52 protein-coding genes, 1 tRNA gene and 3 rRNA genes (1 of these 56 cut by a window edge) are annotated in these 57,094 nt (G+C 71.7%); 42 read left to right on the forward strand and 14 right to left on the reverse strand.

Annotated elements, in window-relative coordinates; all coding sequences use genetic code 11:
- The 21 genes from argJ to recN all read left to right on the forward strand — a co-directional run.
- A protein-coding gene (gene argJ / locus K1T35_RS16375) for a bifunctional glutamate N-acetyltransferase/amino-acid acetyltransferase ArgJ (protein ID WP_220261004.1) crosses the window boundary here: on the forward strand, positions 1-272 show its 3' portion. Its footprint begins 889 nt before the window's first position; 272 of the gene's 1,161 nt are visible here — the last part of the coding sequence; its start codon lies off the left edge, out of view; it ends in the stop codon at positions 270-272.
- A complete protein-coding gene (argB, locus tag K1T35_RS16380) occupies positions 256-1,146 on the forward strand; it encodes an acetylglutamate kinase (protein ID WP_220261005.1) in 891 nt (296 codons plus the stop codon). Before argJ ends, argB begins: the two co-directional genes overlap by 17 nt.
- Positions 1,143-2,312, forward strand: a complete 1,170-nt coding sequence (locus K1T35_RS16385) for an acetylornithine transaminase (protein WP_220261006.1) — start codon at positions 1,143-1,145, stop codon at positions 2,310-2,312. The genes argB and K1T35_RS16385 overlap by 4 nt, the downstream gene beginning before the upstream one ends.
- Entirely contained in the window at positions 2,305-3,228 is a 924-nt protein-coding gene (argF, locus tag K1T35_RS16390; protein ID WP_220261007.1) for an ornithine carbamoyltransferase, read from the forward strand. The genes K1T35_RS16385 and argF overlap by 8 nt, the downstream gene beginning before the upstream one ends.
- The gene (locus K1T35_RS16395; RefSeq protein WP_220261008.1) at positions 3,207-3,680 is read left to right on the forward strand and encodes an arginine repressor; all 474 of its coding nucleotides are present in this window, start codon (positions 3,207-3,209) and stop codon (positions 3,678-3,680) included. The genes argF and K1T35_RS16395 overlap by 22 nt, the downstream gene beginning before the upstream one ends.
- Before the next feature lie 47 nt (positions 3,681-3,727).
- Positions 3,728-5,161 carry an argininosuccinate synthase gene (argG, locus tag K1T35_RS16400; protein WP_220261009.1) on the forward strand — a complete coding sequence of 478 codons (1,434 nt, stop codon included), beginning with the start codon at positions 3,728-3,730 and terminating at the stop codon, positions 5,159-5,161.
- A complete protein-coding gene (gene argH / locus K1T35_RS16405) occupies positions 5,161-6,573 on the forward strand; it encodes an argininosuccinate lyase (RefSeq protein ID WP_220261010.1) in 1,413 nt (470 codons plus the stop codon). The genes argG and argH overlap by 1 nt, the downstream gene beginning before the upstream one ends.
- Positions 6,570-7,811 carry an aminotransferase class I/II-fold pyridoxal phosphate-dependent enzyme gene (locus tag K1T35_RS16410; protein WP_220261011.1) on the forward strand — a complete coding sequence of 414 codons (1,242 nt, stop codon included), beginning with the start codon at positions 6,570-6,572 and terminating at the stop codon, positions 7,809-7,811. The genes argH and K1T35_RS16410 overlap by 4 nt, the downstream gene beginning before the upstream one ends.
- Before the next feature lie 76 nt (positions 7,812-7,887).
- On the forward strand, positions 7,888-8,541 hold the full coding sequence (locus K1T35_RS16415) for a DNA-3-methyladenine glycosylase (protein ID WP_220261012.1): 654 nt from the start codon (positions 7,888-7,890) through the stop codon (positions 8,539-8,541).
- A gap of 19 nt (positions 8,542-8,560) precedes the next feature.
- A complete protein-coding gene (locus K1T35_RS16420; protein WP_220261013.1) occupies positions 8,561-9,562 on the forward strand; it encodes an iron-siderophore ABC transporter substrate-binding protein in 1,002 nt (333 codons plus the stop codon).
- 198 nt (positions 9,563-9,760) lie between these two features.
- Positions 9,761-11,032, forward strand: coding sequence for a tyrosine--tRNA ligase (gene tyrS / locus K1T35_RS16425; RefSeq protein WP_220261014.1), 1,272 nt, complete (start codon positions 9,761-9,763; stop codon positions 11,030-11,032).
- A gap of 478 nt (positions 11,033-11,510) precedes the next feature.
- Positions 11,511-13,031 (forward strand): 16S ribosomal RNA (locus K1T35_RS16430).
- Positions 13,032-13,362: 331 nt separating this feature from the next.
- Positions 13,363-16,476: ribosomal RNA gene (locus K1T35_RS16435) — 23S ribosomal RNA — on the forward strand.
- A gap of 76 nt (positions 16,477-16,552) precedes the next feature.
- Positions 16,553-16,669, forward strand: a 5S ribosomal RNA gene (gene rrf, locus K1T35_RS16440).
- Together the 16S, 23S and 5S rRNA genes form the textbook arrangement of a ribosomal RNA operon.
- Positions 16,670-17,192: 523 nt before the next feature.
- Positions 17,193-18,086, forward strand: coding sequence for a hypothetical protein (locus tag K1T35_RS16445; RefSeq protein ID WP_220261015.1), 894 nt, complete (start codon positions 17,193-17,195; stop codon positions 18,084-18,086).
- Complete coding sequence (locus K1T35_RS16450; RefSeq protein ID WP_220261016.1) at positions 18,068-19,288, forward strand: hypothetical protein; 1,221 nt, start codon at positions 18,068-18,070, stop codon at positions 19,286-19,288. The genes K1T35_RS16445 and K1T35_RS16450 overlap by 19 nt, the downstream gene beginning before the upstream one ends.
- Entirely contained in the window at positions 19,285-20,343 is a 1,059-nt protein-coding gene (locus K1T35_RS16455) for an HAD-IIA family hydrolase (RefSeq protein ID WP_220261017.1), read from the forward strand. Before K1T35_RS16450 ends, K1T35_RS16455 begins: the two co-directional genes overlap by 4 nt.
- Entirely contained in the window at positions 20,340-20,531 is a 192-nt protein-coding gene (locus K1T35_RS16460) for a hypothetical protein (protein ID WP_255621977.1), read from the forward strand. The genes K1T35_RS16455 and K1T35_RS16460 overlap by 4 nt, the downstream gene beginning before the upstream one ends.
- Before the next feature lie 5 nt (positions 20,532-20,536).
- Positions 20,537-21,370 (forward strand): TlyA family RNA methyltransferase, encoded by an 834-nt coding sequence (locus tag K1T35_RS16465; protein WP_220261018.1) that lies wholly within the window; start codon positions 20,537-20,539, stop codon positions 21,368-21,370.
- The gene (locus K1T35_RS16470) at positions 21,367-22,281 is read left to right on the forward strand and encodes an NAD kinase (protein WP_255621979.1); all 915 of its coding nucleotides are present in this window, start codon (positions 21,367-21,369) and stop codon (positions 22,279-22,281) included. The genes K1T35_RS16465 and K1T35_RS16470 overlap by 4 nt, the downstream gene beginning before the upstream one ends.
- 36 nt (positions 22,282-22,317) lie before the next feature.
- The gene (gene recN / locus K1T35_RS16475) at positions 22,318-24,135 is read left to right on the forward strand and encodes a DNA repair protein RecN (RefSeq protein WP_220261019.1); all 1,818 of its coding nucleotides are present in this window, start codon (positions 22,318-22,320) and stop codon (positions 24,133-24,135) included.
- A gap of 450 nt (positions 24,136-24,585) precedes the next feature.
- On the opposite strand, the gene K1T35_RS16480 is transcribed toward recN, so the two are convergent.
- A complete protein-coding gene (locus K1T35_RS16480; protein ID WP_220261020.1) occupies positions 24,586-25,455 on the reverse strand; it encodes an alpha/beta fold hydrolase in 870 nt (289 codons plus the stop codon).
- Between the two features lie 104 nt (positions 25,456-25,559).
- Here K1T35_RS16480 and steA point away from each other — a divergent pair, with 104 nt between their 5' ends.
- The 4 genes from steA (at position 25,560) to K1T35_RS16500 (ending at position 30,140) form a co-directional block, all read left to right on the forward strand.
- Entirely contained in the window at positions 25,560-26,768 is a 1,209-nt protein-coding gene (gene steA, locus K1T35_RS16485; RefSeq protein WP_220261021.1) for a putative cytokinetic ring protein SteA, read from the forward strand.
- Complete coding sequence (locus K1T35_RS16490) at positions 26,765-27,700, forward strand: copper transporter (RefSeq protein WP_220261022.1); 936 nt, start codon at positions 26,765-26,767, stop codon at positions 27,698-27,700. The genes steA and K1T35_RS16490 overlap by 4 nt, the downstream gene beginning before the upstream one ends.
- 71 nt (positions 27,701-27,771) lie before the next feature.
- Entirely contained in the window at positions 27,772-29,505 is a 1,734-nt protein-coding gene (locus tag K1T35_RS16495) for a CTP synthase (protein WP_220261023.1), read from the forward strand.
- Positions 29,502-30,140 (forward strand): NUDIX hydrolase, encoded by a 639-nt coding sequence (locus K1T35_RS16500; protein ID WP_220261024.1) that lies wholly within the window; start codon positions 29,502-29,504, stop codon positions 30,138-30,140. Before K1T35_RS16495 ends, K1T35_RS16500 begins: the two co-directional genes overlap by 4 nt.
- Here the strand turns inward: K1T35_RS16500 and K1T35_RS16505 are convergent.
- Complete coding sequence (locus tag K1T35_RS16505) at positions 30,128-30,679, reverse strand: peroxiredoxin (RefSeq protein WP_220261025.1); 552 nt, start codon at positions 30,677-30,679, stop codon at positions 30,128-30,130. The two genes, K1T35_RS16500 and K1T35_RS16505, sit on opposite strands and share 13 nt — an antisense overlap.
- Entirely contained in the window at positions 30,676-31,173 is a 498-nt protein-coding gene (locus tag K1T35_RS16510; protein WP_255621986.1) for a DUF1707 domain-containing protein, read from the reverse strand. Before K1T35_RS16510 ends, K1T35_RS16505 begins: the two co-directional genes overlap by 4 nt.
- Before the next feature lie 154 nt (positions 31,174-31,327).
- On the opposite strand from K1T35_RS16510, the gene K1T35_RS16515 reads away from it, so the two are divergent.
- A complete protein-coding gene (locus K1T35_RS16515; protein WP_220261027.1) occupies positions 31,328-31,699 on the forward strand; it encodes a YciI family protein in 372 nt (123 codons plus the stop codon).
- Positions 31,683-32,900, forward strand: a complete 1,218-nt coding sequence (locus tag K1T35_RS16520) for an RNA polymerase sigma factor (protein ID WP_220261028.1) — start codon at positions 31,683-31,685, stop codon at positions 32,898-32,900. Before K1T35_RS16515 ends, K1T35_RS16520 begins: the two co-directional genes overlap by 17 nt.
- Here the strand turns inward: K1T35_RS16520 and K1T35_RS16525 are convergent, their stop codons facing one another.
- Genes K1T35_RS16525 through K1T35_RS16565 form a run of 9 tightly spaced genes read right to left on the reverse strand, consistent with a single transcriptional unit; the run spans position 32,901 to position 41,986 of the window.
- The gene (locus K1T35_RS16525) at positions 32,901-33,371 is read right to left on the reverse strand and encodes an SRPBCC domain-containing protein (RefSeq protein WP_220261029.1); all 471 of its coding nucleotides are present in this window, start codon (positions 33,369-33,371) and stop codon (positions 32,901-32,903) included.
- On the reverse strand, positions 33,368-33,715 hold the full coding sequence (locus K1T35_RS16530) for a helix-turn-helix transcriptional regulator (protein WP_220261030.1): 348 nt from the start codon (positions 33,713-33,715) through the stop codon (positions 33,368-33,370). The genes K1T35_RS16525 and K1T35_RS16530 overlap by 4 nt, the downstream gene beginning before the upstream one ends.
- Positions 33,712-34,263, reverse strand: a complete 552-nt coding sequence (locus K1T35_RS16535) for a TIGR03086 family metal-binding protein (protein ID WP_220261031.1) — start codon at positions 34,261-34,263, stop codon at positions 33,712-33,714. The genes K1T35_RS16530 and K1T35_RS16535 overlap by 4 nt, the downstream gene beginning before the upstream one ends.
- A gap of 58 nt (positions 34,264-34,321) precedes the next feature.
- Entirely contained in the window at positions 34,322-35,800 is a 1,479-nt protein-coding gene (locus tag K1T35_RS16540; protein ID WP_255621990.1) for a helix-turn-helix domain-containing protein, read from the reverse strand.
- Positions 35,797-36,855, reverse strand: a complete 1,059-nt coding sequence (locus K1T35_RS16545; RefSeq protein ID WP_255621992.1) for a DUF917 domain-containing protein — start codon at positions 36,853-36,855, stop codon at positions 35,797-35,799. Before K1T35_RS16545 ends, K1T35_RS16540 begins: the two co-directional genes overlap by 4 nt.
- An 18-nt stretch (positions 36,856-36,873) precedes the next feature.
- Entirely contained in the window at positions 36,874-37,977 is a 1,104-nt protein-coding gene (locus K1T35_RS16550; RefSeq protein WP_220261032.1) for a DUF917 domain-containing protein, read from the reverse strand.
- Positions 37,974-39,035, reverse strand: coding sequence for a DUF917 domain-containing protein (locus K1T35_RS16555; RefSeq protein WP_220262652.1), 1,062 nt, complete (start codon positions 39,033-39,035; stop codon positions 37,974-37,976). Before K1T35_RS16555 ends, K1T35_RS16550 begins: the two co-directional genes overlap by 4 nt.
- Before the next feature lie 41 nt (positions 39,036-39,076).
- On the reverse strand, positions 39,077-40,648 hold the full coding sequence (locus K1T35_RS16560; protein WP_220261033.1) for a hydantoinase/oxoprolinase N-terminal domain-containing protein: 1,572 nt from the start codon (positions 40,646-40,648) through the stop codon (positions 39,077-39,079).
- Positions 40,649-41,986, reverse strand: coding sequence for a cytosine permease (locus K1T35_RS16565; RefSeq protein ID WP_220261034.1), 1,338 nt, complete (start codon positions 41,984-41,986; stop codon positions 40,649-40,651).
- 149 nt (positions 41,987-42,135) lie between these two features.
- Here K1T35_RS16565 and K1T35_RS16570 point away from each other — a divergent pair, with 149 nt between their 5' ends.
- Positions 42,136-43,131: an LLM class F420-dependent oxidoreductase gene (locus K1T35_RS16570; protein WP_220262653.1), complete on the forward strand. Its 996-nt coding sequence runs from the start codon at positions 42,136-42,138 to the stop codon at positions 43,129-43,131.
- A gap of 120 nt (positions 43,132-43,251) precedes the next feature.
- A complete protein-coding gene (gene xerD / locus K1T35_RS16575) occupies positions 43,252-44,166 on the forward strand; it encodes a site-specific tyrosine recombinase XerD (protein ID WP_220261035.1) in 915 nt (304 codons plus the stop codon).
- A gap of 39 nt (positions 44,167-44,205) precedes the next feature.
- On the opposite strand, the gene K1T35_RS16580 is transcribed toward xerD, so the two are convergent.
- The gene (locus tag K1T35_RS16580; RefSeq protein ID WP_255621995.1) at positions 44,206-44,574 is read right to left on the reverse strand and encodes a DUF4406 domain-containing protein; all 369 of its coding nucleotides are present in this window, start codon (positions 44,572-44,574) and stop codon (positions 44,206-44,208) included.
- 50 nt (positions 44,575-44,624) lie between these two features.
- Between K1T35_RS16580 and K1T35_RS16585 the strand changes: the two genes are divergently transcribed.
- The 12 genes from K1T35_RS16585 to K1T35_RS16640 all read left to right on the forward strand — a co-directional run bounded on the left by K1T35_RS16585 (position 44,625) and on the right by K1T35_RS16640 (position 54,303).
- Positions 44,625-45,377 (forward strand): DeoR/GlpR family DNA-binding transcription regulator, encoded by a 753-nt coding sequence (locus tag K1T35_RS16585; RefSeq protein WP_220261036.1) that lies wholly within the window; start codon positions 44,625-44,627, stop codon positions 45,375-45,377.
- Positions 45,378-45,568: 191 nt separating this feature from the next.
- Entirely contained in the window at positions 45,569-46,498 is a 930-nt protein-coding gene (locus K1T35_RS16590) for a ParA family protein (RefSeq protein ID WP_220261037.1), read from the forward strand.
- Entirely contained in the window at positions 46,495-47,316 is an 822-nt protein-coding gene (locus K1T35_RS16595) for a ScpA family protein (protein ID WP_220261038.1), read from the forward strand. The genes K1T35_RS16590 and K1T35_RS16595 overlap by 4 nt, the downstream gene beginning before the upstream one ends.
- The gene (gene scpB, locus K1T35_RS16600; protein ID WP_220261039.1) at positions 47,309-47,959 is read left to right on the forward strand and encodes an SMC-Scp complex subunit ScpB; all 651 of its coding nucleotides are present in this window, start codon (positions 47,309-47,311) and stop codon (positions 47,957-47,959) included. The genes K1T35_RS16595 and scpB overlap by 8 nt, the downstream gene beginning before the upstream one ends.
- A gap of 20 nt (positions 47,960-47,979) precedes the next feature.
- Entirely contained in the window at positions 47,980-48,753 is a 774-nt protein-coding gene (locus K1T35_RS16605) for a pseudouridine synthase (protein ID WP_220261040.1), read from the forward strand.
- 163 nt (positions 48,754-48,916) lie between these two features.
- Positions 48,917-49,279, forward strand: coding sequence for a chorismate mutase (gene aroH, locus K1T35_RS16610; protein WP_220261041.1), 363 nt, complete (start codon positions 48,917-48,919; stop codon positions 49,277-49,279).
- Positions 49,280-49,393: 114 nt separating this feature from the next.
- The gene (gene cmk / locus K1T35_RS16615) at positions 49,394-50,104 is read left to right on the forward strand and encodes a (d)CMP kinase (RefSeq protein WP_220261042.1); all 711 of its coding nucleotides are present in this window, start codon (positions 49,394-49,396) and stop codon (positions 50,102-50,104) included.
- Positions 50,101-50,745 carry a 1-acyl-sn-glycerol-3-phosphate acyltransferase gene (locus K1T35_RS16620; RefSeq protein WP_255622000.1) on the forward strand — a complete coding sequence of 215 codons (645 nt, stop codon included), beginning with the start codon at positions 50,101-50,103 and terminating at the stop codon, positions 50,743-50,745. The genes cmk and K1T35_RS16620 overlap by 4 nt, the downstream gene beginning before the upstream one ends.
- A 23-nt stretch (positions 50,746-50,768) precedes the next feature.
- Positions 50,769-52,178, forward strand: coding sequence for a ribosome biogenesis GTPase Der (gene der, locus K1T35_RS16625; protein WP_220262656.1), 1,410 nt, complete (start codon positions 50,769-50,771; stop codon positions 52,176-52,178).
- Between the two features lie 28 nt (positions 52,179-52,206).
- On the forward strand, positions 52,207-52,848 hold the full coding sequence (locus K1T35_RS16630) for a response regulator transcription factor (RefSeq protein WP_220261043.1): 642 nt from the start codon (positions 52,207-52,209) through the stop codon (positions 52,846-52,848).
- A gap of 11 nt (positions 52,849-52,859) precedes the next feature.
- Positions 52,860-53,987: a sensor histidine kinase gene (locus tag K1T35_RS16635; protein WP_255622005.1), complete on the forward strand. Its 1,128-nt coding sequence runs from the start codon at positions 52,860-52,862 to the stop codon at positions 53,985-53,987.
- A 242-nt stretch (positions 53,988-54,229) separates the two neighbouring features.
- Positions 54,230-54,303, forward strand: a tRNA-Pro gene (locus K1T35_RS16640).
- A gap of 1,109 nt (positions 54,304-55,412) precedes the next feature.
- Here K1T35_RS16640 and K1T35_RS16645 read toward each other — a convergent pair.
- On the reverse strand, positions 55,413-56,324 hold the full coding sequence (locus tag K1T35_RS16645; RefSeq protein WP_255622008.1) for an FAD-dependent monooxygenase: 912 nt from the start codon (positions 56,322-56,324) through the stop codon (positions 55,413-55,415).
- A 22-nt stretch (positions 56,325-56,346) separates the two neighbouring features.
- Between K1T35_RS16645 and K1T35_RS16650 the strand changes: the two genes are divergently transcribed.
- On the forward strand, positions 56,347-56,784 hold the full coding sequence (locus K1T35_RS16650) for a TetR/AcrR family transcriptional regulator C-terminal domain-containing protein (protein WP_370645386.1): 438 nt from the start codon (positions 56,347-56,349) through the stop codon (positions 56,782-56,784).
- The last annotated feature ends 310 nt before the right edge of the window (positions 56,785-57,094 follow it).

Below are 57,094 nucleotides of genomic sequence, written 5' to 3' on the forward strand. Positions count from 1 at the left end.
CCCTCTTCGGCTCGGACCCCAACTGGGGCCGGATCGCGGCCGCCGTCGGCTACTCCGACGCCGCCGTCGACCCCGACCGGATCGACGTCACCATCAACGGGGTGCTGCTCTGCCTTGGCGGAGTCGCCGCGGGCGACCGCTCCGCCGCCGACCTGAAGGGCGCCGACGTCCTCGTCGAGATCGCGCTCGGCCTCGGCGACGGTGCCGCGGAGATCCTCACCACCGACCTGTCCCACGGCTACGTCGAGGAGAACAGTGCGTATTCCTCTTGAGGAGCGGCTGAGCCGGGCGGGGGAGAAGGCAGGCGTCCTCGCCGAGGCGCTGCCATGGCTGCAGCGCTTCCACGACAAGATCGTCGTGGTCAAGTACGGCGGCAACGCGATGGTGGACGAGGAGCTCAAGCAGGCCTTCGCCAAGGACATGGTGTTCCTGCGACTCGCAGGCATCCACCCCGTGGTCGTCCACGGCGGTGGCCCGCAGATCACCGCGATGCTCGACCGGCTCGGCCTGCCCGCGGAGTTCCGCGGCGGGCTGCGCGTCACCACCCCGGAGACGATCGACGTCGTGCGGATGGTGCTGGTCGGGCAGGTCGGGCGCGAGCTCGTCGGGTTGATCAACAAGCACGGCCCGTACGCCGTTGGCCTGTCCGGCGAGGACGCGCACCTGTTCACCGCGGAGAAGCGCACCGCGCTCGTCGACGGCGAGGCGGTCGACATCGGGCTGGTCGGCGACGTCGTGCACGTCAACCCGGACGCGGTGCTCGACATCGTGCGGGCCGGGCGGATCCCGGTGGTCGCGGGCGTTGCCCCGGACGTCGACGGGACGGTCTACAACATCAACGCCGACAGCGCGGCCGCCGCGCTGGCCTCGGCGCTGGGCGCGGCGAAGCTCGTCGTGCTCACCGACGTGGCAGGGCTCTTCGCGAACTACCCCGACCCGGAGTCGGTGATCAGCGCCCTCACCGCCGACGAGCTGGAGCCGATGCTGCCCGGCCTGGCGAGCGGGATGGCGCCCAAGATGGAGGCCTGCCTCCGGGCGGTGCGCGGTGGCGTGCCGCAGGCCCATGTGATCGACGGGCGGATGCCGCACTCGGTGCTGCTCGAGGTATTCACCAGCGAGGGAGTCGGAACGATGGTGACCCCATGACTGACCTGACCCAGCGGTGGCAGGCCGCGATGATGGACAACTACGGCACCCCGCCGCTCACGCTCGTACGCGGCAGCGGCGCCGAGGTGTGGGACGCCGACGGCAATCGCTACCTCGACCTGGTCGCGGGCATCGCGGTGAACGCGCTGGGCCACGGGCACCCGGCCGTGATCGACGCCGTCACCACCCAGATGCGGACGCTCGGCCACACGTCCAACCTCTACATCACCGAGCCGCCCCTGGAACTGGCCGAGAAGCTCCTGGAGCTGATCGACCGGCCCGGCCGGGTCGTGTTCTGCAACTCGGGTGCCGAGGCCAACGAGGCCGCGTTCAAGATGGCCCGACGCACCGGCCGGCCGAAGATCATCGCCTGCGAGAACGCCTTCCACGGCCGCACCATGGGCGCGCTCGCCCTGACCGGCCAGGAGCCCAAGCGCACGCCGTTCTACCCGATGACGCCGGGCGTGGAGCACATCCCGTTCGGCGACGTGGCCGCGCTCGAGGCGGCCGTCGACGCCGACACGGCTGCCGTGTTCCTGGAGCCGATCCTCGGCGAGGCGGGCGCGATCAACCCGCCGGATGGCTACCTGCAGGCGGCCCGGCGGATCACCGCCGAGCACGGAGCCCTGCTCGTGCTCGACGAGGTGCAGACCGGGATCGGCCGCACCGGCTCGTGGTTCGCGTTCCAGCAGGCCGGTGTGGTGCCCGACGTCGTGACGCTCGCCAAGGGCCTCGCGGGCGGGCTGCCGATCGGCGCGTGCATCGGTCTCGACGCCGCGGGCGACCTCCTGACGCCCGGCCAGCACGGCACCACGTTCGGCGGCAACCCGGTGGTCGCGGCCGCCGCGCTCGCCGTGCTGCGCACGATCGCAGAGGAGGGCCTGCTGGAGCAGGTCACGCAGGTCGGCAAGGAGATCGCGACGTCGGTGGAGGCCATGGGCCACCCGCTCGTCGCCGACGTCAGCGGCGCGGGTCTGCTGATCGGCTTCGGCCTGCGCAAGCCGGTGTCCACCGCGGTGGCCGCGGCCGCCCGCGCAGGCGGGTTCCTCGTGAACAACGCGGTGCCCGACCGCGTGCGGCTCGTCCCGCCGCTCGTGCTCACCGAGGCCCAGGCCCGCGAGTTCCTCGCGGCCTTCCCGAAGTTCCTGGATGCGGGTAATGAGTAGGCACCTGCTGCGCGACGACGACCTGACGCCTGACGAGCAGCGCGAGGTCCTCGACCTCGCCGACGCGATGAAGGCCGACCGTTTCGCCCAGCGCCCCCTGGAAGGGCCGAAGGCCGTCGCGGTGCTGTTCGACAAGCCGTCGACCCGCACCCGGATCTCGTTCGAGGTGGGGATCGGCCAGCTCGGCGGCACGCCGCTGATCGTCGACGCGCAGGCGAGCCAGCTCGGCCGCGGCGAGACGATCGCCGACACCGCCCGCGTGCTGTCCCGCTACGTCGACGCGATCGTGTGGCGCACCGGCGACCAGTCCCGTATCGAGGAGATGGCCGCGGGGGCGTCGGTCCCGGTGGTCAACGCCCTCACCGACCAATTCCACCCGTGCCAGGTGCTGGCCGACCTGCAGACGATCCGCGAGCGGTTCGGCAGGCTCGCCGGGCTCACGCTGACCTACCTCGGCGACGGCGCCAACAACATGGCCCACTCGCTGCTGCTCGGCGGCGCCACGGCAGGCATGCACGTCCGGATCTGCGCTCCCGAGGGCTTCCAGCCCGACGGTGGCGTGCTGCGCGACGCGAAGAACCGGGCGTCCGACACCGGAGGCGGGGTCGAGCTGATCGCCGACCCGCACGCCGCGGTCGACGGCGTCGACGTCGTCGTCACCGACACCTGGGTGTCGATGGGCCAGGAGCACGACGGCCTCGACCGCGCGGCGCCGTTCCGGCCGCTGCAGGTCAACGCACGCCTGCTGGAACGGGCGGGCGAGGGCGCGATCGTGCTGCACTGCCTGCCCGCACACCGGGGTGACGAGATCACCGACGACGTGCTCGACGGCCCGGCCAGCGCGGTCTGGGACGAGGCCGAGAACCGGCTGCACGCACAGAAGGCACTCCTCGCATGGTTGCTCCGACAGCCGTGACCGGGGGGACGCGCGCGGCCCGCCAGGCCCGGATCGTCGAGCTGATCCGGGACCGGGCCGTGCACAGCCAGACGGAGCTGCTCGGCCTGCTGGAGGCGGACGGGATCGCCACCACGCAGGCCACGCTCTCCCGCGACCTCGACGAGCTGGGCGCGCTCAAGGTCCGCGGTGCGTACGTGATCCCGGACGACGGCAGCCCGGTGCGGGGCGTCGAGGGCGGCACCGCCCGCCTCGCCAGGTTGCTGGGGGACCTGCTCGTGTCCGCGGACGCGAGTGGGAATCTTGCGGTCCTGCGCACCCCGCCGGGCGCGGCCCACTACCTGGCGAGCGCGCTGGACCGCGCTGCCCTGCACGACGTCGTCGGCACGATCGCCGGCGACGACACCCTGCTGGTGGTCGCCCGCGAGCCGCTCACCGGCGCCGAACTCGTCGCGCGCCTGCGCGAACTCTGACCCCTGCGCGATCGACCGTGCGCGAACCGACAAGGAGCATCCCCCTCGTGAGCAAGGTCCTGACCTCCCTCCCCAAGGGCGAGCGCATCGGCATCGCCTTCTCCGGAGGCCTCGACACCTCGGTGGCGGTCGCCTGGATGCGCGACAAGGGCGGGATCCCGTGCACCTACACGGCCGACCTCGGCCAGTACGACGAGCCGGACATCTCCGGTGTCCCCGCGCGCGCGAAGCAGTACGGCGCCGAGATCGCCCGCGCCGTCGACATCAAGCCGCAGCTGGTCGAGGAGGGCCTCGCGGCGCTGGCGTGCGGCGCCTTCCACATCCGGTCCGGGGCCCGGACGTACTTCAACACCACGCCGCTCGGCCGCGCCGTCACCGGGACGTTGCTGGTGCGGGCGATGCAGGCCGACGGCGTGAACATCTGGGGCGACGGTTCGACCTTCAAGGGCAACGACATCGAGCGGTTCTACCGCTACGGCCTGCTGGCCAACCCCGAGCTGCGCATCTACAAGCCGTGGCTCGACGCCGACTTCGTCCACGAGCTGGGCGGGCGCGACGAGATGAGCAAGTGGCTCACCGCACACGGGCTGCCCTACCGGGACGCCGCCGAGAAGGCGTACTCCACCGACGCCAACATCTGGGGTGCCACCCACGAGGCCAAGACCCTCGAACACCTCGACGTGTCGCTCGAGACCATCGAGCCGATCATGGGCGTGAAGTTCTGGGACCTCGAGACCCGGATCGACACCGAGGACGTCACGGTCACCTTCGAGGCCGGGTACCCGGTGGCGATCAACGGCAAGCGGTTCGCCGACCAGGTCGCCCTCGTCCGGGAGGCCAACACCATCGGCGGACGCCACGGCCTCGGCATGTCCGACCAGATCGAGAACCGGATCATCGAGGCCAAGTCGCGCGGCATCTACGAGGCGCCCGGGATGGCGCTGCTCTTCGCCGCCTACGAGCGGCTGCTCAACGCGATCCACAACGAGGACACGCTGGCCAACTACCACCTCGAGGGCCGCAAGCTCGGCCGGCTGCTCTACGAGGGGCGCTGGCTCGACCCGCAGGCCCTGATGGTGCGCGAGTCGATCCAACGCTGGGTCGCCTCGCTGGTGACCGGCACAGTGACGCTCCGCCTGCGTCGCGGAGACGACTACACGATCCTCGACACCCAGGGGAGCGGATTCTCCTACCACCCGGACAGGCTCTCGATGGAGCGCGTCGAGAACGCCGCGTTCGGGCCGACGGACCGGATCGGCCAGCTCACCATGCGCAACCTCGACATCGCCGACTCCCGCGCGAAGCTGGAGGCCTACGCGGGGCAGCCGCACGAGCAGGGCACGGTGCTCGTCGAGCACGGCACGCTCTTCGGTGAGCTCCCAGCGGGCGGCTTCGACCGGATCGCGACGGCCGACGAGGCAGCTGAGCGCGACTCGGACAAGTCCCTCGACGAGGCGGCGTTGGAAGCGGGTACCGACTGATGGCCCTGTGGGGTGGCCGGTTCGCCTCGGGACCCGCCGACGCGCTTGCCGCACTGTCGAAGTCAACGCAGTTCGACTGGCGCCTCGCGCCGTACGACCTGCGGGCCTCGATGGCGCACGCCCGTGTGCTGCATCGGGCAGGCCTGCTCACCGACGACGAGCTCGCCGGCATGCTCGACGCACTTGCCAAGCTCGCCGCCGAGGTCGAGTCGGGCGCGTTCGGCCCGGCACCCGACGACGAGGACGTGCACTCGGCCCTCGAGCGCGGCCTGATCGAGCGGGCCGGGCCGGAGCTGGGCGGCAAGCTGCGGGCGGGGCGCTCGCGCAACGACCAGGTCGCCACGCTCTTCCGGATGTGGCTGCGCGACGCCGCCCGCCGGGTCGGCGCCGGCGTGCTCGACGTCGTCGACGCCCTCGTCGCGCAGGCCGAGGCCCACCCGGACGCCCCGATGCCAGGGCGCACCCACCTTCAGCACGCGCAGCCCGTCCTGCTGTCCCACCACCTCGCCGCGCACGCGCACGCCCTGCTGCGCGACGTCGACCGGCTGCGCGACTGGGACCGCAGGGCGGCCGTCTCGCCGTACGGATCGGGCGCGCTCGCAGGCTCGTCGCTCGGGCTCGACCCGGAGGCCGTCGCGGCGGAGCTGGGCTTCGACTCGTCGTCGGCGAACTCGATCGACGGCACGGCGTCGCGGGACTTCGCGGCCGAGGCCGCGTTCGTCCTGGCCATGATCGCCGTGGACCTCTCGCGGATCGCCGAGGAGGTGATCATCTGGGCCACCGCCGAGTTCGGCTACGTCACGCTCGACGACGCCTTCTCCACCGGCAGCTCGATAATGCCGCAGAAGAAGAACCCGGACGTGGCCGAACTTGCGCGCGGCAAGGCCGGGCGGCTGATCGGCAACCTGTCCGGGCTGCTCGCCACGCTCAAGGGCCTCCCGCTCGCCTACAACCGCGACCTGCAGGAGGACAAGGAGCCGCTGTTCGACTCGGTCGAGCAGCTGGACCTGCTGCTGACGGCGGTCGCCGGGATGGTGGCCACGCTCACGTTCCACACCGACCGGCTCGCGGCGCTCGCCCCGGCGGGCTTCACGCTCGCAACGGACGTCGCCGAATGGCTGGTCCGCAAGGGCGTGCCGTTCCGAGTGGCGCACGAGGCCGCAGGCGGCTCCGTGCGCGCCGCGGAGGCCCGCGGCGTCGGGCTCGAGGACCTCACCGACACCGAGCTGGCCGCCATCCACCCGAGTCTGACCCCGGACGTGCGCGACGTACTGACCGTGGCAGGCTCGATCGCGTCCCGGGCCGCCCGCGGCGGCACCGCGGGCGCTCGGGTCGCCGAACAGCTCGCCGACCTGCGCGCCGCCGCCACCACCGCGCGCCAGGCACTCACCCCAACTGGAGGTTCAGCATGACCACGCCCGGGCTGGAGGACGCCCGCACCGCCTACGAGAAGCTCCAGGCCGAGGGCATGAAGCTCGACCTCACCCGGGGCAAGCCGTCGTCGCAGCAGCTCGACCTCTCCGTCGCCATGCTGAACCTGCCCGGCGCCGACGACTTCCGCGCCGCCGACGGCACGGACACCCGCAACTACGGCGGCCTGCACGGCCTGAAGGAGCTGCGGGCGATCTTCGCGCCGTTCCTGCAGGTCCCCGTCGACCAGATGATCGCGTCCGGCAACTCCAGCCTCGAGCTGATGCACGACACGCTCGTCCACGCGCTGCTCAGCCCCCTGCCCGGCGCCGAACGCCGCTGGGCGGACGAGGAGCGGGTCGTCTTCCTCGCCCCGGTCCCCGGCTACGACCGGCACTTCGGCGTGTGCGAGCGGCTCGGCATCGAGCTGGTGCCGGTGCCGATGACCGACGACGGCCCCGACATGGACGTCGTCGAGGAACTGGTTGCCGCCGACCCCACGATCAAGGGCATCTGGTGCGTGCCGAAGTACTCCAACCCCACGGGCGCGGTGTACTCGGACGAGACGGTGCGCAGGCTCGCCGCGATGCCCACGGCCGCGTCCGACTTCCGGATCATCTGGGACAACGCCTACACCGTGCACCACCTCACCGAGGACGAGGTGGAGATCGCCGACGTGCTGGGGCTCGCGGCCGAGGCGGGCCACCCGAACCGCCCGTTCGTCATCGGCTCCACGTCGAAGATCACACTGGCCGGTGCCGGGGTGGCCTTCCTCGGCGCGTCCGCGGAGAACATCGACTGGTGGATCCGGCTCACGTCGAAGCGCACGATCGGGCCCGACAAGGTCAACCACCTGCGCCACGTGCGGTTCCTGCGCGACGGCGACGGCCTGCGCGCGCACATGCGCAAGCACCGCGAGATCATCGCGCCGAAGTTCGCCGCGGTGGACGAGATCCTCACCCGCGAGTTCGCCGGCACGCAGGGCGTCACGTGGTCGAAGCCTGCCGGTGGGTACTTCGTCACGCTGACCGTGCCGGAGGGCACGGCCACCGAGATCGTCCGGCTCGCCAAGGAAGCGGGGCTGGCGCTCACCCCGGCCGGCGCCACCCACCCGGGCGGCGAGGACCCGCAGGACAGCATCATCCGGCTCGCGCCGACGTTCCCCGTGCTCGCCGAGGTTCGCAAGGCGATGGAGGGCGTAGCGGTCTGCGTGCGGCTGGCGCTTGCCGAACGTGGGTGAGAATGTGTTCGAGAAGCGCGCAGCGGGCCGCCCAGGGCAGCCGGGACCTGCCGGATCACCTGCGTCTGCGGCCCACGTGCGGGCTTCTCGAACACATTCTGATCTCCTCCCGCGGGAGGAGCTGGCCGTCGACGTCCCCGAGGCGGCCGTGCGGCTGCTCGGCTGCACGGTCGTCTCGGACACACCCGAGGGCGCGGTGGCCGTCCGGCTCGTCGAGGTGGAGGTCTACCGGGGCGCCGACGACCCCGCGTCGCACAGCTTCCGCGGTCGCACCGCGCGCAACGGCGTGATGTTCGGGCCGGCCGGGCACCTGTACGTCTACTTCGTCTACGGCATGCACTTCTGCGCCAACATCAGCGCGCTGGAGGACGGGGAAGCGGGGGCCGTGCTGCTGCGGGCCGGCGAGGTCGTGTCGGACCTCGCCGTGGCGCGCGCCCGGCGCCCGACCGCCCGCCGCGACGATGATCTCGCCAAGGGGCCTGCCCGGCTCGCGTCGCTGCTCGGGCTCGGGCGGGAGCACAACGGCGTCGACGTGACCGACCCCACGTCCCCCGTGCGGCTGCTGGCCGCGCCGCCGGTCGACCCGGCGCTGGTGCGCGCCGGCCCGCGGGTCGGGGTGGCGGCCGCCCACGAGCTGCCGTGGCGGTTCTGGCTGGACGGATCACCCGCGGTGAGCCCGTACCGGCCGGGCCGTGGCGCGCCGATCACATCGACTGGACTCGGCAGATAGGGGAGCCTAACCTGCGCGCGTGATCGTCCGCCTCCGTGCCTTCTCGGCCCTCGCCGCCGCCGCCGCCGTCCTGCTCAGCGCGTGCGGGGGAGGTGGGCCGGCACCAGCCGCGGCACCACCGGCGTCCGGTGGGGGAGCGTTCCCGGTCACCGTGCAGCACTCGCTCGGCTCGACCGTGATCCCGGCGGCACCGCAACGCGTGGTGTCGCTGGGATATACCGATCAGGACACGATCCTCGCGCTCGGTGTGGTGCCCGTCGCCATCCGCGAGTTCACCGGCAACCGGCCCGCGGCCACGTGGCCGTGGGCGAGTGACCGCCTGCAGGGCCAGCAGCCGCAGGTGCTCAGCGGGGAGGTCAGCACGGAGGCGATCGCGGCGCTGCGTCCCGACCTGATCGTCGCGGTGTCGGCCGGGCTCACCCAGGAGCAGTACGACACGTACTCCCGGATCGCCCCCACGATCGCGCAGCCGCCGGGCTCGGACGCCTACCAGACCGGGTGGCAGGACGCCACGCACCTGATCGGCGCAGCGCTCGGCAAGGCCGGCGAGGCCGACCAGCTCGTCACCGACCTCGAGGCCCGGTTCGCTTCCGTTCGCGCGCAGTACCCGCAGTTCGCCGGGAAGCAGGCCTCGGTCGCCGCGGCCAGCTCGTCGGGCAACGGTCACTACTTCGTGTGGACCTCCGACGACAACCGAGGGCGCTTTCTCACCTCGCTCGGCTTCACCGTGCCGGCCCAGTTCGACGAGCTCGCCGACGGCGACTTCTACGCCGACATCAGCGGGGAGCAGCTCGGCCTGCTCGACCAGAACGACCTCGTGGGATGGATCACGATCCCCGGTACGCCGAACCCGGGGATCGCCCAGCAGCCCGGCGCGGCCGCGCTGCGCGTGGCCCAGGACGGGCGGGTGGTGGAGCTCACCGAGGAGCAGGGCGTCGCGCTGTCGTTCAGCAGCGTCCTGAGCCTTCCCGCTCTGCTCGACGAGCTGCCCGCCGAGTTCGCCGCGCGTCTGGGCGGCTGAAATGCCCTAGGTGCTTCCCGCCGGAGGTTCGTCGGGGGTATCGGTGGATCCAGCTTCTCGCTGGGCGTGCCGGTGGGCGGCCCTCGTACTGGGCGTACTCGGGCTGTCCGCCGGTGCGTCCAGCGTGGAGCTGGGCCGCCGAGACCCTTGGCGAACCTCCGGCGGGGAGCACTAGTCAGGGTGGGGGAGGATCGACGTGTGGGAACGAACATCCTCGATGAGCTGGAGTGGCGCGGCCTGATCGCGCAGAGCACCGACCTCGACGCGCTGCGCCGAGACCTCGCCGACGGCGTGCTCACGATGTATGCCGGGTTCGACCCCACCGCCCCCAGCCTGCACGCGGGCAACCTCATGCAGTTGCTCACACTGCGCCGGTTCCAGCAGGCGGGGGTCCGGCCGATCGTGCTGGCCGGAGGGGCCACCGGCATGATCGGTGATCCGCGCGACGTCGGTGAGCGGGCGCTGCAGAGCGCCGAGACGATCAAGGACTGGGCCGGCCGGATCCGCGGGCAGCTGGAGCGGTTCGTCGACTTCGACGACTCGCCCACCGGAGCGCTGATCGTCAACAACCTCGACTGGACCGGCGGGCAGACCACGCTCGAGTTCCTGCGGGACACCGGTAAGCACTTCTCGATCAACGTGATGCTGAACCGCGAGACGGTCAAGCGCAGGCTCGCCGGTGACGGGATGTCCTACACCGAGTTCAGCTACCTGCTCCTGCAGAGCCAGGACTACCTGCACCTGTACCGCGAGTACGGCTGCCGGTTGCAGATCGGTGGGTCCGACCAGTGGGGCAACATCGTCGGCGGGGTGGACCTGATCCGGAAGGTCGAGGGCGCTGCCGCGCACGCCGTGACCACACCGCTCGTCACCGACGCGGAAGGCCGCAAGATCGGCAAGTCCACCGGCGGCGGCAGCATCTGGCTCGACGCGCAGATGACCTCGCCATACGCGTGGTACCAGTACTTCGTCAACGTCGCCGACGCCGACGTGCTCCGCTACCTGCGGTACTTCACGTTCCTGTCCCGGGCGGAGGTCGACGAGCTGCAGCGGGCCGTCGCCGAAAGACCGCACACGCGGGAGGCGCAACGGCGGCTCGCCGGGGAGCTCACCACGCTCGTGCACGGGCAACGCGCCACCGACCAGGTGGTCGCGGCGAGCGCCGCGCTCTTCGGCCGTGGCGACCTCGGGGAGCTGGACGCCGGCACGCTCGAGGCCGCACTGGCCGAAGTGCCGCACGCCGACGTGAAGCTCGACGCGGTGCCGACGATCGTCGAGCTGCTGCTCTCGACGGGGCTCGTGGAGAGCCGGAGCGCCGCGCGGCGCACGGTCGCGGAGGGCGGGGCGTACGTGAACAACACCAAGATCCCCGACGAGGGCTGGACGCTCGGCGAGGCCGACCTCCTCGCCGGGGGATGGGCAGTCGTCCGTCGGGGCAAGCGCAACCTCGCCGGCGTCCGAGCGAGCTGAGCCGCGCGCGGGGGCGGGAACACCGACCCGCCTCCGCGCCGCGGGCTCGTCGGAGCGGGTCGACCGCCGTTGGGCTCGCATCGCCCCGGAATGGCCTCTGACCAGCGGAAACGCCAAAAGGGGACCCCCGGTGTTCGGCCCCCTGACGGGGGTGTGTAACTTTCTCCTCGTCGCCACGGCGGGCAGCACGACAGACCGGGACGGAATCTCCGGCCCAGAGTCAGCCCCCGGATACGGCGGCCGCCCCGGAAGGCCGAGCACCACGGTGCTAGCCTGAAGGAGTGGGCCTGGCGGAGCTTGACTCCGCGCCCAGGACCACGTACCGTATGAAAGTTGCCCCAGACCGATCCGCGAGGATCGCACAGGTGTGCGGGTGTCTCTTGAGAACTCAACAGTGTGTCGAGCTTTATCATGAATTGGTTTTATGCCAGTTTGTTTTGACCTGCGACCCCGTCGCAGGTCTTGCTAGAGCCAGATTTTGTTGGAGAGTTTGATCCTGGCTCAGGACGAACGCTGGCGGCGTGCTTAACACATGCAAGTCGAGCGGTAAGGCCCCTTCGGGGGTACACGAGCGGCGAACGGGTGAGTAACACGTGGGTGACCTGCCCTCAGCTCTGGGATAAGCCCGGGAAACTGGGTCTAATACCGGATATGACCTGCTGTTGCATGACAGTGGGTGGAAAGTTTTTCGGCTGAGGATGGGCCCGCGGCCTATCAGCTTGTTGGTGGGGTGATGGCCTACCAAGGCGACGACGGGTAGCCGGCCTGAGAGGGCGACCGGCCACACTGGGACTGAGATACGGCCCAGACTCCTACGGGAGGCAGCAGTGGGGAATATTGCGCAATGGGCGAAAGCCTGACGCAGCGACGCCGCGTGGGGGATGACGGCCTTCGGGTTGTAAACCTCTTTCGACCGGGACGAAGGGTGACTGACGGTACCGGTAGAAGAAGCACCGGCCAACTACGTGCCAGCAGCCGCGGTAATACGTAGGGTGCGAGCGTTGTCCGGAATTATTGGGCGTAAAGAGCTCGTAGGCGGTGTGTCACGTCGGTCGTGAAAACTTGGGGCTCAACCCTGAGCGTGCGGTCGATACGGGCATCACTTGAGTTCGGCAGGGGAGACTGGAATTCCTGGTGTAGCGGTGAAATGCGCAGATATCAGGAGGAACACCGGTGGCGAAGGCGGGTCTCTGGGCCGATACTGACGCTGAGGAGCGAAAGCGTGGGGAGCGAACAGGATTAGATACCCTGGTAGTCCACGCCGTAAACGGTGGGCACTAGGTGTGGGGGCCATTCCACGGTCTCTGTGCCGCAGCTAACGCATTAAGTGCCCCGCCTGGGGAGTACGGCCGCAAGGCTAAAACTCAAAGGAATTGACGGGGGCCCGCACAAGCGGCGGAGCATGTGGATTAATTCGATGCAACGCGAAGAACCTTACCTGGGTTTGACATGCACTAGACGCGTCTAGAGATAGGCGTTCCCTTGTGGCTGGTGTGCAGGTGGTGCATGGCTGTCGTCAGCTCGTGTCGTGAGATGTTGGGTTAAGTCCCGCAACGAGCGCAACCCTCGTTCCATGTTGCCAGCGGGTTATGCCGGGGACTCATGGGAGACTGCCGGGGTCAACTCGGAGGAAGGTGGGGATGACGTCAAGTCATCATGCCCCTTATGTCCAGGGCTTCACACATGCTACAATGGCTAGTACAGAGGGCTGCGAGACCGCGAGGTGGAGCGAATCCCTTAAAGCTAGTCTCAGTTCGGATCGGGGTCTGCAACTCGACCCCGTGAAGTTGGAGTCGCTAGTAATCGCAGATCAGCAACGCTGCGGTGAATACGTTCCCGGGCCTTGTACACACCGCCCGTCACGTCATGAAAGTTGGTAACACCCGAAGCCGATGGCCTAACCCCTTGTGGGAGGGAGTCGTCGAAGGTGGGACCGGCGATTGGGACGAAGTCGTAACAAGGTAGCCGTACCGGAAGGTGCGGCTGGATCACCTCCTTTCTAAGGAGTCTCACCGTGTGGTGAGGTTGGTCGGCTCTGTGGTTTGGAGTCGGTTCTCCTTTTCCTTGATTCCATGCTCGTGCTGCCCCTTCGAGGGTGGTGTGGGTGTGGCTGGGTGGAACATAGAGTCTGATTCATGGTTCTCCGGATTTCGGTTCGGGGGTTCGACACGCTGTTGGGTCCTGAGGGGACACCCTGCATTGGGGTGTGTCTTCTGGCCCCTGGCCTTGGTCGCCTAACGCATCCCGGTTGTGGGTGTGGTGGTGGCCGCTTCGGGTTGGGGTGTGGTTGTGCGTTGAGTGTTGCATAGTGGATGCGAGCATCTTGTTGTGAATAAGTGTTTAAGGGCACATGGTGGATGTCTAGGCATCAGGAGCCGATGAAGGACGTGGGAGGCCGCGATAGGCCTCGGGGAGCTGTCAACCGAGCTGTGATCCGAGGATGTCCGAATGGGGAAACCCGGCACCCGTCATGGGGTGTCACTCATGCCTGAATACATAGGGTATGAGAGGGAACGTGGGGAAGTGAAACATCTCAGTACCCACAGGAAGAGAAAACAACCGTGATTCCGTGAGTAGTGGCGAGCGAAAGCGGATGAGGCTAAACCTCGGTCGTGTCAAGCCGGCAGGCGTTGCGGCTGGGGTGTTGTGGGATTTCGCCGTTGGGGTTCTGCCGAGCTCCAGATGGTGTTGTGTGGTGTTAGTGGAAGGCCTCTGGAAAGGGTCGCCGTAGTGGGTGAGAGCCCCGTACACGAAAACTCCGCACGCGCTGTGGGCGTTGCTCCCGAGTAGCAGCGAGCTCGTGGAATTTGCTGTGAATCTGCCGGGACCACCCGGTAAGCCTAAATACTCCCTGATGACCGATAGCGGACTAGTACCGTGAGGGAAAGATGAAAAGTACCCCGGGAGGGGAGTGAAATAGTACCTGAAACCGTGTGCCTACAAGCCGTCAGAGCTTTTCGAAGTGATGGCGTGCCTTTTGAAGAATGAGCCTGCGAGTTATGCTTCGTGGCGAGGTTAACCCGTGTGGGGTAGCCGTAGCGAAAGCGAGTCTGAATAGGGCGTGTAGTCGCGGGGTGTAGACCCGAAGCGGAGTGATCTACCCATGGCCAGGGTGAAGCGACGGTAAGACGTCGTGGAGGCCCGAACCCACCAGGGTTGAAAACCTGGGGGATGAGCTGTGGGTAGGGGTGAAAGGCCAATCAAACTCCGTGATAGCTGGTTCTCCCCGAAATGCATTTAGGTGCAGCGTCGCGTGGTGGATGCCGGAGGTAGAGCACTGGATGGGCTAGGGGGCCGACAAGCTTACTGAACTCAGCCAAACTCCGAATGCCGGTATTTCTAGCGCGGCAGTGAGACTGCGGGGGATAAGCTTCGTAGTCGAGAGGGAAACAGCCCAGATCACCGGCTAAGGCCCCTAAGCGTGTGCTAAGTGGGAAAGGATGTGGGATCGCCCAGACAACCAGGAGGTTGGCTTAGAAGCAGCCACCCTTTAAAGAGTGCGTAATAGCTCACTGGTCAAGTGGTCCTGCGCCGACAATGTAGCGGGGCTCAAGCACACCGCCGAAGCCGTGGCAATGCCACATTAGATCCGCTTCCCCTTTCGGGGGGTTGTGTAGTCGTGGTGTTGGGTAGGGGAGCGTCCTGCATCCAGTGAAGCCTCGGGGTGACCTAGGGGTGGAGGGTGTGGGAGTGAGAATGCAGGCATGAGTAGCGAATGCAGAGTGAGAACCTCTGCCGCCGAATGACCAAGGGTTCCTGGGCCAGGTTAATCCGCCCAGGGTGAGCCGGGACCTAAGGCGAGGCCGACAGGCGTAGTCGATGGATAACGGGTTGATATTCCCGTGCCCGTGGCAGTGCGCCCGTGCCGAGGCCGGTGATGCTAACCATCCGAACCCGCTTGCTGGCCTTCGGGCTGGCTTGTTGGGGGAGCGTGGGACCCGATCCGGTAGTAGGCAAGCGATGGGGTGACGCAGGAGGGTAGTCCCGCCAGGCGGTGGTAGTCCTGGTGTAAGCCTGTAGCCCGACATGTAGGTAAATCCGCATGTCATTGAGGGTGAGAGGTGATGCGTAGCCGATTGAGGCGAAGTAGGATGATCCCATGCTGCCGAGAAAAGCCTCTAGCGAGTGCTGTTGCGGCCCGTACCCTAAACCGACACAGGTGGTCAGGTAGAGAATACCAAGGCGATCGAGTGAACTGTGGTTAAGGAACTCGGCAAAATACCTCCGTAACTTCGGGAGAAGGAGGGCCGGAGGCTCTGAAGCCCTTTGCGGGCTAGGGGCAGCCGGCCGCAGAGACCAGGCCCAAGCGACTGTTTACTAAAAACACAGGTCCGTGCGAAGTCGCAAGACGATGTATACGGACTGACGCCTGCCCGGTGCTGGAACGTTAAGAGGACCTGTTAGCTCCTTCGGGGGCGAAGCGGAGAATTTAAGCGCCAGTAAACGGCGGTGGTAACTATAACCATCCTAAGGTAGCGAAATTCCTTGTCGGGTAAGTTCCGACCTGCACGAATGGCGTAACGACTTGGGCGCTGTCTCGACCACAGACTCGGCGAAATTGCACTACGAGTAAAGATGCTCGTTACGCGCGGCAGGACGGAAAGACCCCGGGACCTTTACTACAGCTTGGTATTGGTGCTCGGTTCGGCTTGTGTAGGATAGGTGGGAGACTGTGAAGTGGCCACGCCAGTGGTTGCGGAGTCATTGTTGAAATACCACTCTGGTCGAATTGGGTGTCTCAACCTCGGGCCATGATCTGGTCCAGGGACAGTGCCTGGTGGGTAGTTTAACTGGGGCGGTTGCCTCCCAAAATGTAACGGAGGCGCCCAAAGGTTCCCTCAGCCTGGTTGGCAATCAGGTGTTGAGTGTAAGTGCACAAGGGAGCTTGACTGTGAGACTGACAGGTCGAGCAGGGACGAAAGTCGGGACTAGTGATCCGGCACCACCTGGTGGAAGGGGTGTCGCTCAACGGATAAAAGGTACCCCGGGGATAACAGGCTGATCTTGCCCAAGAGTCCATATCGACGGCATGGTTTGGCACCTCGATGTCGGCTCGTCGCATCCTGGGGCTGGAGTAGGTCCCAAGGGTTGGGCTGTTCGCCCATTAAAGCGGTACGCGAGCTGGGTTTAGAACGTCGTGAGACAGTTCGGTCCCTATCCGCCGCGCGCGCAGGAGACTTGAGGAAGGCTGTCCCTAGTACGAGAGGACCGGGACGGACGAACCTCTGGTGTGCCAGTTGTTCCGCCAGGAGCACGGCTGGTTGGCTATGTTCGGAAGGGATAACCGCTGAAGGCATCTAAGCGGGAAGCTCGTTCCAAGATGAGGTCTCCCACCACCTTTGCGTGGTTAAGGCCCCCAGCAGACCACTGGGTTGATAGGCCAGAGATGGAAGCCCAGCAATGGGTGGAGTTGACTGGTACTAATAGGCCGAGGGCTTATTCACAGCGAGTTGTTTGCATCCACTGTGCGACCCTGAGCGCATAATCGCATCCACTATAGGTTTATAATTTGATAGTGTTGTCGGTGGTTTTGGCGGAGGGGGAACGCCCGGTCCCATCCCGAACCCGGAAGCTAAGCCCTCCAGCGCCGATGGTACTGCACTCGCCAGGGTGTGGGAGAGTAGGTCGCCGCCGACATTCAACGTGTAGTGGGCCCCCGCCAGCAGGCGGGGGCCCACTTTTTTGTATCCTCTTGAGGTGAGTATCGCGGATGGTTCCGGCGATGACCGCCCGCGAGAAGATCGCGATAGCGGCGGCCGCGGAAACAGTGATCGAAAAGGCCGGCCCAGCGTAGGCCGGCAGGGCGACGAGCGTGGCAGGGGAACGGGCGCGCGGCGGCTGGGATCCGGCTGGAACGCCGGTCGCGGAGTAGATCGCGACGCCGGCCGCGACCGTGGCGGTTCCGGGCGGCAGGGCGACAGCCGCGGCGAGCGCAGTCATGGCGACCGGCAGCCGTACGAGCAGCGCGACCGGCGCGATGGCGGCCAGGAGCGGCGCAGCGGGTTCGGCCGGGAACAGGCCGAGCGCCGGCCGCGGCCCGACCGGGACGACCGGGGGCCGAGCCGGGAGAGCGGCGACCGCCGTGGCTGGCAGGGCAAGGCTCGGTCCGAGCCGCGCTCGAACGAAGGCGCCCGCGGCCCGCGCCGTGGTGATGGTCCCCGTGGGGACGACCGCGGTGGCCGCGACGACCGGCCCGAGCGTGGAGGTCGGCGCGACGACAGGGCCGGCGACCGTGGCAGCCGTCCTCGGGGCGACGGCCCCGGCGGTCGCGCCGATCGACCCGGCCGCGAGCGGCGCCCGTACGGCGGAGACGCTCGTGAGGACCGTGCCGAGCGGCGGCCGTGGACCGAGCGCGGGGACGCGCGGGGCGGTCGGGACAACCGCCCTGAGCGCCGGCCGTGGGTGGACCGAGGCGAGGGCCAGCGTGGCCGCGACGACCGCTCCGGTGGCGAGCGGCGCCCGTGGGTCGACCGTGGAGACGCGCGCGGCAGGCGTGACGACCGCTCCGCCGGTGAACGACGCCCCTCGGCGGACCGCGGCGCGGGCCGGGGTGGCCGGGACGAGCGCTCCGGTGGCGAGCGGCGCCCGTGGAACGACCGCGGGGATGCACGTGGCACGCGAGACGATCGCTCCGCTGGTGATCGACGGTCGTCGACCGAGCGCGGAGACACGCGCGGTCGGCGCGACGACCGTTCTGGCGGCGAGCGGCGCTCCTGGACGGATCGTGAGGACACCCGCGGCGAACGCTCCGCTGGTGGCGGGCGGCAGGGTGACCGCGGGGAGTCGCGGGCGCGGCCGGAGGAGCGGTTCCGGAGCGATCGCCGCGAGCGGGACGGTGGTGCCGAGCGGGGTCACCGGTCCGCGGGACGTCCGGAGGGCGGTGCCCGCCGGCGCGACGAGCCGGCCGTGCGGGGCGACCGGCGCCCCGAGCGTCGGCCGGATTCCCGAGCAGGTGGCGGGCGCAGGTTCGGGGAGCCCGACCGGCCACCGGCCCGCCAGCAGCGGCCCGACCGCGCCGGACCGGCGGGCCCCAGGGTGCCCGAGCCGGCCCTGACCGACGACATCACCGCCGCCGGGCTCGACGCGGAGGTGCGGCGCGACCTGCGTGGCTTGCAACGCGACACGGCCGACACGGTGGCTCGGCACCTGGTGGCCGCCGGTCGCCTGGTGGACGAGGACCCGGAGCTCGCGCTCGAGCACGCCCGGTTCGCGCGGGCGAGGGCGTCGCGGATCGCTGTCGTCCGCGAGGCGGCGGGCATTGCCGCCTACCACGCAGGGGAATGGGCCGAGGCGCTCGGCGAGCTGCGCGCCGCGCGGCGCATGGGTGGCGGCCAGGGGCACCTGGCGGTCATGGCCGACATCGAGCGTGCTCTCGGCCGTCCCGAGCGTGCGCTGGAGCTCAGCCGCGGACCCGAGGTGCGCGAGCTGCCCCGGGCGGAGAGCATCGAGCTCGCCATCGTCGCCGCGGGCGCCCGCAGGGACCTCGGCGAGCTCGACGCCGCCGTCGTCAGCCTGCAGATCCCCGAGCTCGATCCCGCGCGCCGGGACCCGTGGAGCGCACGCCTCTTCTTCGCCTACGCCGACAACCTGTTCGCCGCCGGGCGCGAGGCGGATGCGCTGCAGTGGTTCGTGCACGCCGCTGACGTCGACGATGACGGGGAGACCGACGCCGCCCTGCGGATCGCCGAGCTCACGGGCGAGCCGCTGCCGGAGGATGACTTCGCCTTCGGTGTGGAGGAGGAGTCTCGTCCCGACTCCGACGGCTCGGATGTGGCCCCCGAGCCCGACGACGAGGCCGCGGATCGCGACGTCCTCGCCGCCGACGGCCCGGGAGCCGGTGAGCAGCCCACCCCCGACATCGCTGACGCGGCGGACTCCGAGTCCGCGGTCGAGCCTTCAGCGGTCGATACCGGCACCGATTCCGGCCCATCGGACGATTCGGGAACCGATGCCGTGACTGCCGACAGCGCGGAGGCCGACAGCGCGGAGGCCGACAGCGCCGGGCCGGACGGTGCCGGCGTCGCGAGCGCCGATGCGGACGCGGACCCAGCCGGCGTCGATCCCGCGACCACCGAGGCCGCCGGCACCGGAGGCACGGGCGTCGACACGCAGGGCGCGGACACACCGAGCGCTGCGCGAGCCGATGCGGGGAAGCGGGATGCCGAGGACGCGAGTCCATCGGGGTCCGCCACGACCGATCCCGCACCGGGAGAGGACAGCGCAAGCGAGGAGTCCGGTCCGGGAGCGTCCGGGTGACCGACGACCTGCTCAGCCGCCACGACGTCCTGCTCGCCGATCTGGACGGCACGCTCTACAGCGGGCCGTCGGCCGTACCCGGCGCGGTGGAGGCGGTGCGCGGCGCCGCGGAGCGGGGCGTACGCACCGTGTACGTCACCAACAACGCGTCGCGCCGTCCGTCGGCGGTGGCCGAGCACCTCGCCGAACTGGGGTTCGCGGCGAGCACCGAGGACGTCGTCGCGAGCTCGCAGGCCGCGGCGGCCATGCTCGCCGACCAGCTGCCGCCCGGAGCCCGGGTGCTCGTCGTGGGGGCCGAGGCCCTTGCCGAGGAGGTCACCGGGCGCGGGCTGCGGGTCGTCGCGACGGCGGGCGAGGCCGACGCCGTGGTGCAGGGGCACAGCCCGGACACGGGGTGGCCGCAGCTCGCCGAGGCCACGGTCGCGGTGCGTGCCGGTGCCCTGTGGGTCGCGTGCAACCTCGACCCGACCCTGCCCACCGAGCGCGGGCCGCTGCCCGGCAACGGAGCCATGGTCGGCGTCGTGCGGGTCGCCACGGGCCGGGAGCCGCAGGTCGCCGGCAAGCCCGGCCCCGCGTTGCTGCAGGAGGCGGCTCGGCGTAGCGGGGCACAGCGACCGCTCATGATCGGCGATCGGCTCGACACCGACATCGAGGGCGGGCGCGCCGCCGGGATGGCGACGCTGCTCGTGCTCACCGGCATCTCCGACGCCGCCGAGCTGCTCGCGGCGCCGCCCGAGCTGCGGCCGGACTACGTGGCCGCCGACCTGGACGGCCTCACCGCCCGCCCGGAGGACCTCGCGTTCGGGCCGCGCTCTGGCTGGGACGCCCGCGTCCCCGAGCCGGGCATGCTCGTCCTTGCAGGCAACGGTGACCCGGTCGACGCGTTGCGGGCACTGTGCGCCGCCCACTGGGCGACTGGAGGTGGCTCGGTCCACGTCACCGCGGAGGGGACGGCCGCGGCCGCGGGCCTGGACAGTCTCGGCCTCGATGCGCGCGGCTCGGCTACGGTGGCGAGCGTCGGGAAGCACGACCAGACGGCTGGAGCCGATCGATGACTGTCCCCATGCCAGGGCCGCCACCACGCCCTGCCGACCCCCTCGACACCCTCGGCGTCGTCGAGCGGGCCGTGGCCGCCCTCGACGGGCTGGCCGACCGGCCGCTCGGCGAGCACGTCGAGGCGTACGAGCGGGTGCACGCCGCGCTGTCCGACGCGCTCGCCGCCGGGTCCTCGGGCGGCGCGTGACCGCGGTGGTCACCCGAGCGCGTCTCGACGCCGAGCTCGTCCGGCGCGGGCTCGCCCGCTCCCGGCAGCAGGCGGCCGAGCTGATCGAGCAGGGCCGCGTCGTCGTGCGCGGCGTCCCGGCGGGAAAGCCCGCCACCGTGGTCGACCGCGACACCCCCGTCACCGTGCAGCGCGCGGACGAGCGCGAGTGGGCGTCGCGGGGAGCGCACAAGCTCATCGGTGCGCTCGACGCCTTCGGCGTGGACGTCACCGGCCTGCGCTGCTTGGACGCGGGCGCGTCCACCGGCGGGTTCACCGACGTGCTGCTCGACCGCGGGGCGGCAGAGGTGGTGGCCGTCGACGTCGGGTACGGGCAGCTCGTGTGGCGGTTGCGCAGCGACGAGCGAGTGCGGGTGTTCGATCGCACCAACGTCCGCGCGCTCGAGCCGGCGGCGATCGGGGGCCAGGCGGCCCTCACGGTCGCCGACCTGTCGTTCATCTCGCTGCGCACCGTGCTGCCGGCCCTCGTCGCGTGCACCGCGGACGACGGGGAGCTGCTGCCGATGGTGAAGCCGCAGTTCGAGGTGGGCAAGGCGCGCCTGGGCGCTGGAGGCGTGGTGCGCACCCCGGAGCTGCGCCTGGCGGCGCTCACCGAGGTGGCGGCCGCGGCGCGGAAGCTGGGCCTCGTGGTGCGCGGCGCCGTCGCGAGCCCGCTGCCCGGGCCGTCCGGAAATCTGGAGTACTTCCTGCGGCTCGCTCGCTCCGGCGCCGACGAAGGCGACGGTGTGCTGGTCACAGCGGTCGAGGCCGGTGGAACGGAAGCCGGCGGATCCGGCGGGGTGGATAAGGGGAGTCCGTGACTCGGGAGATCCTGGTCGTCCTTCACACCGGGCGCGCCACCAACCTGCGCACCGCCGCGGCCGTCGCACAGCGCCTGGCCGCGTCCGGCGTCAGGCTGCGGGTTCTGGGCGAGGAGTGGGCGGAGGTGCGGTGCGACGGCCTGCCGGCTGGGCTGGTTCCACGCTTCGTCGAAGGCAAGCCGGGATGCGCGGAGGGCGCGGAGGTGGTGCTGGTCCTCGGCGGCGACGGCACATTGCTGCGCGCCGCGGAGATGGCCCGGCCGGTCGGGGTGCCGCTGCTCGGGGTGAACCTCGGGCGGGTCGGGTTCCTGGCCGAGGCCGAGCAGGAGTCCCTCGACGCCGCACTGGACGCCGTTGTCGAGGGCGGCTACTCGGTCGAGGAGCGGATGACGATCGACGCCGTCGCCCGCACCAACGGGGACGTCATCGCGCGCACCTGGGCGCTCAACGAGGCCACCGTCGAGAAGAGCAGCCGGGCGCGGATCCTCGAGGTGGTGCTCGAGGTCGACGGGCGGCCGGTGTCGGTGTTCGGCTGCGACGGCGTGCTCTGCGCGACGCCGACCGGGTCCACCGCCTACGCGTTCTCCGCGGGGGGACCGCTGGTGTGGCCGCAGGTCGAAGCGTTGCTGCTGGTGCCGAGCAACGCGCACGCGCTGTTCGCTCGGCCCATGGTGATCGCACCGGACAGCGACGTGGCGATCGAGGTCGACCCGGACGGACCGCCCGCCGTGCTGGAGTGCGACGGGCGCCGCACGTTCGAGCTGCCGCCGGGGGCTCGGGTCGAGCTGGCCCGCGGGGCCACGTCGGTGCGGATGGTGCGCCTGGACGGCCAGCCGTTCGCCGACCGCCTCGTCCGGAAGTTCGACCTCCCCGTGCGGGGCTGGCGCGGCGCGCCCGGAACGCGACACTAAGCCTGGCTGTCCGGGCGGCGCCGTACGCTCACGGCCATGCTGGCCGAGATGCGGATCCAGGGCCTCGGCGTGATCGACGACGCGACGCTCGAGCTGGACCCGGGGCTCACGGTGCTCACCGGCGAGACCGGTGCGGGTAAGACCATGGTCGTCACCGGCCTCTCGCTGCTCGGCGGCGGGAGGGCCGAGGCGTCCCGGGTGGCAGGCGGCGCGCGCCGTGCGGTCGTCGAGGGCAGGTTCACCGCCGACACCGCGGCGCTCGCCGTCGCCGACGAGGTGGGCGCCGACGCCGACGAGGACGGCACCCTCATCGCCGTCCGCACGGTGTCGGCCGACGGGCGGTCGCGGGCGCACCTGGGAGGGCGCTCGGTACCGGTCGGGGTGCTGTCGCGCCTCGCGGAGGCCACCCTCGCCGTGCACGGGCAGAACGACCAGCTGCGCCTGCTGCGCCCGGCCGAGCAGCGGGCACTGCTGGACCGTTTCGCGGGCGACGCCGTCGCCACACCGCTGGGGCGCTACCGCGCCGTCCGGGCGGAGTGGCAGCGGGTGGCCGCGGAGCTGGTGGAGCGCCGCGACGGTGCCCGCAGGCTCGCGCAGGAGGCCGACATGCTCCGCCACGGTCTCACGGAGATCGAGGCGGTCGATCCGCGGCCGGCGGAGGACGTCGAGCTGGTCGACCTCGCTCGGCGGCTGGCCGCGGCCGACGACCTGCGCGAGGCCGCGACGGCCGTGCAGGCCGCCCTCGTCGGGGCCGACGAGGGCAACCCGGACGCTCCGGCCGCGCTCGCGCTGATCGGCGACGCGCGGCACCGGCTCGCCGGCTCGGGCGATCCCGAGCTCGCCGGCATGGACGCGCGGCTCGGCGAGGCGCTCGCGCTGCTCGGGGACGTCGGCACGGAGCTCACCGCGTACCTCGACCGGCTCGACGCCGACCCAGAACGGCTCGCGCAGGTGCTCGCCCGGCAGGCCGAGCTGAAGGCGCTCACGCGCAAGTACGCCGCCGATATCGACGGCGTGCTCGCCTGGGCCGACACCGCGCGTGGGCGCCTGGCCGGCATCGACACCTCCGACGATGCCCTCACCGCACTGGCCGTCCGCCGCGACGAGCTCGCCGCCGAGCTGGCCGGCCACGCACAGGCGGTCACGGCCGCGCGCACCGAGGCCGCCGCCCGCCTCGCCGAGGGCGCGACCGCCGAGCTGGCCGGGCTCGCAATGCGCGACGCGCGGCTGCAGGTATCGGTCGCGCCGCGGGAGGCGGGCCGCGACGCCCCCGATGCGCTGCAGGTCGGCGGCGCCATGCTGGCGGCCGGCACCGACGGTGTCGACGAGGTCGAGCTGCGCCTGGTCGCGCACGCCGGTGCCACGCCGCAGCCGCTGCACAAGGGCGCGTCCGGTGGTGAGCTCTCGCGCGTGATGCTCGCCCTCGAGGTGGCACTCGCGGGCGCCGACCCGGTGCCCACGATGGTGTTCGACGAGGTCGACGCAGGGGTGGGCGGCCGAGCCGCCGTCGAGATCGGCCGTCGGCTCGCCCGGCTCGCGGCCCGCCACCAAGTGATCGTCGTGACCCACCTGCCGCAGGTGGCCGCCTACGCCGACCGGCACCTCGTGGTGGACAAGTCGTCGGCGGGACAGAACGGCGCCACGCGCAGCAGCGTGCGCACGCTGCCCGAGTCGGACCGCATCGTCGAGCTCGCCCGGATGCTCGCAGGCCTCGACCACACCGACACCGGCCGCGCCCACGCCGAGGAACTCCTGGCCGCCGCCCGCGCCCACCGGGAGGCCGACCGGGCCGCCGACCGCGCCGCACCCGTGCGCGGCCGTAGGAAGAAGCAGGCTGTTGCGCAGGGCAGCTGAGCCCTGCCCCACCAAGATCGACCCACCGGCGCATTCCCGGCCGAATATGGCCGCCCGTGCACCGAGCTGATGATCATGTTCCCCTGGTGTGGCCGGCCGGACCATGATCGCTGGCTGGGTGCGCAGGCGGCCGCATGTGGCCGTCCGTGCACCGGCCTGGTGATCATGAGCGACGCCCAGCGCGGCTGGGCGGTGATCATCTGTTGGGTGCGCTGCCGGCCGGATGTGGCCGCGCCTGCGCCATCGCGGTGATCATGGCCCGGCCGCCTGGCTCGGCAGGTCATGATCGTCAGCTCGGTGCGCTCCTGGCCGGATGTGGCCGCGCACGCGCCGATCTGGTGATCATGACTGAGGGCTGGAGCGGTGGGCTCGAGATCACTGGCTGGGTGCATCCCCGGCCGAATGCGGCCGCCCATGCCCCGGCGCGGTGATCATGGCCGCGGGGTGGGGTCAGGCCGTGAGGAGGTCGGTCACCGCGGCGGCGACCTCCTCCGGGCAGTCCTCGGGCAGGAAGTGGCCGCCGGGCAGCACCCGGGTGCGCAGGTCGGGTGCCCAGCTCGACCAGACCTCCTCGGGGTCGAACGGCAGGACCAGGTCGCCAGGGTCCTGCCACATCGCGAGCACGGGCGCGCCGATCCGGCGGCCCGCCTGCCGGTCGGCCGTCTCGTGCTCGACGTCGACGGTGGCGCTCGCGCGGTAGTCCTCGCAGATCGCGTGGATCGCCTCGGGGGTGCGGCAGGCGCCGAGGTAGGCGGCGCGCACGTCCGCGGGGATCGCGCCGGCGTGGCGCGTCCAGGTGTCGAGGAAGTGGCCGAAGAACGTGTCTGGGTCGGCTGCGATCATGCGTTCCGGCAGGTCGGTGGGGTGGGCGAGCAGGTAGAGGTGGAACGCGAACACGCCGCCGGGGCCCTGCAGCGCGGCCCACATGTCGATCGTGGGGATCACGTCGAGCACGGCCACCCGGTCGACGGCCTGGGGATGATCGAGCGCGGCCCGGAACGCGACCAGCGCGCCGCGGTCGTGGCCTGCCACGGCGAACCGCTCGTGGCCGAGCCGGCGCATGAGCGCCACCATCGTGGCCGCGGTGGTGCGCTTGGCGTAGCTCGCGGCGGGCGTGCTGGCGCCGTAGCCCGGCAGGTCGGGGCAGACGACCCGGAACCGCTCGGCGAGCAGCGGCGCGACGGCCCGCCATGCGACGTGGGTCTGCGGGAAGCCGTGGAGCAGGAGCACCGGCGGCCCATCGCCGCCGGAGGCCACCCGCAGCCTGCCCGCGGCCACGGGCACGTCGTGGAGCTCGAAGCCAGGGATCCGCGGTGTCATGGGTCCAGGCTCCCGGAGGACCCCGACATTTCGGGAGGTGAACCGACGGTGACCGTCCGGCGTGCCTTCCCGGGATCTTGGGCATCGGGTGTCACAGTGCGTGCATGAAGCTGTCCGGCCTGTTGCACCGCTCGCGTACGGCGCTGCCCGGGCTGTTCGGCGTCGCCCGGGTCGACCGGCGCACCGACGGCCTGCTCCGCCGCATCAAGGCGGGTGAGATCGCTGTCATCGATCACGTCGACCTGGACCGTGCCACCGCGGAGGCGCTCGTCTCGGCGCAGGTGGCGGCCGTCGTCAACGCGGCGCCGTCGGTCTCCGGCCGCTACCCGAACCTGGGGCCGGAGGTGCTCGTCGCCGCCGGCATCCTGCTGGTGGACGGGGTCGGCGACGAGGCTCTCCGGATGATCAAGGATGGGAGCCGGATCCGGATCCACGAGGGTGTCGTCTACGCCGGTGAGCTGGAGCTCGCCAAGGGCGTCGAGCAGAACGCCGACTCGGTGGCCGACGCGATGGTGGAGGCGAAGTCCGGCCTCACCCACCAGCTCGAGGCGTTCGCCGCCAACACCATCGAGTTCATGCGCCGTGAACGCGCGATGCTGCTCGACGGGGCCGGCGTGCCCGACGTCGAGGTCCGGCTGGCCGAGCGCCACGTGCTCGTGGTCGCGACCGGCTACGACCACGACGCCGAGCTCAAGCGGCTCGCGCACTACATCCGTGAGTACCGGCCGGTGCTGGTCGGCGTGGGGGCGGGCGCCGACGCGCTGATCAAGGCAGGGCACCGGCCGCAGCTCATCGTCGGCGACCCGAGCGAGGTCTCCAGCGAGGCCCTCACATGCGGCGCCGACGTCGTGGTCCCCGCCTTCGCCGACGGGCACGCGCCCGGCCTGCACCGGGTGCAGGACCTCGGCGTGGGCGCCGTGACGTTCCCGAGCTCGGCCAACCCGGAGGACCTCGCCCTGCTCATCGCCGCGCACGGCGGCGCGTCGCTCGTGGTGACGGTGGGGCTCTCGGCGAGCATGGCGGAGTTCCTCGACCGAGGACGCTCCGGCAGCATCGCCTCGACGTTCCTCACGCGGCTGCAGCTGGGCGGGCTGCTCGTGGACGGGCGGGTGATCGCGTCGCTCTACCGCAGCCGGATCTCCCTCGGCGCGATCCTGCTGATGGCGGCGTCCGCGCTGGTGGCGGTGCTCGCCGCGCTACTCGTGTCGGACGCGGGCGAGGCCGTGCTGGCGTGGATCTCCCAGGTGTTCGTGGGCCTCGTGCAGCAGATCAGGGATGTGACCGGAACGCTTTTCGGGGGATTCTTCGCGTGATCTCGTTTCGCTACCACCTGGTGTCGATCGCCGCGGTGTTCCTCGCGCTCGCCGTCGGCGTCGTGCTGGGATCGGCCGGGGTGTCGGACCGGCTGCTGGCGGCCGTCTCCAACGAGGCCGACGAGCTCGCGGGCCAGGTGCAGACGCTGCGCGCGGAGCGGGACGGCCTCGCGGCGGGCCAGCGTGCCTCCGACGAGTTCGCGCGGCGCGTCGGCCCCGCCGCGGTGCGAGGGCTGCTCCAGGGGAGCGGCGTCACGCTGGTGACCTCGGGTGCCGACCCCGCCGACCGGGAGGCCGTGCTGGCGCTCCTGCAGCAGGCAGGAGCCACCGTGGGTGGCGAGGTGGCGCTCACCCCCGCCGTCGGCGACCCGGCACGCGGCGACCAGCTGCGCGCGCTGACCGCCGAGCTCCTGCCCACCGGCGCCCAGCTGCCTGCGGCCACCGACACCGGCAGCCTCGTCGGGGGCCTGCTCGGCGGCATCGTGCTCGCCCCGACCGGACAGCAGGGCGGCCAGCCGATCGCGGCCCAGCAGGCCGACGCGGTGCTGGCGGGGCTCGCGGCCGCAGGGTTCGTCGCGCCCGGCCAGCGTCCGCAGCCCGGGAACGCCGTGCTCGTGCTCACCGGCGGCGCGCTGGAGGGCGTCGACGCGGGCGACGCCGCGGCCGTCATCGCCCGGCTGGCCGCCCAGCTGGACCGGGTGGGCGGCGGTGCCGTGCTGGCCGGTCGCGCCGGCTCCGCGGACGCCACCGGCGCCGTGGGCGTCGCGCGCGCCGATCCCGGCATCGTCCAGGGCATCTCCACCGTCGACGACCTGCAGACCGGGGCCGGGCAGGTCTCGGCGGTGCTGGCGCTGCGCGAGCAGCTCGACGGGCGCGCGGGCAGCTACGGCACCGCGGCGACGGCCACCGGGGGAGCGGCGCCCGCCGCCTGATCGGGTGCCGAGGCGTACGACACGCGGGGGAGTTGGCCGACCGGGTCGGTTCGTATGTACCCTGAAGACCCGTGCAGCCTCGCGCGACGCGTCATCTGTTCGTCACCGGCGGGGTAGCGTCCTCGCTGGGCAAGGGCCTGACGGCTTCCAGCCTCGGCCAGCTCCTCACCTCCCGCGGTCTGCGGGTCATCATGCAGAAGCTGGATCCGTATCTGAACGTGGATCCGGGCACGATGAACCCGTTCCAGCACGGTGAGGTGTTCGTCACCGAGGACGGGGCGGAGACCGACCTCGACATCGGACACTACGAGCGGTTCCTCGACCGGAACCTCCACGGCCGCGCCAACGTCACCACCGGCCAGGTGTACTCGTCGGTGATCGCGAAGGAGCGGCGCGGCGAGTACCTCGGCGACACCGTCCAGGTCATCCCGCACATCACCAACGAGATCAAGGACCGGATCCGCGCGATGGCGGAGCCGGACGAGGACGGCAACGTCCCCGACGTCGTGATCACCGAGGTCGGCGGAACGGTCGGCGACATCGAGTCGCTGCCGTTCCTGGAAGCCGTGCGCCAGGTCCGTCACGACGTCGGCCGCGACAACTGCTTCTTCCTGCACGTCTCGCTGGTGCCCTACCTCGCGCCGTCGGGCGAGCTGAAGACGAAACCCACCCAGCACTCCGTGGCCGCGCTGCGCAACATCGGTATCCAGCCCGACGCGCTCGTGCTGCGCGCCGACCGGGAGATCCCGGACGGCATGAAGCGCAAGATCAGCCTCATGTGCGACGTCGACACCGACGGCGTCGTCGCCGCACCCGATGCCCCCTCGATCTACGACATCCCCCGCGTGCTGCACCGCGAGGGGCTCGACGCGTACGTCGTGCGGCGGCTGGGCCTGCCCTTCCGCGACGTCGACTGGACGGTGTGGGGCGACCTCCTCGACCGCGTGCACCACCCGGACGAGACGGCGCGCATCGCGCTCGTCGGCAAGTACGTCGACCTGCCGGACGCCTACCTGTCGGTCACCGAGGCGCTGCGGGCCGGCGGGTTCGCCCACCGGGCGCGCGTGGAGATCGTGTGGGTGCAGTCCGACGAGTGCCGCACGCCCGCGGGCGCCGCCGCCCACCTGGAGGGGATGGACGGCGTGCTGATCCCCGGCGGCTTCGGCGTGCGCGGGATCGAGGGCAAGCTCGGCGCGATCCGCCACGCCCGCACCCGCGGTATCCCCACGCTGGGGCTGTGCCTCGGCCTGCAGTGCATGGTGATCGAGGCGGCACGGTCGCTCGGCGGTCTCACCGACGCCAACTCCTCGGAGTTCGACGAGCGCACCCCACACCCGGTGATCTCCACGATGGCCGACCAGCGCGACGTGGTGGCCGGCGAGCGCGACATGGGCGGCACCATGCGGCTGGGGGCCTACCCCGCGGTGCTGAAGAAGGGCTCCGTGGTGGCGGCCGCCTACGGCGCGCGCGAGGTGTCCGAGCGGCATCGCCACCGCTACGAGGTCAACAACACCTACCGGGAGCGCCTCGAAGAGGTCGGGATGGTCTTCGGCGGCACGTCGCCGGACGGCAAGCTCGTCGAGTTCATCGAGCTGCCGGCCGACACGCACCCGTTCTTCGTCGGCACCCAGGCCCACCCCGAGCTCAAGAGCCGCCCGACCCGCCCGCACCCGCTCTTCAGCGCGTTCGTCAAGGCCGCGCTGGCCTACCGGGCCGCCGACCGGCTGCCGGTGGAGCTGCCCGCCCGCGAGCCCGCCACCGCAGGCGCGAAGGCGGCCGCCGCGGTGAACGGGGCGGCCTCATGACCGGGCCTCGTCACGAGTTCACGGTGCAGGCCAGCAAGGAGATCTACGCGGGGCGCGTCATGGCGCTGCGTGCCGACGAGGTGCAGATGCCGTCCGGCCGGGTGGCCGTGCGGGAGATCGTGGAGCACCCCGGCGCCGTCGCGATCGCCGCGCTGGACGCCGACGACCGGCTGATGATGATCCACCAGTACCGGCACGCCGTCGGGCGCAGGCTCTGGGAGCTCCCCGCCGGCCTGCTCGACGTGAAGGGCGAGGACCCACTGGCCACCGCCCAGCGCGAGCTGGCGGAGGAGACCGGGCTCGCGGCGTCGGAGTGGTCGGTGCTGGTGGACGTCACGCCGTCGCCCGGCTTCACCGACGAGGCGGTGCGGGTCTACCTGGCCCGTGGCCTCACCGAGGTGGGCCGCCCCGAGCACGTGGACGACGAGGAGGCCGACCTCGCCACCCGTTGGGTCTCGCTGCCCGTGGCCGTGCGCATGGCGCTCGCGGGCACGATCGTGAACGCCACGACGGTGGCGGGCGTGCTGGCGACGCACGCGCTGGCGGTCGCGCCGACCGCGGCCCGCCCCGCGGACGCGCCGTGGCCGGACCGGCCCACGCGATTCGCGGACCGGGTGGCCGATCAGGCGCGCTGACCTCGCAGCCAGGTGAGCACCTGCCGGGCGTGCTCGCCCGGCGGGAAAACCGGGTAGAAGACGTGCTCCACGACGCCGTCGCGGATGATCAAGGTCAGTCGCTTGTAGAGCGTGCGCCCGTCTGCTTCGAACGTCGGCAGAGCGAGGGCATCGGCGAGGCCGAGGGCGGGGTCGGAGAGCATCTGGAACGGCAGGTGGAGGCGCTCGACGGCCTCGCGCTGGTAGTCGGTGTCCTGGCTCGACAGGCCGAACACGCCGGCCGCCCCCGCGGCGAGCAGGTCCTGGTGGTGGTCGCGGAAGCCGCAGGCCTCGGGGGTGCAGCCGCGGGCACCGGGGATCGCGTCCCAGCCGTCCGGCGGCTCGGTGCCGGGTCGCGCGGTGAGCGGATAGATGTAGATGATCGTCCGGCCCGCGCCGAGCGCGTCGAGGCGCACCATCGCACCACCGGTGGCCTGCAGCTCGAGGGACGGCACCGTCGTGCCGGGCAGGTGGGCGGCCGCGCCGTCGTCCTCCGGGACGGGCAGGTGTTGTCCGGTCACGGGCGCAGGGGACGCCCGTCGGGGTCGGTCGGGTCGCCCGCGAGCAGCACGATCCCGTCGATGAACGACCAGACCACCCCGATCCCGACGAACACCAGCAGCAGCTGGGCGATCGCGATGCCCGTGTGCCCGGTGTAGAAGCGCCCGGTGCCGAACGGCAGGAACAGCTGCAGCAATGCAGCGATCACCTTGATGCGGTCCGAGTACGGGCGTCCGGTGTCGGGGTCGCGGCCGTACGGCGCCTCCGGGTCGTATCCGCCGTGCGGGGGCATGGCCACCGTCGCCTGCGGCGGGATCGCGACCGTGGGCTGCTCGTGCGGGAGGTCGGCGAAGAGCGGCGTCAGGTCGTCGGCGGTGCGGGCGGCGTAGGCCGCGGTGGTGCGCTCCTCGTACTCGGCGGCGTCGAGCCGGCCGGCGGCGTAGTGCTCCCCGAGCTCCCGCACGGCCGCCTCGCGCTCGACGTTGCCGATCCGGAGCGTGGGCTGCTGGCTCACGTTTTCGACGGTACCGCTCCCGAACCGCGGCCGTCGGCGCTTCCGCCATCCGGCCGGGCGAGTTTTCCACGATCCAGGTGTCGAATCGGGTGCCGCCCGTTCGTAGTGGGGTGAGGATGCGGGACGTGCCCGCCGACCACGAGGAGGGACCGGCATGGCTCGATACATGTTGTCCGTGCACAGCCGCGAGGGTGAGGTCCGCGAGCCGATGGCCGAGGAGGAGATGCTGCGGTCGCATGCGCGGCTCGCTCTCATCGAGCGGGAGATGGCCACTGCGGGTGCGTGGGTGTTCTCCGCGCGCCTGCACGAGCCCGACACCGCCACCGTCGTGCGGGCGTCCGGCGACGAGGTCCTGATGACCGACGGCCCGTTCGCCGAGTCCAAGGACCACCTCGGCGGCTTCTACCTGATCGAGGCAGCCGACCTCGATGGCGCGCTCGCCTGGGCGGAGAAGGTCACGGCGTGCATCAGGGTGCCGATCGAGGTTCGTCCGCTCGCGGACTTCGCGGATGAACCACGGGGCTGACGGGGCGGTCGATGCGGGTGCGGTCGGCCGGGTCTTCCGCGAGGAGTCCGGCCGATCGGTCGCCGCCCTGATCCGGTTCTGCGGTGACATCGACGTCGCGGAGGACGCGGTGCAGGAGGCGTACGCCGTCGCGCTCCGCAGGTGGCCGGAGGACGGGCTGCCGCCCAATCCCGGCGGATGGATCACCACGACGGCCCGTATGCGCGCCCTCGACCGGCTGCGTCGCGAGACCCGAGGCCGGGAGCTGCTCGGAGAGGTGGCGGTGCTCGCCGCAGGCGACGGTTCGGACGCGCCGGAGGAGGCGGACACCGTGCCCGACGACCGGCTGCGCCTCATCTTCACCTGCTGCCACCCGGCCCTGTCCGCCGAAGCCCGGGTCGCGCTCACCCTCCGCCTGCTCGGCGGCCTGTCGACCGCGGAGGTCGCCGGGGCCTTCCTGGTGGCGGAACCGACGATGGCGCAACGCCTGATCCGGGCCAAACGCAAGATCAAGGCCGCCCGTATCCCCTACCGCGTGCCGGAGGGCGGGGAGCTGCCGGACCGGGTGCGATCCGTCCTCGCCGTCATCTACCTCGTCTACAACGCCGGGCTCGCCGCCCCCGGCCTGTGCGCGGAGGCGATCCGGCTGGCGCGGATCCTGGCCGGGCTCATGCCCGACGAACCCGAGGCGGCGGGCCTGCTCGCGCTGCTGCTGCTGATCGAGTCCCGGCGAGCGTCGCGCACACGGCCCGACGGTTCCCTCGTGGTGCTCGACGAGCAGGACCGGTCCCGATGGGATCGCGCCCTGATCGAGGAAGGACAGGCCATCGTCCGAGGATGCCTGCGGCGAAACCGTCCCGGCCCTTATCAGATCCAGGCGGCGATCAACGCCGTCCACGCCGACGCCGCCACAGCCGACCGGACCGAATGGCGGCAGATCCTCGCCCTGTACGACCAGCTGATCGACCTCGCTCCCACCCCGGTCGTGGCACTCAACCGGGCGATCGCCGTCGGTGAGGTCCACGGAGCCGCCGCGGCGCTGGACCTGGTGGACGAGCTCGACCTGGACCACTACTACGCCTTCCACGCCACGCGCGCGGACCTGCTGCGCAGGCTCGGTCGCGCAGGGGAGGCCGCGGCAGCCTACGAACGCGCGGCCGCCATGGCACCGACCGAGGCAGAACGCGACTTCCTCGGGTTCGGCGGCAGGGGCCGACGCTGATCACCGCTGGGTCGACTCGGCCGGCGTGGGCACTCGTCGGGAGGCGAAGGGATCCGGGCCAGGCGGACCTCCGACGGCCAGCCTGCGCAGCCGGTCGAGGTAGTGGCGCCACCCGCCGTCGTGTGCATCCGCGGCCGGCGCCGTCAGGCCGCGGTGCACGAGCTTCAGCAGGGTGCCGCCGTCCGCCGTGGGCGTCAGGTCGATCTCGACCGTGGTCGATCCCGGCGGGATCTCGACCTCGGCGCGTTCCCAACCGTAGGTGAAGACCACCCTCCGCCCGGGGACGAGCTCGACGTAGGTGCCGGAGCACACATCCCCGTTGGCGTGGGTCCACCGGACGATGCCACCCGGCCGGGCGTCCAAGGCGGCTTCCTCCGCCATCCACTTCACGAACTCAGCAGGATCGGTGAGCAGCTCGTAGACGACCTCGGCGGGCGCGGCGATCACGAGCTCCTGCACGACGAGTTTCACCTGGCCTCCCGATCCTTCGCCGTCGCTTCGGCGGCGGCGCTCAGCCGGCGCAGTGGCTCGGCCCAGAATTCGTCGAGGAACGAGGCGATCTGCGCGACCCGCTCCAGATCGGCCCGGTACAGCCGCCGGTTCGCATCGACGCGCACGGTGACGAGCCCGGCCTCCTTCAGCTGCTTGAGGTGCTGGCTCGCGGCCGGCCGGGACAGGCCCGCCGCGTCGGCCAGCTCCGATGCCGGCCGCTCGCGGTTCCACACCAATCGCAGCATGGCTCGCCTGCCCGGGTGGGCGATGGCGCGGAGTGCCTCGTCCGATGGATCGTCCGACGGCCCGACGGCGGGGGTCACGGCCTGCGGCCCATGGCCCCGAGCAGCTTGTCCTGCGGCGACGCGTCGGCCGGGACGGCGACCGCGGGCCCGACGATCCCGGCCGCCCTGCCGCGCTCGGGCATGTCCGGCAGGAACATCGCCACGCACGCGTCGACGAGCTCGGCGTCCAGAGTCGGGTCCTGCCCGGTGGCGGTGGCCAGGTCCCATGTGTGCACGAGATTGTCCATGAACGTGCCCGCTGTCGCCTCCCCGACCGACCATTCGAAGTCCAGCGGTGACATGCACCGCCGCCCGAGGGCGCTGGGCCGCGCGAGCGCCTCGAGCACCGCCGCCGCACCTGCCCGGTAGTCCTCCACCGTCGCTCCGCGGCGGGCGGGCGGCCGTTCTCCCGCGAGTGCGGCGAGCAGGTAGTCCGTCGACCCCGTCATGTGGTCGATGAGCTGCTGCACTGACCATTGCGGACACGGGGTCGCGGCCGTGAGCTGCCCCGGAGCCACGGCGTCCATGATCGTGGCCGCTCGGGCCGTCGCTCGCCGGAACAGCTCTACCGGGTCGGTCCCGTTCATCCGGCCTCCTGATTCCGATGGGCCTTAATTAAGGCATTACTGAATCTGGCGGTCAAGGCTAGGTGTGGAACAGGACGCTGCGGCAGGCGAGGTGCAGGGCAAGGCGCTCGTCCGGGTCCGTCAGCTCCACGCCGAGCAGCTCCTGCGCCTTCGCGACGCGGGTGGCGACCGTATTGCGGTGCACCCCGAGCACCGCGGCGGTCTCGGTGAGGGAGGACTCGGCATCGAGGTATGCGGTGAGGGTGGCGAGCAGGTCACCCGCCTGGTCGCGCAGCGGTTCGAGGAGTGAGCGGGCCGCGGGGAGGAACGTATCGGTGCGGGTCCATGCGAGGAGGAGCTGGCCGAGGCCGAGCCGGTCGACGTGCACGAAGTAGCCGCCCGCGGAGCGGGTGGCGGCCAGCCGGGCCGCATCGTCGGCCTCGCCGAGCGTGCGGGTGAGGCCGACGGCATCGCGGTACAGCCTGCCGACCCCCATCGCGCTCGGCAGGGAGGTGCGCAGCAGCCACTGGGCCCGCCGCGCCGCGGTGGCATGCCGCTGCAGCTCGGAGGCCCCCGGTTCCTCGCCGAAGGTCGTCCATGCGCCCCACCCCTGGCCCTGCTCGACGACCAGTGCGTGCAGGTGCGCCGCCTCGAAGGCGCGCAGCACCTCGGGACGCATGGTCACCGGGTCGATGCTGCTCGGGACGTTGATGCGGATGCCGACGTGCCAACCCTCGAGCTGCCACCCGGCGTCGACGGCGCGGCGTCGGGTGCTCGGATCCAGCTCGGAGGCGGTGTGCACCAGGTCGGCGAGCAGTGACATGCGCAGCCGGGCGTCCCGCTCGACGGCGAGCCGGTTCTCGGCCAGGCGCTGCCCGAGCGCGCCGGCCGCCACGCCCAGCGCGGCACGCACGGCGGCCAGCTCGGCGGGGATCCCCTGCGGGACGGCGGCCGCGAGCACCGTGGGCCGGCGCCCCGCCTCGACCGGGCGGGTGAGGAGGGCGGCCTGGTCCGCGGGGCCGGGTTCGGGGCCGGCCAGCCGGTCGCCCGCGCCGTCGAGCAGCCAGACCGGGCGCCGCCATGCCGCGGCCAGGGCGGCCACCAGCTCGTCGACGCCGCCGCCGGTCGCCGAGCACACCGCCGCCGTCGTCGCGACGAGCTCGGCCACGACCTGGTCGGACTCGCGCAGGAGCCGGGTGGCGGTCATCGCGGCTGCTAGGGGGTCCGGGGCGCAGAGCACGGTGAGTCCTACCCGCTCGGCCAGTAGCCGGCTCGCCACCCGCAGCGGTTCCTCGCCCGGCAGCAGCACCGCGGTCGCCTCGGCCGCCGCGGCGCGGCGCAGCAGTGCGTCGAGGTGCCAGTCCTCGCGGTCACCGGACAGCGCGACGGCGAGCAGTGCGCCGGGGGCAGGCGAGAGGTCCGCCCGCAGGTCCGCGACGGTGAGCACGTCCCGTACGGGGACGCCGTCAGGTCCGCCGTCGGGGCTGGCCAGCACGCTGACGGCGGCCCAGTCGGGGTGACGCAGCAGCGCGTGCAGGGCGAGCGGCGAGTCGGTCACGGGAGGTTCCCTGACGGCAGGAGAACGGCGTCACAGCCGAGGCCGAACGCGTGGGGATCCACCTGCGCCAGCCGTTCCGGCGTGGCGCGCCACCACGGCGGGCCCGGGAGCGCCACCGCGAGGACGTCGTCGCCGAGGCGCAGCGCATCCACCGCGATCGGGGCGGCGGTGCGCCGGTCGAGCAGGCACAGCAGGTCGGGGCAGCTGGCGACCGGCTCGCCGTCGAGGATCGCGAGCAGGTACTCGTTCTCCGCCTCGACGCGCAGGACGGCGCCGCTCGCGTCGACGACCGTGACGCCGGCGCGGCCGAAGGACGCCGAGGGGTGGCGCGCGATCTCCACGACACGGCCTGCGGCGAGCACGCGGCCGTCGAGGGCGTCGGCCACCTCCGCAGGGCTGGGGCGGACCAGCCCGGCGTGGGCCCGACCCAGCCGCAGCGCCCTTGCGAGGGTGCCGGTGCAGGCGTCGGTGGCGAGTAGCCGGGCCGGCACCGGTGCGAACGCGCCACCGGCCCACCCGCCGCCCTGCGCCACCACCGTCCGGGCCACCCGCTCCAGCGCGGCCGGGTCGGCCTCGTCCACGAGCACGATCTGGCCGCTCGTCTCGGCCAGCGCGTACGGGGTGAGCCTCCCGCCAGCCACGGCGCGGGTGAGCTGGTCGAGCCGGGGGAGGGCGCGGCCCATGAGGTCGGCGTCCACCAGCGGGAGCCCGAGCTCGCCCGCCGCGGCCACGGCGAGCGCCCCGTTCAGCCCGGCCGCCTCGTACGGCATCAGCGCGGCGGGTGCGACGCCGGTCCAGCGGGCCAGCGCCCGGACGGCCCGCGTGATCTCCTGGCCGCTCGGCAGCTTCTCGGCGAACACCCGGGTGGCACCGAGCATCCCGACCGCGACGACCGGCGCGTCGCCGAGATCGGCCGGGTCGTGCAGCACGACCTCGCCCACCGTGAGGGCTCGGCGCAGCCCGTACCGCGGATCGCCGCCTCCGCCGGAGCCGAGCAGCTGGAGCCCGACGACGAGCGGGTCGACGTCGGCGGCTCCGAGCCGGATACCCGCCATCCGCGAATGATCGCAGACTCACGCCACGGGGACGGTGTCCTCGACCGGGCGGAACTCCTCGGTGAGCCCGAAGCAGGACGGCCCGAACACCGCGAGGGCCGCTGGCGTGCGCATGATCTCCGGCGTCGAGATGCCGATCACGACGACGCGCTGGCCGTACCGCAGCGTCTCGGTGGTGATCGGCTCGCCCGACTCGGCCTCCAGTACGCAGATCAGGTCCGGGACGATGCACCGCACGACGCCGTCGACCTCCGCGATCAGCGTCTCGTTCTGGAACGCGGTGCGCAGCGTCGAGCCGCCGTCGAAGGAGACGAACCGGGCGGTGCCGCGGGCGAAGCCGTCCACGGTGCGGCGCTCGACGTCGGCGACCTTGCCGGCGAACAGCACCCGCAGGTGCGAGTACAGGGTGGGGGCGAGGACCTCGGTGAGCGCCGAGATCGGGTCCCGCAGCTGCTCCCGGGCCTCGCGCAGCGCCCTCCCGACCGCGAGGCCGAGTGAGAGCGTGCGGGGGATCGCGGTGCGCTTGACGTCGGCGCCGGACATCGCGTACTCCGCGATCAGCGCCGCGCCGCCCATCCGGATCGTCGCCCCACGGGCGAGCCACTCCATCCGCTCGTTGTCCGGGCCGGTGTCGATGGTGACGGTCTCGCCGTGGTCGCCCGAGACGACCATGGGCGAGCCGGGTACGCCGTAGACGCCGAACGTCTCCATCTGCAGCTCGGGGAACGCCCGGCCCATCCCGTCGGCGTCCACGACGGGCAGCCCCGCGGTGGCGGCCACGACCAGCGGGATCATCGAGTTGATGCCGCCGCACTCGATCGGCATCGTGGCGTCGGCCTGCCGCCCGAGGTGAGCCTCGAGCGTGCGGAGCGCGCGGACCGCCTCGTCGCCGCGGGGGATCTTCTCCACCATCACGGTCGGCGCGCCCATCATCGCGGTGGGGATCACGAACGCGTCGTCGGCGACCTCGTCGGGGTCGAGCACGGCTACCGGGCCGTACGTGTGCATCGCGGCCTCGACCATCAGCCGGCCGATGTGCGGGTCGCCGCCGCCACCGGTGCCCAGCAGCGCGGCGCCGCGGGCGAGGTCGGGGAGGTCCTCAGGCGTCAGAATCCACGTCATGGGCGTTCCCGGGCGTCGAAGCGGACGGGGTCGGTGTCGTAGCCGAAGTAGCGCGGGCCGACCAGCGCGATCCCGGCGGGGGAGTGCCAGCGCTCGTCGGTCGGCGCGGCGAGCACCGTCACGCGGTGGCCGAAGCGCAGCGCCTCGGTGGTGACGGGCTCGCCGGTGTCGGTGTCGAGCACGATGATCAGGTCCGGCGTCGTCACCTGCACGACGCCGTCGCGCACGGCCATCAGGTGCTCGTTCTGGAACTCCAGCGTCAGCTCGCTCTCGCCGCTGATCAGAGCGGTGCCGCGGGCGAAGCCGGTGACGGTCCGGCGGGCGACGTCGGTGACCTTTCCGGTGTGCAGCACCCGCCCGCCCAGCTCGTCGGCCACTGCGGCCACGGCGTCGCCGTGCTCGGCGCGCACCCGGTCGAGGCGATGGCCGATCCGGGCGCACAGGCTCAGGGTTCCGGGCACGAGGGAGTCGCGGGCCTGGGCGCCGCTCATCACGTAGTCGGAGATGATCGCCGAGCAGCCCATCGTGATCGTCAGCGAGCGGGCGAGCGCCTCGGCCGCGTGGTTGTCCACGGCGGTGAGGATGCCGACGTTGCCCTTCTCGTCCGCGATCGACATCGGGGTGCCGGCGATGCCGGAGAGGGTGGGCAGCACCATCTGCAGCTCGGGGAAGGCGCGGCCCATCCCGTCGCCGTCGACGACCGGTAGGCCGAGCTGCGCGGCCGCCACCAGCGGGAACGTGGAGTTGACCCCGCCGGCCTCGATGCAGGCGATGTGCGTCGGGGTCACGCCGAGGTACTCCGCGAGCGCGGCGACGGTGGCCCCGATCCGCTCCGTCGAGGGCGTCTTCTCCACCATCACGGTGGGCGCGCCCATCATCGCGACCGGGAAGACCGTGGCGTCGTCGGGCAGGTCGGCGGGGGCGACGAGCGGGACGGGGCCGTGCTCACGCAGCGCCCGCGCCGCGAGGAGCCGTCCGACGTAGGGGTCGCCGCCGCCACCCGTGCCGAGCACGGCGGCGCCGCGGGCGAGCGCCTCCAGGTCGCCCTCGCCGATCATGGTGAGCCGTTCGGTAGCCGCGCTGGTCATCACCGTGCTGGTCACGCGCGCCGTCCCGCCGCCTGCTCGATCCGCAGATCGCCGACTGCCTTGCACCGGATGCGGGTTGCGTTGCCGGGCAGGTAGGGGATCGGCACCTCGTCGAAGTCGACGATCTCGACGGTGGCGGGGTCGGCGCCTGCCACCACCGCTCGGTCGACGGCCTCCTGGCGGGCCTCGTCGACCGCGGCGTCGCGCTGGCCGGGTGCGATCGCGAACACCCTGTCCACCTCGCCGCCGACCTGCGCGATCGCCGCGCCGATGGCGTTGGCCACGGCGAAGTGCTCCGGCCGGTGCACCGCGCCGAGGCCGGGGAAGGCGTCCGGGAGTAGAACCGACCCGCCGCCGACGGCCACGACCGGCAGCGGGTCGGCGGAGATCCGCATCCGATCCACGACGTCGGCGACATCGGTTGCGATCCGTTCGAGGGCCGCCGCGACGGCCGCCGGGTCGAGATCGGCAACCAGGGAGCTGTCGCCGATTTCCACCCGGCCCGCCGCGACGGCGACGTCGGTGGCGGTCAGCACATCACCGCCGAACACCAGTGCCTGCTCCGTGAGGCGGTAGCCGACCGAGTCGGGCCCGACGGTCGTGTCCGTGCCGGACCCCCGTACCAGGCTGCCGCCGCCGAGGCCGACGGACAACACGTCGGGCATGCGGAAGTTGGTGCGGATGCCCGCCACGCTGACCTCGACCGTCGCCTCGCGCGGGAACCCGCCGGTGAGCACGCCCACGTCGGTGGTGGTGCCGCCGACGTCCACGACCGCGCAGGTGCCGAGCCCGGACAGCACGGCGGCGCCGCGCATCGAGTTGGTCGGGCCGGACGCGAACGTCGCCACCGGGTACCGGCGGGCGAACTCGACGTCCATCAGCGTGCCGTCGTTCTGGCTGAGGTAGAGCGGGGCGGTGATGCCGTGGCCCGCGATCGAGGCGGCGAGCCCGTCGACGATCCCCGCGGCGAGCTCGCGCAGCGCGGCGTTGATGATCGTGGCGTTCTCGCGTTCGAGCAGGCCGACGCGGCCGATCTCGTGCGAGAGCGACACCGGTACGTCCGGCCCGAGCACGTCGGCGAGCACCTCGGCGGCGCGCACCTCGAACTCGGTGTTGACCGGGGAGAACACCGACGAGATGGCCACCGAGCGGACGCCGTTCGCGGCCATGTCGGCGGCGTGGCGGCGCAGCTCGTCCTCGTCGAGCGGGGAGATCGGGCGCCCGTCGAACTCGTGGCCGCCGTGTGCGAGATAGGCGCGCCCTGCGATCGCCCCGACGAGGCGGCCCGGCCAGTCCACCATCGGCGGCAGCGACGCGGTGGCCGGGAGCCCGAGGCGCAGGGCCGCCGTGGGGGCAAGGCCGCGGGCCTGCACCAGTGCGTTGATGAAATGCGTTGTGCCGATCATCACCGCCTGGACGTCGGCGGGTGGGAAGGGGTGCTGGGTCTGCAGCCCGTCGAGCGCGGTGACGATGCCGGAGGTGACGTCGGGCGTGGTGGCCGCCTTGACCGCGGCGAGCACCCGGTCGCCGTCCATGAGTACCGCGTCGGTGTTGGTGCCCCCGACGTCGATCCCGATCCGCATTCAGACGCTCTCCTTCTGGTCCACGGGGTCGAAGCTGTCGACGGTGCGGCTGACCCCGACGCCGCGGACGAGACCGAGCTTGCCGGCGACGACGTAGAGCACGAACGCGGTCGCGAGGGAGTTGATGCTGGGCAGGCCCCAGCTGACGAAGTACCCGATCAGCGCGGCGACGAGCCAGATGACGAGCGTGGCCGGCACCCAGGTGGGGGCGGTCTCCGGCACGGTGCCCGCGGCGCGCGAGCGCTCCAGCTCCGGGCGCCACTGCTTCACCACGAAGTACTCGGCAACCATGATCCCGGCGATCGGCGGGAACGCGACGCCGAGCACGGTGAGGAAGCCGATGAAGCTGTCGAGGATTCCGCCCGCGGCGAGCACGCTGCCGACCACGCCGAGGACCAGCGTCGCCATCGCGCGGTTGACGTGCTTGCCGAACACCGTGCCGACGAAGTTCACGACCCCGAGCCCGGAGCTGTAGAGGTTCCAGTCGTTGATCTTCAGCGTGCCCAGGATGATCACGAGCGTGCCGACCCAGCCGACCGAGGACGTCACGATCGTGATGACGTCGTCGGAGCGGATCGCGTGGGCCAGGAGCACGCCGGACATGCCGATCAGGTACTCGCCGACCGTGAAGCCCACCACCGTCTGCTTCACCACGTCGGCGTCGCTGCGGTTGAACCGCGTCATGTCCGGCGTGATCACGGCTCCGACGATGAAGCCGCCCGCGACGAGCGTGGTGCCCTCGATCAGCGAGAGGCTCGGCCCTGGCGGCGCGGAGGCGACGAGCGTGCCGACGTCGTGGGCGAAGAGCTCGCTGCCGATCGACCAGGCCACCAGCACGAGGAACGACGGAACCGTCAGGTAGGCGACCCATTTCATCGAGGCGAAGCCCCACAGCACGATGAAGGTGACCGCGAGCCCGAACAGCAGCGACCACGCCCACATCGGCAGCACGCCGATGAGGCTGACGAGCCCCTCCGCCGAGACGCCGGACTGGATGCCGAACCAGCCGATCAGCGAGATCCCGATCGCGACGCCGACCACCGCGCTGCCGCCTTGGCCGAAGCCGGTCCAGCGGGCGAGCATCGAGGTCTGCATGCCCTCGCGGCTGCCGATGATCCCGACGCCGATCGAGACCAGCTCGAGGATCACCGCGCCGAACGTGAACGCGAGGAACGCCTCCCAGAAGCCCATCCCGAACCCGAGCGTCGAGCCCAGCAGGAACTGGCTCAGCGCGGAGACCTGCCCGAAGCGCTGCACGGCGACGGTCCACCACGAGTAGCGCGCTGTGGCCGGCACGCGGGTGAGCGCGTAGTCGTCGACCCCGACGTGTGCTGCCATGGAGACCTCCTCGGCCGTTTGCGGAACCATAAGCCCTGGTCAGAGGGCCGTCACGAGGCAGAGTGCCTGATCAGGTCGGCACAGCTGTGCACTGTGCACAGTCGCACACTCGTCAGACAAGTGGTCTACGCTGAGGGTCCGTGACCGGAATGCGATTCGGAATCTTCGTTCCCCAGGGCTGGCGCCTCGACCTCGTCGGTATCGACGCCAAGGACCAGTGGCCCACGATGAAGGCACTCGCCCAGCGGGCCGACGCCGGACCGTGGGAGTCCATCTGGGTGTTCGACCACTTCCACACCGTCCCCGCCCCCACTGACGAGGCAACGCACGAGGCCTGGACGCTCATGTCGGCCTTCGGCGCCGTCACCGAGCGCGTGCGGCTCGGTCAGATGTGCACGTGCATGAGCTATCGCAACCCCGCCTACCTCGCGAAGGTCGCCGCCACCTGCGACCACGTCTCCGGCGGCCGGATCGAGATGGGCATCGGCGCCGGCTGGTACGAGCACGAGTGGCGGGCGTACGGCTACGGATTCCCGCCCGCGCGGGAACGCCTGCGGATGCTCGACGAAGGCGTCCAGATCATGCGGCAGGCATGGACCGAGGGCCGCGCGTCCCTCGACGGGAAGCACTACCAGGTGGACGACGCGATCGTCCGGCCGCTACCGCTGCAGGAGGGCGGTATCCCGCTGTGGATCGCAGGCGGCGGGGAGAAGGTCACCCTCAAGATCGCCGCGAAGTACGCGCAGTACACCAACTTCATCGGCACGGACGATGTCTTCGCCAGCAAGTCCGAGATCCTCAAGGGGCACTGCGACACGGTCGGCACCGACTACGACAAGATCGTCCGGTCGGCCAACTTCAACGTCTTCATCGGCGAGACCGAGGCCGACGTACAGAAGCGGATCGACACCCTCAAGGCCCGCCTCGAGCCCTACGTCGGGGCCGAGAAGGCCGAGAACACGATCGCGACGTCCACGCTGAACGGCGCCGGTGCCGCGGTCGGCACCCCCGCCCAGATCGTGGAGAAGCTCGGGAGGTTCCGCGAGCTCGGCCTGGGCTACGGCATCTTCAACTTCGCGGAGTCGGCGTACGACCAGTCGGGCATCGAGCTCTTCGAACGAGAGGTGATCCCCGCGCTGCGCTGACGGCGCGAAAGTTCAGGAAAGCCACGTTCCTGTCCTGCAGGTTCGCCGAACGTGGCTTTCCTGAACCTCCTGAGGCGCGTCGGCGGAGGCTCCGGAGGCGGCGTAGGAGAGGATGCGAATGTGGGAACACGGCCGGGGGACGTCGTCGAGGCCTTCCTGCACCACCTCGCCGTCGAGCGGGGGAGCGCCGCCAACACGCTCGCCGCGTACCGCGCCGACCTCGCCCGCTACCTCGACCACCTGCGGGCCCGCGACGTCGACGACATGGCCGCGGTGCAGGAGGCCGACGTCGCGGCGTTCGTCCCCGCCCTGCGCGGCCCGCCGCTGAACCTCGCCGCGTCGTCGGCGGCACGGGCGCTGGCCGCGGTGCGTGGGCTGCACCGCTTCGCCGTGCGCGACGACCTCGTGCCCGTTGACGTCGCCCGCGACGTCGCGCCGCCCGCATTGCCCGCGCGCTTGCCGAGGGCGTTGACGGTGGACCAGGTCGAGCAGCTGCTGGCCGGCTGCATCGGCGACGGACCCGCGGCGCTGCGCGACAGCGCGCTCCTGGAGCTGCTGTACTCGACCGGCGCCCGGATCTCCGAGGCCGTCGGGATCGACCTCGACGACCTCGACACCGGCGCCCGCACCGTCTTGCTGCGCGGCAAGGGTGGCAAGCAGCGGCTCGTGCCCGTCGGGCGGCCCGCGCTCGCCGCCGTCGACGCGTACCTGGTGCGGGCCCGCCCCGCGCTCGCCACCCGCGGGCGAGGGAGCCCCGCGCTGCTGCTCAACGCCCGAGGGGGACGGCTGTCGCGGCAGAGCGCGTGGCACGTCCTGCGCGGCGCCGCCGAGGCGTCCGGGCTCACCGCCGAGGTCTCGCCGCACACGCTGCGGCACTGCTTCGCGACGCACTTGCTGGCCGGCGGCGCGGACGTCCGGGTCGTGCAGGAGCTGCTCGGCCACGCCTCGGTGAGCACGACGCAGGTCTACACGCACGTCACGGTGGACACGCTGCGCGAGGTCTACGCAACCTCGCACCCGCGCGCCCTGCGCTGAGACCGCGACTCGCGCGCACCCAGACCGCGACTCGCGGGCTCAGTCGCAGCCGGGTACGTCCTCGAGGCGGTGCCAGACCGGGATCCCGCGCTCGCGGGCGATCGCCACGTCCTGGTCGGCGCCCTTCGACTTGCCGGGGAGGCGCAGGACCCCGTCGCAGTGCTGCAGGAGCCGCTGAGCGGTCGGGTACATGACCCGCTCCGCGAGCGGATCGGTGACGCTGGTGGCTCCCGCGCTGCGCAGGACGGGGAGCGCGACCCACTCTCCGATCATCGGCACGTGCCCGGCCTGGAACAGCGGCCATGCCGCCTCCTCCAGGCGGGCGAGGTTGGCGGCCATGAGTTGGGGATCGTCACCGGTGCCGGAACGGTAGGGGCCTGCGATCAGGATCATCAGTGAACTCGGCATGATTCGACACGATACTGTGCACGAGTCGGAACAAACAAGGGAGAATGTGCATGCTCGCCGCGCAGCGCCGGGACCTGCTCCTCGAACGTCTCCGCGCGGACGGGCGTCTGGTCGCGAAGGACCTTGCCGTCGAGCTCGGCGTCTCCGAGGACAGCGTTCGCCGCGACCTGCGCGAGCTGGCCGCCGCTGGGCTCTGCCAACGTGTCTACGGCGGCGCTCTGCCGATCTCGCCTGCCATCGCCGACGTCGCGGGGCGGGAGCGGGTCGAGCCGGCGAGCAAGGAGCGGGTCGCCGCCGCCGCGGCCCGGCTCGTCGTCCCGGGGTGCACGGCGATCATCGACGGGGGTACCACCGCGCTCGCCGTCGCCCGCGCGTTGCCGCTCGACCTGGCGGCCACCGTCGTCACGCACAGCCCGACCGTGGCTACCGCGCTCGTCGACCACCGTGACGTCGAGGTGTTCCTGCTCGGTGGGCGGCTGTTCAAGCATTCGCTGGTGACGTGCGGCGCCGCGGCGGTCGAGGCGGCGCAGGGCGTCACCGCCGACCTGTTCCTGCTCGGCGTCACCGGAGTGCACCACGAGGCCGGCCTCACCACCGGCGACGCAGACGAGGCCGCCATGAAGCGCGCGCTCGCTCGCCGCGCCGCCGACACCTACGTGCTCGCGAGTGCGGAGAAGATCGGGGCGGCGTCGCGGTTCGCGGTGCTGCCGCTCGGCGACGTCACGGCGCTCGTCACCGACGCGGACCCGGCCGCACCCGCACTGCGCGATCTGACGGCCGCCGGCGTCCAACTCGTGTCCTGAGGTGCGACACGCCCACGGTCGGTGGGCCGCCGCCACCCTCGGACACCGGGCGGTAACGTTCCGGATGCGTCGGCCACATCCGGCCGATTGGTCGGCCGACACGCGGCGGGGTGCGTTGGCGGTCGTCCGCCCGGCCTCTTACCCTGCGGAGATCGGCCCTCCCGGGTCACCCGTCAGAGACCGGAGACCGCATGGACACGCCGCGGCCCTTCACTCCCCGTTCGGAGCCGCTCGAGAGTGAGACGAACGGCGAGGAACCGTATGGCGACTACGAGGGTGGCGAGCAGGAAGCCGCCGCCGAGCCCGCGGGGAGACACCACTTGAAGGTGCCGGATCCTGCCCCGCTGACCGAGCACGGCCCGGCGCGGGTCATCGCGGTCGCGAACCAGAAGGGCGGCGTCGGCAAGACGACGTCGACGATCAACCTCGGCGCAGCGCTGGCCGAGTACGGCCGCAAGGTGCTGCTGGTCGACTTCGACCCGCAGGGTGCTCTGTCGGTCGGTCTCGGCGTGCAGGCGCACGAGCTGGAGACCACGATCTACAACCTGCTCATGGAGCGGGGAGTGGAGATCGACGACGTCATCCGGACCACGAACGTCGAGGGCATGGACCTGCTGCCCAGCAACATCGACCTGTCCGCCGCCGAGGTGCAGCTGGTCACGGAGGTGGGCCGGGAGCAGGCGCTCGGGCGCGCGATCAAGCCGGTGCTCGACCGCTACGACATCATCCTGATCGACTGCCAGCCGTCGCTCGGCCTGCTCACGATCAATGCGCTGGCGTGCGCCGAGGCCATCCTCATCCCGCTGGCCTGCGAGTTCTTCTCGCTGCGCGGGGTCGCGTTGCTCATGGACACCATCGACAAGGTCCAGCAGCGGCTGAACCCGGACCTCACGATCCTCGGCATCCTCGCCACGATGTTCGATCCGCGCACCCTCCACACCAAGGAGGTGCGCCAGCGCGTGATCGAGGCGTTCGGGGAGCTGGTGTTCGAGGCTGTGATCAACCGGACGGTGCGCTTCCCCGAGACCACCGTGGCCGGGGAACCGATCACCACGTGGGCGCCGACGTCGAACGGGGCGCAGTCGTACCGGCTGCTTGCCCGCGAGGTCCTCTCCCGGTGACTGTTGTCGAGGACGGGCCGGTGCCCGCGGCACCGGCGCGTCCGCGCTTCCAGGTGCGGCTGCACAACTTCGAGGGTCCGTTCGACCTGTTGTTGCAGCTCATCGGCAAGCACGAGCTCGACATCACCGAGATGGCGCTGCACACCGTCACCGACGACTTCATCGCCCACCTCGCCGCGCTGGGCGACGACGCCGACCTGGACGAGACCACCGAGTTCCTCGTGATCGCGGCCACGCTGCTGGACCTCAAGGCCGCCCGGCTGCTGCCGAACGCCGACGTGGAGGACGAAGAGGACCTCGCGCTGCTGGAAGCCCGGGACCTCCTCTTCGCCCGCCTGCTGCAGTACCGCGCCTACAAGCAGGTGGCCGGGCTGTTCGTGGAGCTGGAAGCCGGTGCGCAGCGGCGTTTCCCGCGCTCGGTCGCGCTGGAGGAGCGGTTCTCGGCCCTGCTGCCGGAGGTGCTGCTCGGCGTAGACCCCGAGGCGTTCGCCGAGCTCGCCGCTTCGGTGTTCCGCCCCAAGCCTCCGCCCACGGTCGGGATCGACCACCTGCACGCCGCGGCGGTGTCGGTGGCCGAGCACGCGGCGATCCTGCGCGAGCGGCTGGCCGAGCTGGGTTCGGCGACCTTCGCCGAGCTGACCGCCGACTGCGCGAACCCCCTCGAGGTCGTCGCCCGCTTCCTCGCGGTGCTCGACCTGTTCCGCGGCGCCCTCATCGATCTGCTGCAGCCGGAGCCGTTCGGGGAGCTGACAGTACGCTGGACACCATCCACTCACGAACAGCCCGAGCAGCAAGCGTCGCCCTCCACAGATGACTGATACCCCCACCGAGCTCGCCGCCGCCGTACTCGGTCTCGTCCCGGAAGCGCCGGACGAGCTCGAGCCCGGACTCGCCGTCGACGAGTCCGACAGCGACGAGCTCGCCGACGACGCCGCACTCGACGCCGCGCTGGAGGCGCTGCTGCTCGTCGTCGACGCACCCACCGACGAGGAGACGCTCGCGCAGGCCCTCGACCAGCCGGTGGCGCGCGTGCGGGAGGCGGTCCTGCGGCTGTCCGCGGCCTACGCGGCGCAGCAGCGGGGGATCGACCTGCGGCACGCGGGTGGCGGGTGGCGCTTCTACACCCGCGACGTCCACGCCCGATACGTCGAGCGCCTCCTGCTCGACGGTCAGCGGGCGCGGCTCACCCGCGCCGCCATGGAGACCCTTGCGGTGGTGGCCTACCGGCAGCCGGTCACCCGCGCCCGGGTGTCGGCGGTCCGCGGCGTCAACTGTGACGGCGTGCTGCGCACCCTGCTCACCCGTGGCCTCGTGCAGGAGGCGGGCGTCGACCCGGCCACGCAGGGCACGCTGTTCCGCACCACCGAGCTGTTCCTGGAGCGGCTGGGACTCTCCTCCCTCGACGAGCTGCCCCCGCTGGCCCCCTTGCTTCCCGACGTCGATGCGATCGACGAACTGTGAGATCCCCCCTGATGGATGACATGACCACGAGTGCACAGACCGGCGTCCGCCTGCAGAAGGTGCTGGCCCAGGCAGGCGTCGCGTCCCGGCGCGCCGCCGAGGAACTGATCGCGGCCGGCCGCGTGAGCGTCGACGGCAAGGTCGTGCGCGAGATGGGCCGCCGCATCGACCCCGAGACCGCCGTCGTGCACGTCGACGGCTCCCGCATCGTCCTGCAGGACGACCTCGTGCACCTCGCGCTGAACAAGCCCCGCGGCATCCTCTCCACGATGCACGACGACCGGGGCCGCCCGTGCGTGGGTGATCTGGTCGTCGAGCGCGGCATCGTCGACGAGCACTTCACCGGCTCGCCGCGGGCGCGGCTGTTCCACGTCGGCAGGCTCGACGCCGACACCGAGGGCCTGCTGCTGCTCACGAACGACGGCGAGCTCGGCCACCGGCTGATGCATCCGTCCTACGAGATCGAGAAGACCTATCTCGCCGAGGTCATCGGGCAGGTGCCGCGCGACTTGGGCAGGCGGCTGCGCGACGGTGTCGAGCTGGACGACGGCCCGGTGCGGGTGCACTCGTTCAAACTGGTCGACTCCACGCCAGGACGATCGCTGGTGGAACTCGTGATCCACGAGGGCCGCAAGCACGTCGTGCGCAGGCTCCTCGACGAGGTCGGACACCCGGTGCAGCGGCTGGTGCGCACCGCGATCGGCGACGTGCGCCTCGGCGACCAGCGGCCGGGCCGGTTCCGGCCGCTCACCCGGGTCGAGGTCGGCTCGCTCTACCGCTCGGTCGGGATGTAGTGCCCCCCGCCGGAAGTCCACCACGTATCTCGACGGCCCAGCTTCCCGCTGGGCGCACCGGCGAGCCGGCCGAGTATGTCCAATACGAGGCCGGCCCGCCGGCACACCCAGCGGAAACCTGGATCCGCCGATATACGCACCGGACTTCCGGCGGGGGGCACTAGTGCCCGTCCGCGCGATCCGCGGCGCCATCCAGGTGGACGGCGACACCCGCGAGGAGATCTTGAAGGGATCGGCGGAGCTCGTCACCGCGGTGCTGGAGCGCAACGACCTCACCGCCGACGACATCATCTCGATCGTCTTCACGGCCACCCCCGACCTCACCTCGGAGTTCCCTGCCTACGCGGCGCGGCTGCTCGGTCTCACCGACGTGCCGCTGCTGTGCGCGTCGGAGATCGCGGTGCCGGGCGCGCTGCCCCGCACCCTGCGGTTGCTCGCGCACGTCGACACCCAGCGGGCCCGCTCCGAGCTGCGCCACGTCTACCTGCGCGGCGCTGCTGCCCTGCGCACGGACCTGCCCCAGTAGGAACCGCGGAGCCGCCCGGCCGCCGGGCCACCGTATGCGACAAGGCATGATGGTTCGCGGCCCGCGGACGGCGCGCGGCAGAACCGGGCCAGCGTGGCCCGAGAACCAGGGGGCATGCGGGTGACCGGGCGGCTGCACGGGGTCGTGGCGATGGACGGTCCGTCCGGGACGGGGAAGTCGACCGTCTCGCGACGGCTGGCTCTCGTGTGCGGTGCCGCCTACCTCGACACCGGGGCGATGTACCGCGCGCTCACGCTTGCCGTGCTGCGATCCGGGCTGGACGGTACCGAGTCGGACACCGAGAAGGTCGCGGTGGCCGCCGTGGCCGACCTCGAGTCGGTGACCGACCCGTCGGCCCCGGCGATCCGCCTCTCGGGGGAGGACGTCGAGTCCGAGATCCGTGGCGGCGCCGTCACCGCTGCGGTCAGCGCGGTGTCCGCGATCCCCGCGGTCCGCGCCGCGCTCGTGGAACGCCAGCGCGCACTGATCGGCGAGGCGATCGCGGGTTGCGGCGGCATCGTCGTCGAGGGCCGGGACATCGGGAGCGTCGTGGTCCCCGACGCGCCGCTGAAGGTCTATCTCACCGCGTCCGAGAAGATCAGGGCTGCCCGGCGGGAGGCGCAGGACCGCAAGGCCGGCCGGGTCGCCGACCACGCCGTGGTGCTCGCCGACGTCCGCCGCAGGGACCGGCTCGACTCCACCCGCAAGACCTCGCCGGCGCACGCCGCCCCGGACGCCCTCGTCCTCGACACCGACGAGCTGTCGGCCGACGACGTGCTGGCGGAGCTGCTGCGGTTGGTGAAGGACCGCGGGATGGTCACGTGAGCTCGCCCGATCTGCCGCCCGACGCGTGGCCGTGGCTGCACGACCGCGGTCGCTGGCTCGGGTCCTGGATGTTCCGGCCCTTCTACCGGGTGCGCGTCCACCACGCCGAGCGGATCCCGGCGCGTGGACCCGTGGTCGTCGTCGCCAACCACAGCGCGTTCGTCGACGGGCCGCTCATTTTCGGACTATTGGGGCGCCGCGCGGTGTTCTGGGTGAAGCAGGAGATGTTCACCGGTGTCGCCGGCTGGGGTCTGCGGCGGATCGGGCAGCTGCCCGTGCGCCGCGGGGCGGCCGACCGACGCCCCCTCACGGCGGCGATCGCCGTGCTGCGCGGTGGTGGCCTCGTCGGCGTGTTCCCGGAGGGTACGCGTGGCACCGGCGATGTCGCGGCGGCGGAGCACGGTGCGGCCTGGCTGGCGCGCACCAGCGGGGCAGCGGTGCTGCCGATCGTGTCGCGGGGCACCCACCGTCCCGAGGGCTCGGGCCGCCGGTGGCGGCCGCGCGTCGACGTGGTGGTGGGGGAGCCGCTGACAATCCCTGCAGGTGGTGGGCGCGCAGGCCTCGCCGCTGCCACCGAGACCCTGCGGGCCGAGCTGGCCGGCATGGTCCGCGAACTGGACGAGTTACGGAGCACGACGTGAACGCAACCGACGACCGCGCCGCGATGGCGGCGCTGGGGCTGGACCCCGATGAGTTCGGGGAGCCCGACAGGACCGGCACCCTCGCGGGCGAGGACCCCGAGGCGGCACCGCCCGCACCGGTGCTCGCCGTCGTGGGGCGGCCGAACGTCGGGAAGTCGACGCTGGTCAACCGGCTGCTCGGCCGCCGGGAGGCGGTCGTGCAGGACATCCCCGGCGTCACCCGCGACCGCGTGGCCTACGACGCGCTGTGGAACGGGCGGCGCTTCACGCTCGTCGACACCGGAGGCTGGGAACCCGACGCGACAGGACTGCAGGCCGCCGTCGCCGCCCAGGCCGACCTCGCCATCCAGACCGCCGACGCTGTGCTGCTCGTCGTCGACGCGAGCGTCGGCGCCACGGCCACCGACGAGGCGGTGGCACGCGTCCTGCGCCGCTCGGACCGACCCGTCCTGCTCGCTGCGACGAAGGTCGACGACGACCGCCTCGTGTCGGACACCGCCGCGCTCTGGCGCTTGGGGCTGGGCGAGCCGCGCCCTGTGAGCGGCCTGCACGGGCGTGGATCCGGCGACCTGCTGGACGCGATCCTCGAGGCGCTGCCCGAGACGCCGCGCGACGATCTGGGCGCCACTGGCACCGGGCCGCGGCGCGTCGCGCTCATCGGCAAGCCGAACGTGGGCAAGTCCAGCCTGCTCAACCGCGTGTCCGGCGAGCTGCGTTCGGTCGTGCACGACGTCGCGGGCACCACCGTCGACCCGGTCGACTCGCTCGTCGAGCTCGACGGCGAGGTCTGGCGGTTCGTCGACACGGCGGGCCTGCGCAAGCGCGTGCAGACCGCGAGCGGCATGGAGTACTACGCCAGCCTCCGCACCCGCGCAGCGATCGAGGCCGCAGAGGTGGCCGTGGTGCTGATCGACGCGAGCGAGCCGATCGCCGAGCAGGACCAGCGCGTGATCACCATGGTCGAGGAGGCCGGGCGGGCGCTCGTGCTGGTGTTCAACAAGTGGGACCTCGTCGACGAGGACCGCCGCCTCGCGATGAAGCGCGAGCTGGAACGCGACCTCGTGCGCGTGCCGTGGGCCGAGCGGGTCAACGTCTCGGCGCTCACCGGCCGGGCCGTCGCGAAGATCGCGCCGGCGCTGCGCACCGCACTCGGGTCCTGGGACCAGCGGATCCCGACCGGCAGGCTCAACGGCTGGCTCGCCGACGTCATCGCCGCCACCCCGCCGCCGGTGCGCGGCGGCAAGCAGCCCAAGGTGCTCTTCGCCACCCAGGCCCAGACGCGGCCGCCGACGTTCGTGCTGTTCAGCACCGGGTTCCTGGAGGCCGGGTACCGGCGGTTCCTCGAGCGGCGGTTGCGCGAGGAGTTCGGGTTCACCGGCTCACCCGTGCGCATCTCGGTTCGGGTGCGAGAGAAGCGCAACCGTAAGGGCTGATCAGGGGGAACCTGGCTACTCTGGACGGGTGCCGGTCCGGGTGGTGCTCGCCGACGACGAGCCACTGATGCGGGCCGGGCTGCGTACGGTCCTGGAGGCCGGGGGCACGGTCGAGGTGGTCGGGCAGGCCGAGGACGGCGCCGCGATGCTCGCGGCCGTCGACGCGCACCGACCGGACGTCGTGCTCGTCGACGTCCAGATGCCCGGCGTGGGTGGGCTCGATGCGCTGCGCGTGCTCTGCGCCCGGCCGGACGCGCCGCCCGCGGCCGTGCTCACCACCTTCGACCTCGACGACTACGTCGCCGAGGCGCTGCGGCTGGGCGTGCAGGGGTTCCTGCTCAAGGACACCGAGCCGGACGCGCTGGTCCGGGCCGTGCTCGACCTGGCGGCAGGCGGTGCCGTGCTCGACCCGCGGATCACCGCGCGGCTCCTGCCGCGCCTCGCCGCCGGGACCACGCGGTCGGGTCCGTCCCGGCTCGCCGACCTGACGCCGCGGGAGATGCAGGTGCTGCGCAGGCTCGCCGCGGGCGACTCGAACGCCGCGATCGGGGACCGGCTCGGGCTCGCCGAAGCCACCGTCAAGAAGTACGTGTCGGCCCTGCTCATCAAGCTCGGCGCGGAGAACCGCGTGCAGGCCGCGCTGCTCGCACAGGGATGGGGGTTGCCGTGATCATGATCCCGGTGCCGGTACGACGGGCACTCGTCGAACTGGCCGCCGTGGTACTCCCGGCGATCGCGGTGCTGCTCGGGGTGCCGCCGTTCGAGTGGTCGGTGACCCCCGCGCTCGTGGCGTGCGCCCTGCTGCCGCTGCGGCACCTGTGGCCGCCGCTGGGGCTGCTCGGCTCGTTCGTGGCGCTGGCGGGCGGGCTGGGGTGGCCGCCCGCGATCGTCGCGCTCTACACGCTCGGCAGGCGCTGCAGGCGGGTGGTGACGTTGGTGCCGTGGCTCGTGGCCACCGTCGCCGTGGCCGTCACGCCGGTGCTGCTCACGCAGGACCTCCCCGTCGGCCGCATTGTCCTGACGATCGCGTTCGTCGCCCTGTACGCGGGGGCGCCGGCCGCACTCGGCCTGCTCGTGAGCACGCGCGCCAGCCTCACCGAGAGCCTGCGGCAGCTCGAGCGCGCACGCGAGGAGGCGCTCGCCGCCTCCCGGGACGCCGCGCGGGCACAGGAGCGGGCCCGGATCGGCAGGGAGATCCACGACGCCGTGGGCCACCACGCCACGCTGATCGCGGTGGGCGCCGCCGCAATCGCCGCCTCCACCGCCGAGGAGGACACCCGCCGCGGCGCCGAGCAGCTGCGCACCCTCGCCAAGCGCGCGCTCGCGGAGATGCGCGCCGCCCTCGGACTACTCGACGGCAGCGAGCACGTCGCCGGTCTCACCGAGATCACCGCGCTGGTGGCCGGCTCCCGCGCAGCGGGCGTTGCCGTTGATTTCGACGAGTGCGGCGACCCCGTCGAGGTCGCGCCCGGCACCGGCCGCGCCGTGTACCGCGTGGTGCAGGAGTCGCTCACCAACGCCGCTCGGCACGCCACCGGCGCCCGCGTATGCGTCCGCCTGCGCTGGCGCCCCACCGAGCTGGCCGTGGAGGTGCGCAACGGTCCCAGCACTGCCGTCGCGCGCCGTCCCGACGCGGGCGGAGGAGCGGGGCTCACCGGCCTCGCCGAGCGGGTGACCGCCGCGGGCGGTGACCTCACCGCAGGCCCGCAACCAGACGGCGGGTTCGCGGTGCGAGCGTCGTTCCCACTCGACCCACGGCCCCCGGCACGTGTGGAACCGATCCGGGAGCAGGAGCTGGCGGTCCCCTGATCGGGCGAACCGGACCTAACGGCCTCGCTACTGTTGAGTACCTACCAAAGTCGCCCTCAGCGGGCTACCGACGACGGTGGCGCGGGCGGCTCCCATTGCGGAGACTGATGCCTCCGCCGCGCCGGGCCATCGGCGCGCGGACGGTCAGGTGCAGCTGCCAGGCGCGTCGGGGGGAGCCACGACCGGCCGATCGGGGTGGATCGGCCATGGGGTAGGCTGATCGCGCCCCCTCGGGGGGTGGCCGGGACGTGGCGCAGCTTGGTAGCGCACTTGACTGGGGGTCAAGGGGTCGCAGGTTCAAATCCTGTCGTCCCGACGGCGAGATGGGGAGTTTCCCCAGGTCAGGGCCTTGATTCACGCAAGTGGATCAAGGCCCTGATTCGTGTTCGAGATGGGCCGTCTCACATGAGCTAACCGAGGCTGCCTCACCACAGGCTCTGATGTCCGCGGATTCATGATCGACTCGTCGCGTGTGAAGGATGTGCGATGTCGGTGTGGTCCGGCTCATCTGGGTCGGTTGCACCCCGCTACCTGGGCATTCGCGGGTCGTGGGCCACGGTGCCGGTTTCCTGGTGCCCTCCTGTGAGGCTGATCCCAGGACCTCGTGGATGCTCTCCCTGTCCGGTTCTGGCCGCGCGAGCTTGATGAGTTTCTGGGCGCGTCAAGTGCGGGGCGTCCTACCCGTCCGGATCAAGCCGGTGCTGGCCCAGTCGAGCGGCGTGCCTGCGTCGTCCGGCAGGATCGGTGCCCGGGGGGTACCGGTCAAGGTCGGCGCCGCACGCGGGAGCCGACGGGCGGATCGTCCTGACGGCGTCGTGATCCGAGTCGTTGGTTGCGGCGAGCAACGCGACAGTCGCGAGGGGCAGGGCGATCGAGACGGCGTTCGCGCGGTGGTCCAACTCGCCGATGAGCATGCCGGCGGCTGGCGAGACGATGCGGGGTCGCCGGGAGCCCACCGACAACACGATCTTGTCGTGCTGGAGTCACGCACATGCCACGTGCGCCGACTCGTTCACGCTCGAGACGACCGCGCCACGTCTACGCGGAATCGCGCGACAAGTTTGCGACGAATCCGCGAGCCGGTGATAACGCGAGAGGGAATCCTGGGAAGGAGCTGTGCAGCTCGAGATCCTTCCCATGCTCTTCAGGCCCGACGACGCCGATCGTGTTCAAGGGGGGACTCGAACCCGAGAACTGGCGCCACCTGCGCAATGCAGGTGTTCATGTTCCCCATGTTACTGGGGTGTACGCGGCGGTGGCCCTCGGGCCAGGGTGAGGGCGTGGCGGCAGATCCATGAGGGTGCCGCCGTCCGCGGGTGACGGCTCGGTCATGCCCTGCTGGGGCGTACAAGCCGCGCCCATCGCAGCCCCGCGCCGCGAGGAAGCCGAACTCGTCGCACATCTGCGACAGCACGTCCCCGATGCTCACCTTCGCGCGCATCCGGCTCCCCCGTCCCGGCGCCGAAGCACGTTCTGGAGTCGCTGACGGCCTACGTCCCCGCTCGCGGGGGTGACCGCGGCCCATTCGCCTCGGCCTGCCGAGAGCGTCGCGTCGGTGCCGGAGACCCGGCGCAGGACGGTCTGGAGGTGCTCGCGTGTCAGCGGCTGCGAGCGGTCGAACCCGCCGCCGTCGAAGTCCATCATGCCCAGGTGCCCCTCGAAGGGCGTCCGGAAATACATGCCGGTCGGCGTCAGGTTGAAGCCCAGGTTCAGCTTCTGCGGATCGGCGAGGGTGACGCGGGCGGCGTAGCCGGTGAATTGCGGTTCGGTCCCTACGAAGTCGAAGCCGGCCAGATCGGGCACCGTACTGCGCCCGCCGTCGCACCCCACGAGCCAGCGCGCCTGGTAGTCGCGTCCGCCGGCTCGTGCGGTGACGGTCTCGCGGTCCTGGGTCACGGCCTCTGCGGGCACGCCCCGCAGGATCTGCACGCCGAGTCTGGCTGCCCGCTCGGTCAGTACGGTCCCGACCGCGTAGAGGCTGGTCATGATGCCCTCCATCGCCGGGCCGGGCAGCCGGCACGGGAGGGCAGCGGTGTCGATGTTCACGGGGTTGAGCCGCATGCCCGCGAAATGGCTCACGTCACGAGGAGCCGGCGGCTCGACGACGTCGGCGTGCGCGCCGATCTGCTCCCCGTCGGCGCCCGAGGCTTTCAGTAGCTCGTCCAGCATCCCGCGGCGGTAGAACGACTCGACCGATCCGGCGTTCATGCCCCGTATCCCCAGCGGGAGCGCCTTCCACGGTGAGGTCCGCTCCCGCTCCCGCTCCCGCTCCCGCTCCCGCTCCCGCTCCCGCTCCCGCTCCCGCTCCCGCTCCCGCTCCCGCTCCCGCTCCCGCACCGTAGGCGCGGCCCAGGACGAAATGCGCGCCGTGGCGCTCGGCCTGTTCGACGCGGTCACCGAACACGCATGGCTCGCCGCACAGCTCGCGGTGCAGCTCACCCGGAACCCCTGGGGGCCGGTGAGCTTGCGGATCTTCGAGAGCATCGGCCGCCCGGTCCGCACACTGGGCGTGCCGCAACACGACTGGTTCACCACGACCTCGACGCTGGTCCACTACATGCTCGGCGCCACCACCCAGAACGCCGGCGACAGCAGCGTCGCCGGCTCCGGAGCGGGCCGCGCTGATTTCCTCGACGCCGCATCCAGGGCATGGCACGAGCTCGACCCCGACGACTACCCGTTCATCCGGGCCATCGCAGACCAGATGCGCGAGCACGACGACCGAGAACAGTTCCTCACCGGCATCGACCTCGTCCTCACGGGCATCGTCACCTGCCACCGACCTGGCGGCTTTTGATGAGACGGCGCTCAGGGACCCCGGCGCCGCGATGGTCCGGCCGCCGGTTTCCAGCTCCTGGTCGATCAGGGCCAACCCGCGTTCCCGGGTTCGTCGATCCGGGCGACGAGGAGGTCGGCGTCGGTCACCGTCTTCTCGGTGTACGCCACAGGCGGATTAGGCCGCACGTGGGTGGCAAGCTCCTCCGGTGAGAGGCCGGACAGCAGGGGTCCGGCCCACCGCCGACGCAGCTGCTGGCACCTTGGCGCCCGGGGCCGGTCGGGTCGTCATGACGCGGCGGACTGCCGTGGCCCGCCGGGTGCCGTTCGCG

The sequence above is a fragment of the Pseudonocardia sp. DSM 110487 genome (genome assembly GCF_019468565.1).
In the GTDB taxonomy this organism is placed as follows: Bacteria; Actinomycetota; Actinomycetes; order Mycobacteriales; family Pseudonocardiaceae; genus Pseudonocardia.

Bases quoted from the DNA above. Each gene is read 5' to 3' on its own strand.
- K1T35_RS16550 (WP_220261032.1), bottom strand. From the start codon at position 37,977: ATGACGTGGATTCTGACGCCTGAGGACCTCCCCGACCTCGCCCGCGGC.
- K1T35_RS16410 (WP_220261011.1), top strand. From the start codon at position 6,570: ATGACCACGCCCGGGCTGGAGGACGCCCGCACCGCCTACGAGAAGCTC.
- K1T35_RS16395 (WP_220261008.1), top strand. From the start codon at position 3,207: ATGGTTGCTCCGACAGCCGTGACCGGGGGGACGCGCGCGGCCCGCCAG.
- K1T35_RS16500 (WP_220261024.1), top strand. From the start codon at position 29,502: ATGACCGGGCCTCGTCACGAGTTCACGGTGCAGGCCAGCAAGGAGATC.
- K1T35_RS16520 (WP_220261028.1), top strand. From the start codon at position 31,683: ATGAACCACGGGGCTGACGGGGCGGTCGATGCGGGTGCGGTCGGCCGG.
- K1T35_RS16555 (WP_220262652.1), bottom strand. From the start codon at position 39,035: ATGATCGGCGAGGGCGACCTGGAGGCGCTCGCCCGCGGCGCCGCCGTG.
- K1T35_RS16570 (WP_220262653.1), top strand. From the start codon at position 42,136: ATGCGATTCGGAATCTTCGTTCCCCAGGGCTGGCGCCTCGACCTCGTC.
- K1T35_RS16460 (WP_255621977.1), top strand. From the start codon at position 20,340: ATGACTGTCCCCATGCCAGGGCCGCCACCACGCCCTGCCGACCCCCTC.
- recN (WP_220261019.1), top strand. From the start codon at position 22,318: ATGCTGGCCGAGATGCGGATCCAGGGCCTCGGCGTGATCGACGACGCG.
- K1T35_RS16580 (WP_255621995.1), bottom strand. From the start codon at position 44,574: ATGCCGAGTTCACTGATGATCCTGATCGCAGGCCCCTACCGTTCCGGC.
- K1T35_RS16515 (WP_220261027.1), top strand. From the start codon at position 31,328: ATGGCTCGATACATGTTGTCCGTGCACAGCCGCGAGGGTGAGGTCCGC.
- argH (WP_220261010.1), top strand. From the start codon at position 5,161: ATGGCCCTGTGGGGTGGCCGGTTCGCCTCGGGACCCGCCGACGCGCTT.
- K1T35_RS16565 (WP_220261034.1), bottom strand. From the start codon at position 41,986: ATGGCAGCACACGTCGGGGTCGACGACTACGCGCTCACCCGCGTGCCG.
- K1T35_RS16585 (WP_220261036.1), top strand. From the start codon at position 44,625: ATGCTCGCCGCGCAGCGCCGGGACCTGCTCCTCGAACGTCTCCGCGCG.
- cmk (WP_220261042.1), top strand. From the start codon at position 49,394: ATGCGGGTGACCGGGCGGCTGCACGGGGTCGTGGCGATGGACGGTCCG.
- K1T35_RS16535 (WP_220261031.1), bottom strand. From the start codon at position 34,263: ATGAACGGGACCGACCCGGTAGAGCTGTTCCGGCGAGCGACGGCCCGA.
- argF (WP_220261007.1), top strand. From the start codon at position 2,305: ATGAGTAGGCACCTGCTGCGCGACGACGACCTGACGCCTGACGAGCAG.
- K1T35_RS16385 (WP_220261006.1), top strand. From the start codon at position 1,143: ATGACTGACCTGACCCAGCGGTGGCAGGCCGCGATGATGGACAACTAC.
- scpB (WP_220261039.1), top strand. From the start codon at position 47,309: ATGACTGATACCCCCACCGAGCTCGCCGCCGCCGTACTCGGTCTCGTC.
- K1T35_RS16480 (WP_220261020.1), bottom strand. From the start codon at position 25,455: ATGACACCGCGGATCCCTGGCTTCGAGCTCCACGACGTGCCCGTGGCC.
- K1T35_RS16650 (WP_370645386.1), top strand. From the start codon at position 56,347: ATGCGCGCCGTGGCGCTCGGCCTGTTCGACGCGGTCACCGAACACGCA.
- K1T35_RS16545 (WP_255621992.1), bottom strand. From the start codon at position 36,855: ATGGCGGGTATCCGGCTCGGAGCCGCCGACGTCGACCCGCTCGTCGTC.
- K1T35_RS16590 (WP_220261037.1), top strand. From the start codon at position 45,569: ATGGACACGCCGCGGCCCTTCACTCCCCGTTCGGAGCCGCTCGAGAGT.
- der (WP_220262656.1), top strand. From the start codon at position 50,769: ATGGCGGCGCTGGGGCTGGACCCCGATGAGTTCGGGGAGCCCGACAGG.
- K1T35_RS16560 (WP_220261033.1), bottom strand. From the start codon at position 40,648: ATGCGGATCGGGATCGACGTCGGGGGCACCAACACCGACGCGGTACTC.
- steA (WP_220261021.1), top strand. From the start codon at position 25,560: ATGAAGCTGTCCGGCCTGTTGCACCGCTCGCGTACGGCGCTGCCCGGG.
- K1T35_RS16605 (WP_220261040.1), top strand. From the start codon at position 47,980: ATGACCACGAGTGCACAGACCGGCGTCCGCCTGCAGAAGGTGCTGGCC.